Genomic DNA, 57,671 nt, shown 5'->3' with positions numbered 1-57,671 from the left:
CAACTTCACCGTAATTGATGATAAACTCACGTCCGTCGTTGGTTTTATGATGTACGGCAATATAATCGGTTCCGGCATAGAAAGGTGCTGTTTTTAGAACTACACCATCTGCCATGGCAACAATTTCGGTTTCCGGCTGCGTGTAAAGATCTCGACCTGCATGCTTTCTGGTTCCTTTGCTTCTGTTTGAATTGAAAGTCGTCATATTATTACCCTGACTTGCTGCCCAATAATAATTTTGTCCCCAGGTTTTGCCAAGATCATTTTCCGGTTTTACTTTGAGTGGGAAAATCACCGGTTTTGTTTTCGTTAATTGGAAATAGGCGCCATCCGTTTTCAGGAAGTCTTTTTCATGCTGTTTTTCTCCCTGTGCTTTTACCTGAAGATACAACAGCTCAGATTGTTTTTTGTACAATTTAAACTTTACCGTATCATTTTGCTTATAGGTTTTCACCTCTAAAATACTTTCAATATCGGCAATGAAAGCTGTTTTATCTTCAGCAATTTTCGGATTGTTGGCATTGCCTTTTTTGGCATTGGTTAAAATAATATCGGCAATTCTTCGCTTATCATTATCATTTGCGATGGCAGTATCTCCACCGAATTTATAAGTATATTCACCATCTTCTTTTCCTTTTGCTAATTTTTCTCTCCATTGCTTAAAATCATCATTAGACTTAGGTCTCAGATGGACAGGAACTTTAGCTATTCCATTTTCTATAGTGGCTTTAAATTCTGTTTTCTCTGTGCCCTGAACTTCTGTTCCTGCCTGTGCAGGTTGCTCCATCTGAGCTTCCGTAATTTCAAGAACCGGTAAAACTGCTCCTGCAGAACCTTTTAGGAAACCATCTTTTTCTTTAATGATAATGGTTGCCTGTTTTCCGTTCAAACCTGCTGCACGGGCAACAAGATAAACTTTAGAATCTAAAGGTGCTTTCTCTATCTTTTTGAATTCTGCCCCCAATTTAAAAACAGGAATTGTAACGGTTTTGTTATTTTCCGTATCAGTACCATATTCATTTGCTGTGAGTGCCTGAATAATGGTTTCTTTTGTCGTATATTTTTTTGCAGCTTTTAATTCGCCTGCGATTCTTTTAAGAACAGTATCGGCTACTTTTGCTTTTTCATCGGCAGTAGAAGTTTTGTTGTTGGCTTTTCTTCCGCCAAATGTGTACACATGATTTCCATCTGCTTCACCTGTAAGTTTTGTGTATTCTTTTTTAGCAAAATAAGCATCCGTTAAATTCTCAACAGAAGAATCCTGAACAATACTCACTGTTTTCCCGCCGCCTGCTTGTGGAGTCGGTGTTTTCTGGGCTGTAATTTTTCCCGGAGCTTCTTTGTAATCCCAAAGTTCAAGCTTGTTCCACCAATCTGTAACTCTGTCGACGATTCCTTTTTCTTCCTTTTGAGATTGAGGTTTTGCAGCCGCAGGAGAGTTTTGAGCTCTCGGAGGAGGTGTTGTCTGAGCAGGAGGTGTTGTCTGCGATGAAGAATTATTATTTGTTTGCTGTGGTCTTGGTTGCGGTCTGGTTACCGGAGTCGGAGCATGAAGCGGATTATTTACATTAACATTATCCGTTGCATGTTTCGTATGCGAAAAATATTCTACGGTAACATAAAATTCAAGCTTTTCGGGATCTGTTTCGCCCTGCATTGCTTTTTGCATCAATGCCCTTGTTAAAGTAAATTCTGCTACAGCAACGCCACTTGCATTTACAGACGCTTCTTTCGTTTCAATTAAAAGATTTTTGACATCATGACCTTCCCCAGTCTGATCATCTTCCCAAAGAGAAAATTTCAATTTTTTACCCGCCAAATTAACGCAGTGTGCACGAGCTCTCATTTTTTCAGTAAAACTAAATTCAGTTCCGGGAGAATCATCTACATATTGCAGTTCTACTTTTTCAATTTTCGGAACTGCTGCAGGTTGCGGAGTGATTTCAATGGTAGAAGCTCCACTTCCTTCCGGTTCGAAAAGATAAGCTTCAAGGCGATAGGTATGCTTTTGTGCAACTTCACCAAAAGTAAAAGTTCCTGTACCTGTTTTTTTTATGTTGGTTGTTGTAAATCTGCCGTCGGATCTTTTTTTGAACAATTCCCAAGTAACACCTGCTGCATTACGTTGATTTTGTGGTGTCGCAGGATACCAGTCTGCAATAGTGTAATTCGTCGCCTCCCCTACTTTAGGAGAAGTATTACCTGATATTTTTGAAACTCCTCTTTTTGACATCTCAGAAATTTTTAAAATTAATAAGCATCTATTTCGCTTTCCATCGCTGTTTCTTTGAAGTCATCGACATTTACCAGAGGATTCATGTGTCTGATGATTTTCTCATCTGCATTTTTCACATTCTGTTTGCTCATCTCACCACGCTGCCCGTGATCTTTAATGGTTATTTTGCCACCAGTTGTACATTGAAGTTCAGAAACTTCAGTCACACATTTTTTATCCATTACCAAAACTTTTTCATAAGTTTTCTGCCATTTTCCTGCAGGTGCATATGCGCAGGGAAGATAACCGCCTGAGCTTGGTTTTAGTTTACATTTTCCAAAACTTGGACCGGGTGGATCAAACTGTAGGTCGTCTTCTGTGACAGCCAGATAATCTGCACTTCCTGCAGAATCATTCCAGAAATGTTTGTTGTGTGTACTTACGATATGTTTAGGAAACTGATCTCCCTGATCACATTGACATGTTCCCTTTTGAACGACAAAGTGTTTGCCATCATGAGATGATGCTTGAGTAGACATATTTGTGATATTTGGTATCTCAAAGATAACAAAAAGTAATTTAACATAAAAAAAACGGAAAATTAATTTTCCGTTTTTTTGTTATGCAGTAAACAATTAATGCTTAGTGTATTCCGGCTCTTCTACCGGAAGCATTGTCGGCATAAAATATTCACTAAGCCAGTAAAATTCCTGACCGTTTTGCTTAATTTTCACCGCAGGATTATTTCGATGCGTAAGCATTCTGTCTGCTAAATCTTTATAATATTTAAAATAGCTTCTAGCTTCCTCGTTGGTAATAATATTTGATTTCGTCCAACCTCTCAGCATATATTTTGACATTTTTTCTTCTTCAGAATTATCAAAACCTGTGCTTACCGCTACAGCATAAGACATTGGCTGTTTATAGAGTTCACCTTTATCTAAAAATTGCAAGGTCGGGTTATATTTTTTCAGAAGTTTAATATATTCTTTCACAGCTCTTCCTTGTTTAAAATCGGTTCTTGCAGCTCCGGTATTTTCATAAACTTCTCTGTAGAAAGCTTTTAATTGATCATATTCAGTTTCTGAAATCAAAATTCCTTTTTCCATTCCCTGCTTATAATCCATTAATTCTTTAGGAATATAACCTTTTGCCAAAAACGGATTTCCGTAATTGATCAGCTGGGCTGCAATTCCCGAAGGAACAGGATTCGTTAATCCCGGATATAGATATTTGTATTTGAAATCAACCTCCGTTTTATCTGCACCTACCGAAGAATGAAAACGCTCATTCAAAGATTTATCAATCATTTCGTTATCGTAAGTAACCTGAGCAATAAGACTATCGACAGATTTCACCAACAAACCAGGAGCGGTAATATCTCCTTTTTTAGGAAAAATAACAAAGCCTTGAGCCATGCTCTGTTTAGGAAAATCTAATGAAAAGAAACCTGCGTCACTCTCTATCAGATTAAAATTATTCTTCGTTAAGACATCACTCTGCTTGATGATTTTTTGCTTTTTTAATTCAGCAACATTCTTCGCCGTATTGGTAACAATATTTTCCGACATCAAAACAAAATCGTTATACGTATCAGAAGAACGAGCATTCGTCTGGAACATAATCAGCTTTGCCTGAGCTTGTGTAAGTGAACCAATTACACTAGACATACTCCCGTTTCTGTTGGCAGAAGTACCAATTGTGATCACAATATTGGTTTCATCCGGAACATTAGAAAGTAAATTCCCTGCAGCTATCAAACCTTCATTTAGAGGCTGATTTCCGATATTACTAGGGCAATTCATTTCATTTACTTTATCCTCTATAAATTTAATTACTTTATTGTAATCCTGACTCAAAACTGATGGAGCTACATTCTCCCCACAAGAATTGTTTTTGTAAAGAACTACACCATATTTAATTGAATTAAAATAGGTAGGTTTTTCAAATTTGAGCTGAAGATCCTGTAAAAGCGACCCAACAATCGGAATATATGGTGTATTTGATGCGCTTACATCCAAAACAAATACGATATTTGCCTTTTTATTCTTATCAATTATTTCTCTGTAACGGTCAAAATAAATGGCCTCTCCCAAAACATTTTTAACAAAGTTTTTACTGTAATCTAAAACATTGGTAAAATATTTTGTTCTCGTATCTGGTTTCGCTTCTTCATTTAAAGCTAAAGTTACCGGAAAAATATTTTCAAGAGGTGGTCTTTTATCAACATCTGTAAGTAAAACTGCGGTTCGTTTATCCGCATCCGCACCTCCGGGAGCACCTTCATGAATTCCCAGCGTGGTTTCTTTTACGCCCGTCGTATTTTTCATTTTCACTGCGGAACGTTCGCCCCAAGTAGAAATTACATCAGAACTTACCCATCCGTACAGACCTGTACTGATGCTATCGATGTCGATGGTCGGTTTTTTCCCTACCAAAAAGCGTTTGTTGTTTTCAGCCTGTTTGTAAACATAAACCATTTGTCCGTTTGGAATTTTTACATCAGCCATTTCGATCAGACTTGGTGAGTTAAAAACCATAATCGAGTCATTTTTATAATACCTTTCAGCACTTTTGATGACGTTTGGGCTGTTTGGTACGACTGCGACTCTTACCGGATAACCATTTTTTTCATTTTTTAACGAATTACTCCAAAGCAAAAGATCAGATTCCGGAATCCACCCATAAGTTTTTATTTGTTTTGATGAAACTTTTTTCATCAATGCATCAGGAATATATTCTGCCACTTTTACCATTCCGTCCCGGCTTTTCAGAACCATTAAAGGCTCTAAAAACTTAACTTCCTTATACGATTTTTCATCATTTTTATCTAGATAAGCAGTGTTTCTGGAACGGTCTGAAATAGCGATCCATGGTACTGATTTTTTAGGATACCCATTAATTACTGAAGCGTTGTCAATCTGCCCGTATTTTTGTGGCTCAGGGGTTTTTCTCGACGGTAATTTTACCTGACAACTGGTAAGTAAAACCGATAATCCCACATAATATGCCGCTAGAGGAAATTTATTTTTCATCTTATTTTCTTTATGATTGGTGCAATGCCCTAAAAACTGGAGCATAAATTATTTACTTTGGTTGATATCTACTTTGGTTACACAGGTCATACCGTCGTCAAAATTGAGTTTTACAGATTGTATTACCATATTTTTATCAAACTGAAGACCTGCACAGTACAGATAAAAATTATTAACCTTGCTGTCTGAAACTTTTACGATTGCATTTTCGTTGTTGCACAGATAAGTTTTCAGGAGATAGTTGTAATGCATATTAAAGCTGTTTCCGTTTGCGATCTGCTGCAGGTGATATTTAAAATCATTATCCTTTTTAGCATACAGTTCATCCAATGTAGGCTCTTCATCTTCCATAGAATTGTAAGCCTGAAGAATTTTGATATGGTGCTGAATAGGCTCAATATCTTTATCGGTATACAACGTAACCACATAATCTCCCGGTTTTTGGAAAGCATAAATCGCCAATTTATCTTTAGCATCAATTTTACCCGTTTCCCCAAATCTCCAGGTAAATTGAGAAGCATCAGAAAGGGCACGGAACTGCACATTTTCGTACTGCATTGCCTGCGTTTGCGCATCAATTTTCGTAACTGAAGATGCACTGTCTTTAGGTTTTGGAATTCCTCTTGCCGAAACGAGAATCGGGAAAGATTTTGTGTATTTATTGTCAATAATCAATGTTACGTTGTAGTAACCCGGCTTATCATAAAAATGAATTCCGTTGCTTTTATCGGAAGTAGTGCCATCACCAAAATCCCATCTTTTGAATTTGGCAAACTCGGTTTTATCCTGAAACGTTAAGGTATCTCTTACTAAAAGTGAAGACGGGAAAACCACTCCTTTGATATCATCTGCCGAATGGATGACCTTCTTCTGAAGCCACAATGCGACGAGTGCGGCGATAAGTAATGTGGCTATAACACCAATGATGATGTTTTTCCTGTTCTTTTGAAAATAGTTCATAGTAGTTTTTTGTGATGTGTATTATAATTTATGGTGTTATCTTGCGTTTAAAGCGTTATTCCTATCGCGGAGACTCTGGCTTTTTTCTTTGTATCCTAACTGGCAGTCTTCAAACTGCTTTTCAAATGTTTTTGTTGTTTCATTCATTTTCATAATTCTGTCTTTATCGATCATATTCATTTTGAAAAATTTTCCGATCTGCGGAAATGCCTGTTTACGTGGATCGTTAACAACAACATTCTGAAACGTATTGGCTAAATCCTGTATAGCAAATTCCGCCTCATTTCTTTCTACTGGCTGCTGAATTTCTACAGACAATCTGTTTACTCTTGCTGAAGCAGTGTCTATTAAAACCAGCCCGACTTTCTGCTGCTGGTTGAATTTTACTTTCTGCTCAAGGATCTGTAGCGAATTGGTATCTGCTTCTGAAAAAGGAGATGCGAAACTTTTAAGAAAAATAATTCCTAAAAACAAAAGCGCAACAACAAGCATTAAAATCAGATATAAAAACTGATATTGTTTTTCTTTTTTTGATAGTGTGATCTGGCCCTGCATAATTTCTTTACTTTAAAATAATGGCTATCTTCTTCTACCTGTAAACTTTCTGGTAGGATCTATTTTCATTTTATTGTTGATCTGATTAGATTTTCCCTGACATTCCTGAACGTTGCGTATCGCAATCTGTTGTTTGAAAGAAACACTGATTATCTGACTTTTCAGATTGAGCATTGGCTTTATTTTCTGCATTAAAACAGCATAATGCTTGAAATTATTAGCGCTATCGGCTCCCATAATGTCCTGTGCTTCCCGAACATTATCGAGAATATAGGTGCGTAAAAAATTATCGTTATAAGCTTTATCAGAATCTAAAAGCTCCATTCTTGCGTAAATACTGTCTACATGGGTACGCAAAAGATTATCTCTGTTCAGCAAGTCACGATAGCGACCAACTTCATCATCAACTCCCTTAAGCTGAGTATCATAGCTTTTGAAAAAGAAAAAGACGCTGGTAAATGAAACAGCAGATAAAATGACAAACGAAAATATGAATTTCCATATTCCCGATCTGACGTCAGATTTATTTAATTTTTTTTCTCTGTTAGAAGACATATCTGTAATTTGGTTTGGAATGTGAAAATAACAAAAAAAACAGTTATGCACAAAATTAAATTCAATGCATACAATACTATTTACAATTTTTTAATGTAAAGTTTAATTTTCAGATCCGAAAGATTTTCATATTTTAGTCATCAGAATTTTACTTCTACCTACCAAATCACGAAAAAGAATGAGCAAGTTACTGACCAATACAGTACGTTTTTCTATTGCAGACAGCGATTTTTATTTTAAAAAAATAATGATCAAAACGCTTCTGGAAAACCCTTTCAATATGCTTCTCAACGATTGCAACAATGGTCATGAGCTTATCAACAGAACGTACCGAAGACAGGAAGATGTTTTCATTATAGAACTTTTCATGCCTGTTCTCAGCGGTATTGAAGCCATCAAATTCATCAGAAAAAACAACAACGAAACTCCCATTATCACTTATTCGGGAACTTTTCAGGAAGATATTGCAGAGATTTTAGGTAAAATCCCAAACATCTATTACTGTCAGAAAAACAGCAATACGATAAAAGACATTGTAAAAGGACAGATCTCATCCAAAGATTTTGACTACGATGCCTATTATGAATCCTGGCAACAACAGCCACTCGCTGTACAGGAATATATGAACAGACAGAAAATGAGTCAGGAAGAACTGTCACCAACAGAGATCCAGCTGATGAAATTCTGCTATGAAGGATTCAGTAATAAAGAGATCGGCGAACAGCTTAATCTAAGCACCAGAACCATCGATACGTACATCAACAGACTTACAGAAAAGCTCGGTTTAAAGACCAAACTCCACCTCATCAGATTCTGTGTAGAAAACGGATATTACAATTCGAGTATGTAAAAAATCTCTTCTTTTCGGACGTATACTATACTAAACATAAAATTGTCAGCTATTTATGTTGAAATATTTTTCGCCTGAATTTGCTACTATTCATTTTTTTTAACTAAATTTGCACACCTAAAATTTAAAATTTACAAAGGAAATGACAAAGGCAGAATTGGTAAACACCATCTCAAATAAATTGGGGACCGAAAAGAATGAAACACAGAAAGTTGTAGAAGCTTTTATGCAGGAGATCAGAACTTCTATGTACAATGGAGACAATGTTTACTTAAGAGGTTTTGGATCTTTCATCGTGAAAACAAGAGCAGCAAAAACGGGGAGAAACATCTCTAAGAACACTGCAATCGAAATTCCTGCACACAATATTCCTGCTTTCAAGCCATCAAAATCTTTTGTGGAGAAAGTGAAAACTAAAGTTGCAGTAAAATAAAGAATAATTAATATTAACTAGTTACTAAAAAATTTAACATTATGCCAAGCGGAAAGAAAAGAAAAAGACACAAGGTTGCAACACACAAAAGAAAGAAAAGAAGAAGAGCGAACAGACATAAGAAAAAATAATCTCTTACGGGATTTTTCAATATAATAATATAGTTGGTGTTTTTAAGTTATTAATATTCACCGACTATATTTTGTTATGTAAAATAAGCAGAAATTGAGATAAGATACAGCTGTTCGATTCTCAAATTTCATTATCAATCTTTTTATCTTTAATTTTAAAATGAAGAAAGAACTAATAGTTTCGCATGAAGATGATCTTACAAAGATTGCTTTGCTGGAGGATGGCAGACTATGTGAACTTCATGAGGAAGAAGACAAGAATGATTTTGTAGTCGGAGATCTGTTTATAGGAAAAGTAAAAAAACTTGCCCCCAATCTTAATGCCGCATTTGTAAACATCGGCTATGATAAAGATGCTTTTCTGCACTATCAGGATTTGGGACCGCAATACCTTACCTACCGAAAATTTCTAAAAGATTCGGTTTCTAAAAAACAGACTTCTTCAGGTCTGAAAAATTTTGAAATTCAGCCTGAAATCGACAAAAACGGGACAGTAGATAAGATCATCGCCAAAGATGATATCGTTTTATTACAAATTACCAAGGAGCCCATCTCCACAAAAGGACCCAGGATTTCTACACAAATTTCTTTAACAGGACGTTTTTTGGTCTTGATACCTTTCGACAACAAGGTTTCCATTTCAAAAAAAATAAGCAGTTCTGAAGAAAAAGTAAGACTTCGCACCCTGATCGACAGCATAAAACCGGAAGGCTTTGGCGTGATCATCAGAACGGTTGCAGAAGGAAAGAAAGTAGCTGATCTTCATAACGATATGAATCAGCTCATCCAAAAATGGGAGAATACTTTCAAGAATATTCAGAAGAATAAAGTACCTTCCAAAGTTCTAAGTGAGGATGACAAAGCATCGTCTATTTTAAGAGATAACTTCAATCAGGATTTTGTGAATGTTTTTTGCGATGACGAGCAAATGGTAGAAGAAATGAAAAATTATCTGGAAGTAATAGCTCCGGAACGAAAAAATATCGTTCAGTTTTACAACTCCCACATTCCTCTCCTCGAATATTATAACGTTGAAAAACAGCTTAAACAAAGCTTCGGAAAACACGTAAATATTCCAAGTTCAAAAGGTGCTTATCTGGTGATAGAACACACAGAAGCACTTCACGTAATCGACGTGAATTCCGGAAATAACATTACTGCCGGAAACACAGCCAATAAAGAACACGCACTGAACGTGAACAAAATGGCAGCCACAGAAATAGCAAGACAGCTTCGTCTTCGAGACATGGGCGGAATCATCGTCGTAGATTTTATCGACATGACCAACCCTGAACACAGAAAAGACCTGTACGAACATTTCAGAACCGAAATGAGCCGTGACAAAGCCCGTCATAAGATTTTACCGCCAAGTAAATTTGGTCTGATACAAATCACAAGACAAAGAAACCGTCCGGAAAAACAGATCGACACCAAAGAAGAAAACCCTAACAAAGACGGAGAAATTGTAGCTCCGATTGTTATTGTAGAAAGAATGGGTGAAACCATCAGAAACATTATGCAAAAGGAAAAAGGAAAACTATTCCTTCATGTGCATCCTTTCGTGGAAGCTTACCTTACCAAAGGAATTAAAAGCATTCAGATGAAATGGTTTTTGAAGTACAAAAAATGGGTAACCATCATTCCGAGGGATTCTTTTAAGTATTTAGAATACAAAATCTACAATTCTAATAAAGAAGAATTGAGCGGATATTCTAATTAAAAAACATTTTTACAGCCTCCAAATTTGGAGGCTTTTTCTTTGTATTTTTTCCTGATTTAGCATTTTCAAAATATTATATAAGAAAAATTCTGACTTCTAATTAATCAATTTTCGTACTTTAAAAAACAGATACCACAAGTTCAATTATTTAAAAAAATCATCCTTTTCTTTCACATTTGTACATTTCCCTACTTGAATAAATTTTAAACTAAAAAACATCAGAATAAAAGAACAAAACCCTCTGTTAATAAGCATTTTAAGCATTCAGAAAAGTTACAAAATAAATTTTAATCATAACGAAGTGAAATAAATCATCTTAAATTATCGTTTTCCTAAAAAAAACAGATTATTTTACTCAAAAAACGCAAAATATCGGTAAAATCATAGCAAATATTGGCATTTTTTCATTATATTTATATACTGAAAACTAGACCATGATGAAACCTAAGTTAACCATCTATGATGAGCCTTTGCTTTATGCCGAAGGTTTGTCAAAATTACTCGTTCAAGCCAAGATTTTTAGCTCAATCGAAATTTGTAATTCTTATGAAAATCTTTCTGAACACATCGAACAAAATCCGCCAGAATTTTTAATGATCAGTTCTGGTAATTTGGTTCTTACTGAAATGTATTCTTGCATAGAAAACATTATCATCAAGAATAAAAATACGAAGATCATTGTCATAGGAAAATCGTTTGATGTCGCAACAATCAGAAAACTTTTCAATAAAGGAATTAAAAGCTATCTCGACAGAAACAGTTCTTATGATGAATTTCTGAAATCAATCCAGGCTCTGATGTCTAATGAAATCTACATTTGCGAATATGCAAAAGAAATGATGATCAACTACATAAGCCATGAACAGGAAAAGCAAAATTCTCACATTAAAGATCCCTTGACTAAACGTGAGATGGAAATCCTGAAACACATCTGCAACGGATTGAGCAGTAAAGACATCAGCGAACTGCTTTTCATCAGCATCAATACTGTGGAAACGCACAGAAAAAGAATCCTGCTGAAGCTGAATGTAAAAAATTCTGTAGGCGTAGTGAAATATGCGATAGAGAATAAGATTTTCAGCTAAAGATCTCCGCTTTGAAACAAGAAAAATCTAAACTCAAAAAGTTTAGATTTTTTTTGCTTTTACTTTTTAACAGAAAAGAAAAACGTACAAAATTAATATGAATATATCGATGTGTTAATTTGGTTTTAGCAGATTATTTTGAAAATGGGTAGATTATTATTTAAAACTTTTTAATCAAAATAATCTGCAGGAGTTTTTTTATTCATTACTCATAATCCGGCATTTCGGCATTTGTGAAGAGTGTGGATCTAGTAAAATCAGTCATCGTACTGTTGAGATCAATTACCACAATATTTTTCTGAGAAATATTATCGTTGGAAGTATTCATCAGAATAACCTGAGAATCGTTTGGTGAAAATCTCGGATCAAGATCATTGGTTCCGACAGGTTTCTCACTTTCGGCAGATACATCCAGAATTGTGTCATTGGTTAAATTATAAATAAAAATTCTTGAATCAAGCTGTCGGTAATTAGAATCCTGATATCCGGAAACATCTCTCGTGTACATTAGTTTTTGTCCGTCTACGGAAAAATTCAATCCACCTGCTGCTCCGGAACCGCTGCTTATAATATTTTTCAAAACATTTCCAAGCATATCAATGATGTAAACTTTCACATTGTAGCCGTTAAAATTATTGGTCTTCAAAGCAATTTTATTGTTATCATAGCTCCAGTCGCATTCTGTAATCAGGCTTCCATCCGGCGTGGTGTACAAAAGCTGTTGTCCGCTACCGTCTTTATTGATCTTGTATAATTTATCAAAGTTAGAATAGATGAAAGTGCTTCCATTGGTACTCCATGCAAAATCCATTTCATAATTATTAAAACCGGAAACCGGAATCTGTGTTACTTTAAAAGGATTTGAACCATCAGGATTTGCTGTATAAATATGAGTTCCGCCACCTTCAGTTCTTAAAAATGCAATGAGTCCCGCATTATTATTTTTTCTCGGACGCCAACTGTTATACATTGATGCAGTATATTGGAAATTATTTCCCTGGCTGTCACTTGACATAATCACAAAATTACCGCTTATTTTTCTCGCATAATGATAACGGTTTGCGGGAACTGTGTTTGTTGTAAATTTAAATACAGCACTCAAAACTTCAGGATGAATTCCGTCTGAAACTCCCACCTGCCAAAAATAACTGACTCCGAACTGCAGATTATCGAGTGTGTAATGCTTTTCAGTAAGATCATTGACCTCAACAACATTGGTATTGATATTATTTTTCACAATCAATCGGTATTTCAGAACATCCGTACTATCTGGATCTGTAGAATTCCATTTCAATTCAACTGTCAGCGGCTGGTTTACCGCATTATCAATCGGGCTTAATAATTCCGGAGTTGTGGGTGGAGAATTTAATGAATCATCATCATCCATTTCAAAAACAATTGTCACCATTTGCCCCTGATTTTGAATATTGACCGCCTGAAAAGTGATTAAATAGCCCATAAGCTCAGATTTCACCGAATAATTACCAACCGGAAGATCTTTTATCTCAAACATTCCGTCTTTATCACTAAACACCGTTTGTGTACTCGGTGCGGTATAAATTTTTGCATTCTGTATCGGTTCGTTGGTTCCCCGTTTTACGACTTTACCTTTCAGCGTACCGGTTTGTGCCTGTTCTACCAATTCTTCACTGCAAGATCCTAAGGAAAAAAGCAGAATGAAAAGGGCAAATATTTTTAGAAGAGTTTCCATAGTTTAGTTTTTTAGTTTTTTCCGATATAAAAATTGATTCCAAGACCAAACCTTATTGCCTGATCATTTCTTTTTCCGCTTGCAAAATCTTCCCAATCGTCACTGAATCCCATATCATACTGTGAGGAAAGTCTTAAACCGATATTTTTTTGAACCAGATATTCCAGTCCGCCACCAAATTGTGCTTTGTATCTTGTTTTATCCTGTGAAAACATAGTAGCAACTCCGCCATAAACAAAAGGAGTAAGCTTATATTGCGGAATTAAAAGAAATTCAAGATTAACTTCGGTTACAAAAAATGAACGGGATATTATTTTATCGTTTTGAATTTTAAAATAATTGGCATTTGCCTCGAGATTAAAATTTTTGCTTAAAAAGTATTTTATTCCCAATTTCCCGCCGATATTGGTAGCAGGATTTACATAATCGTCTTTCACCTGTTGTGTCTCAACATTTCCGAAAATTGAAAGGTTTTGTCTGTCGTCATTCGGATATTTATTACCAACCAGTCTGTTGTTGTTATTTGCCTGTTCGGTATTGTATTCATCAATAATTCTTTGATAATTAACCGTTGAATCAACCGATTTTCCCCAGATTTTATCACGAATCCCTTCGATGACTAAAGATTTAACCGCTTTTTCGATAGCATCCGTTACAGCTAATTGAATAGGTTCGTTCTGAGTCATTCCAACCTCGGCTTCCAGAAGTCTTTCCGTATCAACATATCTGAAGAAACTTCCGTTTACACTGGTAGAAAGAATGGTTTTGGAAACGTAAACTGTTTTTAATATTTCACCGTTCAAAGTAGAAACAGCTCTCAGGTAAATGGTAATTCGATCCTGTCTGTATTGTGACGAAGCTCCAATTCCGAAATAACGTGCGCCAATTCCACCAGTCATAATATTGCTGTCGTAAGAAATCACACCGCCTTCAAGAAGGATTCCGGCATATAAAAGCGGAGGTAATCCTTGGCTGCTGTTTTTGTCGGCATCTTTCAGGTATTCTTGTCGGGTAGAACGAATAATCTGTCTTTCATTAAGAAGATTGGCAATATTTTCTCTTTCGATCGGAACAAACCAACGGCTGTCTTCAAGAGCTTTAATAAGAATTGTGGTGGTTCCCTGCGGAACTGCGGTGCTCCAGTTGTTTCCGTTTTCTGCAGGTTTGTATTGCCCGGTCTGATCGCGAAATTTATAAACGCCAATCACTATTTTTTCTTTAGGAAGCGGCAAACTTCTTAGTTCTGTAGTATAAGGTGTAATCTCTCCGATCGTGGATTTTTCTTTTGAAGAAGGAAGCCCGACCATCGAACCACATCCGTATAAAATGCACAGGAGCATTACACAGAATAAGATTCTGATATTAATATAAATTCTCATGATAGTTTTTAGTTTTAGTTTTTTTATTATTTCGGAACTACAATTTCCGACTGATCACCGGAAACGGTATCCAAAATATTGATAAGCAGCCCTTGAGCTGTAGAAGTTATCTGAAGGTAAAGTGAGCCAAACATATAATTTCCGGGCTTTACTCCTCCTTCACCAAACTGCTCGTTGAATAATTTATTTGAAAGCTGGCTTAAAACCTGCCTGTTCAGACTCTGAGTAAAACTGTCTAAGGAATTAAGACCACCCAGCAAACTGCTATTATTCGCTTTTTCATCAAACTGATTCTGAGCATTGGCTGAACTCAGAAGCCACTGATAATTAAAGGTATCGCCCCCAAATGCAGGATTGATAGGTTTATATACCAGTTGCTGAGATTTTGCGAGAAAAATTCCTGCAAAAAATATCATTGCAACGGTTAAAATTTTCATGGTATTTGGTTTTTAGTAAATGAATTCGTTTTTGATGAGATTTTTTCTGGCATTAAATTCTTTAATGTACCTTAAGGTATTTACAAGCTGTTCTTTCAGATAATCATCGCTGGGATTGGTGATAAAGCTGTACACGATTTTATCATCGATCTCGATGTTTATTTGTCCACTTGTACCTCTTGTCGGAAGCTCCGAAATTTTTATACTGGAGGAGCTTTTGTCCGGAATCTGACTGTACTGAATGTAAAACATATCATAGAAATCTCTTCCGACCTTTGTTTTGGTTTCATCGATCGTAAGCCCCTTCAGTTCGAATGCTTCTTCTTTCTCTACCTGACTGATTTTCTTTTTAAAAAAATCCTGATTGATTTCCAGACTGTCTTTGGATATGAGCTTTTGAGTCTGCTCGTCTCTGATGTACAAGAATGCTTTAAGGGCATCTTTGTTTTCTAAGCCTACATTTATTTCAGACAGCAATTTTGTTTCGCCGGGGTTGATGGAGAATTTTCCGCTCTGTCTGTTGTTTGAGAGGTTTCCGTTTCCGCCTCTTTTTATGCTTACCAAAAGATAATTGAGTTCTTCGTAAGTGGGAGTATTATTTGTTACCGTTCCTTTTATTTTAAGCTGTTTCTCAACTGTTTCACTTTCAATTTTCGCAACAATTTTTTTATCTTCTTGACCATACATTAATCCGGACAAGAGAATAATAAATATGAAAATCATTAACAGGTTGAAACTTTTCATAACTCATTTTTCTAATAATTTCTTACAAAAACCGTTTTATTATCTCCTTTTACATTGATCTCCATTCCGTTTGATATACTGTTACTTCCTGTAACATCCACAATATTATTGTAACCCTGAACGGTGACAGCCGCTTTTGTTTCTTTTTCGGTAAAAGCATTATTAAAATATATGCTGTTTTGGTCTCCAAGCTGCTGGACAATGATATTGGTTTTTGAACTTACATTAAGTTCCGTATTATTCATGTTTCCGATCTGCGCAACAACTGATGAATTGTTTTGGGTAGTATTTTGAATAGAAATCACATCCATAATTGTATTGCTGTTGATTTTATTCCAGTCGATCTGTTGCGATTTCGCAAAGAAAAATGCGAGCAGAGCAACACTTGATATTAATTTCATTACAGTTTTCATTTTTTTTGATTTAAAGGTACTCCATTACGGTGCGTTACAAAACACACCTTCCCGTTACGAAGACAAAATCACTACAATCTGGTATATCATGCAGTATTTTTACGGACGATCATCAAATAAAAAAGGAGAAGCCGCTGCTTCTCCCCTTTTTACTAAAATGTATTCTAATTATTAGTTAGATTGATTTACAGTTAAAGTATTGTTGTTACCAGTTTGCATTCCAACATGGCTATGAGAACCACCACTTTGAGTAATTGTAGCTAAGTTATCATCTCCCATTTGAACATTGATTGCTGAATTTGAAGTTCCGATCTGAGTTTGATATAAACTGTTACCGTCACCAATTTGCAGCCCCACTGTAGAGTTATCAGTTCCTCCCTGAAGAGACAATGCGATGTTTCCGTCACCTACTTGTCCGTGAGCTGCAGAGTTTCCGTCACCCCATTGTCCTTGTCCGATGTAGTTGTTATCTCCCGCTTGTCCAGCAACAGCAGTGTTTTCGTCACCTTCCTGATATTGCTGAATAAGGTTTGAATCACCTAACTGACCAGCCATTGCAACGTTGTCGTTACCTACCTGATTTTGCCAGATAGAATTGAAAGCACCTACCTGAACAGCAGTAACTTCATTTCTGTTTCCGTCCTGCATTTGCTCAACAGAGTTTAAAAGACCTAATTGCCAAGTTTGTGCAGAGTTTCTGTTACCCAATTGCTCAGTTACGTTAGAGTTCCAGATTCCGCTTTGATCTACGTCTACGTTGTTTCTGTTACCATCACTTACCACTTCGTTAGAGTTTCCGCTTCCAACTTGATCGATTGTAGCGTTGTTACGATTCCCGTCCTGCAAAAGTGAATTTTCATTCATCAATCCTGTTTGATTCACAGTTGCTACGTTTAAGTTTCCATTTTGGGTAGAAGTATCGCTGTTAGATTGAGCGAAAGTAAGACCCATTGTTGCTAGTGTTAGAACACATGAAATTAAATTTTTCATTTTAATAAAAATTTGTTGGTTAATAGTGAGACAAAGATAGAAGCGCAGATCGTAGGAAAAACCACCGCAAAAGTGTAAATTTCAAAAATCACGGGACACCGTTTTTATTGTAACCGTTTCCAGTTTTTGGTTCTAACGGTTATACGTTACAAAATGTATCCGTAGAATTACTATAAGAATTTTAATCTTAAAATTATCTATAATTAACATTTTCTGACTTCCTTTCTAAAAGATATATTAGTAAATTTGAGCTATGGAAAGTTTTGGAAAAGATCTTTTACGCAAAATAAAAAACGCGGAACTGGCAGGTGCAAATGCGCATGGAATTTTCTCGCCGCCATCTCGCCCTATATTCACTTATGATGAGGTTTTAGAAAAAAATCCGAAATTTGCCGCCGTCAATATTGTTTTATATTTAAAGGATAACGAATGGCACTTTCCTTTGATTGTAAGATCTGAAAATGAAAGAGACCGACATAGCGGGCAAATCTCTCTTCCGGGCGGAAAACGCGAAGAAATGGATCAAGATTTTACCGAAACTGCCATCCGTGAAACTTCTGAAGAAATAGGGCTTGAAAAACATTATGTAAGAATCATCCGTGAATTGTCTCCCATATACATTCCGCCGAGTAATTTTTATGTTTATCCCTATATTTCATACACTAAAAAGAATCCGGAATTTATTCTGCAGCAAAGTGAAGCCGTAGAAGTTATAGAATTTCCGATCACTTCATTTCTAAATTTACCGGACAGCCCGGAAATCATGGCACTTCCCGGAGCAGGAGGTCATGAGGTTCCTGTCATTAATTTCAACGGATATATTATCTGGGGCGCTACAGCCATGATCCTGAGCGAATTCAGCCAGTTGATTAAAAAAATGTAACTTTGCAACTATTATGTTTAATTAAAAAATGGCGAAGAAGAACATTTTTACCGATTCGTTCGGAACACCTTATTTCTTAAAAAGATTAATCATTTTTATTCTGGGAATTGTTTCCTACAGAAGATTCAACGGTTTCAACAAGCTTAAAATCACAGGAACAGAACATTTGGTAGATCTGCCTGATTCTAATGTGCTTTTCGTATCAAATCATCAGACTTATTTTGCCGACGTTGCTGCAATGTATCATGCATTCTGTGCCGTAAACAATGGTTATTTAAATACGATTAAAAATCCGATTTATCTTCTCAATCCTAAGATTGATTTTTACTACGTTGCCGCTGAAGAAACCATGAATAAAGGTATCCTTCCTAAAATTTTTAAAATTGCAGGTGCAGTTACCGTAAAAAGAACATGGAGAGCAGAAGGAAAAAATGTCAACAGGTTGGTTGATCTGAGTGAGATCGACAACATTATGAAGGCTCTGGATAACGGTTGGGTAGCCACATTTCCGCAAGGTACAACGGCTGCTTTCGCTCAGGGAAGAAAAGGAACGGCCAAGCTGATCAAAAATCAAAGACCGATTGTTATTCCTATTAAAATAAACGGTTTCAGAAGAGCGTTTGACAAAAAAGGACTTCGTGTAAAAGTAACAGGAGTAAAACCTACAATGGAATTTAAAAAAGCTTTAGACATCGATTACGACGAAGAAAATGCACAACAGATTCTTCACAAAATCATGACCGCAATTGAGCAGACAGAAGATTTCAATGTATTGCATACCTACGATGAAGAAATCAAAGCAAAAAAGACTGAACAGAACAATCAACAAAACTAAAAAATAACAATGAAGAAGATTTTAGGGGTATTTTTAATTATTTTAATAGCAATTTCATGCAACAGTCAGAAGATATATTCTGATTTCGACATCAGCTACTCAAAAAGTGGTGGCTACACTCCATCTTACGAGAACCTTTTGATCAAAGGAAATGATGTTCATTATTCTTTTGAAGGACAGGGCAAAAAAATCAAAAAGAGCTTTAAAATATCCAATGAAGATCTGAAAAAATTAGACGAAACGCTTTCAAAAAATAATTTCAAAAGAATTCAGGAAGATCATAAAAAAGTTTACGATAATATAACAACATCAATCAGCGTTAAAAAAGGCGTAAACGAAGGCAGTAAAAATGACGGAAGCATGATTATGCCAAATTTTAAAACCAATTGGGAAAACATTACAGCCGGTTTTCAGGAAATCATTAATAACAACGTAAAAAACTAAGAAAATAAGTTGAGAACTCATTTCATTGCTATTGGCGGAAGCGCAATGCACAACCTTGCGATTGCACTTAAAGATAAAGGATATCAGGTGACAGGTTCGGATGATGCTATTTTTGAACCTTCAAAATCAAGACTTGAAAAAAAAGGAATTCTTCCCGAAGAAATGGGATGGTTTCCTGAAAAAATTACGTCTGATATTGATGCTGTAATCTTGGGAATGCATGCTCACCAAGACAATCCTGAATTGGCAAAAGCAAAAGAATTAGGTTTAAAAATATATTCTTATCCTGAGTTTCTTTACGAACAGTCAAAAAGTAAAACCAGAGTTGTCATCGCCGGTTCACACGGAAAAACAACCATCACCTCAATGATTCTTCATGTTCTGAATTTTCACCAGAAAGATGTTGATTATATGGTCGGAGCACAATTGGAAGGTTTTGACTGTATGGTGAAACTGACGGAAGACAACGATTTCATGGTTTTGGAAGGTGACGAATATCTTTCTTCTCCTATCGATTTGCGATCAAAGTTCCTCTTATATCAACCGAATATTGCTTTGATGAGCGGAATTGCATGGGATCACATCAATGTTTTCAAAACTTTTGATGATTATATCGAGCAGTTCAGAAAATTTGTAGCAAGCATTACGCCGGGTGGAGTTTTAGTATATAATGAAGAAGATGCAGAAGTGGTAAAAGTGGTAGAAAATGCTGAAAATTACTTCAGAAAAATGCCGTACAGAACTCCGGAATACGAAATCAGCAACGGAAAAGTGCTTCTTAAAACCGAAATGGGAGATATTCCGCTTTCTGTTTTTGGTGCACACAATTTATTAAATCTTGAAGGAGCGAGACATATTTGCCATACTTTGGGAATTATGGATGAAGATTTCTATGATGCGATCATGAGCTTTAAAGGTGCTTCAAAACGTCTTGAAAAAGTAGAACGAGAAGATAAAGGTATTCTTTACAAAGATTTTGCACATGCTCCGAGTAAAGTAAAAGCCGCTGTAAAAGCTTTCTGTGAACAGTTTAAAAACGAAAAGAAGTACGGTTTTCTGGAACTTCATACCTATTCCAGTTTAAATCCTGTTTTCCTTGAACAATACGACCACGCAATGGACGGTTTGGATGAAGCCATTGTTTTCTATTCTGAAGATGCCTTAAAAATCAAAAGAATGGAACCTATTTCTCCTGAATTAATCAAAGAGAAATTCAAAAATGAAAACCTGAAGGTCTTTACCAACGCTGAAGAACTTCATACCTATTGGGATTTGCTTGATAAAACCCAGGGAGTTTACATGATGATGAGTTCCGGAAATTTCGGAGGACTGGATCTAGCAAAATAAGTTGTTAAGAGTAACAACAATATCATACTATTAAAAAAATAGCTTTCAAAATTTTGAAAGCTATTTTTTTATTTGTTGCCTTAAGTTTTAGTGTTTAAATATCCGCTACAGTATTCAGCATTTTTTCTTCCCAAGCCGGATCTTTAGGATCGAAAAACAATCTTTTTCCGGTGTCTAATGATCTTATCATATTCATTTCGCTTTCTGTCAGTTCAAAATCAAATACATTAAAATTCTGTTCGATTCTTGAAGGCGTTACCGATTTCGGAATCACACAGAAACCTTCCTGCAAATGCCATCTCAGAATAATCTGCGCTGTTGATTTATTATGATTAAATGCTATCTTTTTAAGCAAAGGACTTTCTAAAAGTTCAGCATTTCCGTTTCCAAGCGGACTCCAGGGTTGCGTAATAATATTGTTTTCCTGATTATAAGCTCTAAGTTCTTTTTGCTGGAAAATGGGATGCAGCTCTACCTGATTAATCACCGGAGAAACCGTAGAGTGAGACTTTAATTCTTCTAATTTTTCAATGGTAAAATTACAGACACCGATCGCTTTGATTTTCCCTTCCTCATATAGTTCTTCCATCACTTTCCATGCTCCCAAAAAATCTCCGAAAGGCCAATGAATAAGATACATATCGAGATAGTCAAGCTGTAATCTGTTCAATGTTCTCTGAAAAGCAGATTTTGCCTTTTCATAACCGTGATCCTGTACCCAGAGTTTTGAAGTTACAAATAAATCCTCACGATCGATTCCGCTATTCTTGATTGCTTTTCCTACTGCCGTTTCGTTTTGGTAAATTGCAGCTGTATCAATCATTCTGTAACCGACTTCAATAGCTTTAATAACTGCTTTTTCGCATTCTTCAAGATTTTCCATTTGCCAAACTCCGAAACCTAAAGCCGGAATGTATGTTCCGTTATTCAATGTAATCACAGGTTGCCCTACGTAAGTCTTTTGCTTCATACTATTTTGTTTTGATTTTAATGTTATTCAAATTTCGGATAAAGTTTTAAATTGTAAGGATTGATTTTTTTATTTTTATTTAAAATTAAAACATGTCTCAATCCATAAGAATTGCCACTTCCGAAGATTATCCTAAAATTATGAAAATTTGGGAATCGGCAGTAAAAAGTACCCATGATTTTTTATCTGAAGCAGATTTTGAGTATTTTAAAAAGATAATTCCAATAGACTATCTTCCGAATTTTGAGGTTTATCTGATTTCAGAAAACAATGACATCAAAGGATTCGGATCTGTTTCTGATGATATGCTCCAAATGCTTTTTATTCACAATGATTCCCGTGGAAAAGGGTTGGGTAAAGTTTTATGCATGTTTCTAAAGGAGAAAACAGGTTTTTCGAAAGTTGATGTGAATGAACAGAATCTTCAAGCAATCAAATTTTATGAGAAGCTTGGATTTCAAAAAATCGGACGGTCAGAGAAAGACGGCTCAGGAAAAGATTATCCGATCATTCATATGAGTTTATAGATTATTCATAAGCAAATCGCAAGCTGTTCGGTCTATTTTTTGTAAATTGGTTTAGCCAAAACACAGCCAATTAAAAAATAAATGCCCACAACAACTTCTCCTCGCCAAACCGTAAAAAAAGTTCTGCCGCTGATTCTTGCGACAGCCATTTTTATGCAGATGCTTGATTCTACGATTCTAAACACATCTTTACCATCAATTGCAAAAGATTTGGATGAATCACCACTGAATATGCAGAATGCTATCATCAGTTATGTTCTGACTTTGGCTGTTTTTATGCCCGCAAGTGGATTTTTAGCAGATCGATTCGGGACGAGAAAAGTTTTTGTTTTCTCTTTAGTGCTGTTTAGTTTGGGATCCTTGTTTTGTGCGATTTCTCAAAATCTGACGCATTTGGTGATTTCAAGGGTCATTCAGGGAGTTGGCGGAAGTCTCATGACGCCTGTAGGAAAATTAGCTTTAATAAAAACTTTTGACCGGAATGAATTATTAAAAGCAATGAATTTTGCAATTATTCCGGCATTGATTGGCCCCGTTCTCGGTCCTTTAGTTGGCGGATATATGGTTGATTATCTTTCGTGGCATTGGATTTTTCTCATTAATATTCCGATTGGGATTTTAGGAATTGTTTTGGGTCTAAAATTTATGCCTAATTACAATTCAAGAGATACCGATTTTGATCTGAAAGGTTTTTTAATTTTTGCAGCCGCATCACTTTTACTATCCGTATCGCTCGAACTTTTTGGCGATATGCAGAATATTACTCCGGTTTTGATTATTTTTATTTTAGGATTTTTATTCCTGTATTACTACTACCATCACGCCAAAAGAGGCGGAAATCCTATTTTTCCTTTAAGTCTGTTCCAGGTAAGAACTTTTAGAGTGGGTATTGTCGGAAATCTTGCTACAAGATTAGGAATCAGCTCGGTTCCGTTGTTGCTTCCTTTAATGATTCAGATTGCTTATGGGCAGTCTGCAGTTATTTCAGGATGGATTATTGCGCCGATGGCTTTAACGGCAATGTTCGGAAAATCTTATGTTATTAAAATTTTAAATAAATACGGTTACAAAAGAACATTGATGCTCAACACGATCGTTATCGGAACTTTGATCTGTTGTCTGGCAATTCCGGATATTCACACCTCTATTTTCTGGTTTATTCCTGTGATTGCGATTTTGGGATTTTTCAATTCGATTCAGTTTACTTCGATGAATACGATTTCTATCGCCGATTTAAGAAACTTCCAGACCAGCAGCGGAAATTCTTTGCTGTCCGTAAATCAACAGCTTGCGATTGGCTTCGGGATTGCTTTTGGACTGATTGTTTTAAAAATTTACGAAAACAATACAGCATTAATTCAAAACGAAGTTCACAATGCTTTCAGATACACTTTTCTTACAGTAGGAGCTCTCACTATTTTATCATCATTGGTTTTCAGGAGATTGCATGTTTCCGACGGCAGAAATATGAAATCCGGAGAATAAGATGTGTGAGAGTATTAGGGTTTGAGAGTGTTAGGGTTCGAAACATAAATACTCCAACACTAAAACCCTCAAACCCTCAAACGCTCCAACTCAAAACACACTCCAACACAAATTACCACACATCAATGTGAGAGAAAACAGGCGGTCATACATTTGTTAAAAATTAAAACAAACAATATTATGGCAACTAAAAATATAGAAATCGTAGTTTCGCCAAAGCCTGCACATTTTGTGGGTGACGGTTTTAGAGTGCATAATTTTATACCGGGTGCACATCCTTTAACGATGAAAAGAATGGATCCTTTCCTGATACTCGATTACAATGCTAAGTTTCATTTTAAGGGTTCAGAAGTTCCGCGCGGAGTCGGTGTTCATCCGCACAGAGGTTTTGAAACGGTAACAATTGCCTATCAAGGAAAAGTAGAGCATCACGACAGTTCAGGAGGCGGTGGAATCATTGGTGAAGGCGATGTACAATGGATGACTGCTGCAAGAGGTATTTTGCACAAAGAATATCACGAAAAAGAATGGTCGAAAGAGGGCGGAATTTTTCAAATGGTGCAGCTTTGGGTAAATCTTCCTGCGAAAGATAAGATGAGCAAGCCAAAATATCAAACCATTAAAAATACAGAGATACAAAAAGTTGATTTAGGCGAAAACGGCTTTGTAGAAGTTATTGCCGGAGAATATAAGGGAATAAAAGGTTCTGCATCTACTTTCAGCCCGGTTAATCTGATGAATGCTAAATTAAAATCAGGTGGAAAGGCAGAATTTAATTTTCCTGCGAATTTTAATACCGCCGCTTTGGTTGTTGAAGGAAGCATTTTGGTAAACGGCGGAGAAAAAGTTCCGACGAATCATTTTGTCCTGTTTAGAAATGAAGGCGAGAGTTTCACCATTGAAGCAACCGAAGATTCGGTAATATTAATTCTCAGCGGTGAACCTCTGAATGAGCCTATCGTTCCGCATGGTCCTTTTGTAATGAATACTCAAGAAGAAATCATGCAGGCTTTTGAAGATTTCAATACCGGAAAATTCGGGTATTTGGAAGATTAATTTAGGATAATTGATTTTAAACGCAATGTTCGCTAAGGTATACTACTCTATATGAGAATATTTTTCGCTCGCAAAGGCGTTTTACTCCATCGAATGTTCGATTTCACTCAGCTAAGGTTTACTGCTATCATTCGCTGAACGAAGTGCCTTTGCGAACGGTAATATCAAACAAATTTTTAAAAATCTTTGTGCACCTTGCGTTAAAATTATCTTTTCAATTACAAAACAAATATTTAAATATAAACATCATGAAACCAGAATTTGAAAACATTCCATCAGTAAAAAATGAAGACAAAAAGAGATTTGAAATCGAACTGAACGGTCATTTTGCATTTATCAATTATAAAGAAACGAGTAAGCAAATTGCTCTAATTCATACTGAAGCCGAACCTGAACTGGCAGGAACCGGAGCGGCAGCTGCCGTTGTAGAAAAAACTTTAGTGTATATTGAAGAAAGCGGAAAAAAACTTCTTCCCTACTGTCCGTATGTTTTTGCATTCATTAAAAAAAATCCGGACTGGAAACGTATTGTAGACCAAAGATTTGAAGGTTACGACAAACTTTAAAAAAGATTTCCCACCTTTTATAAGAGATTTAAACTGAAAGATTTTTATCCCTTTTAAAAAAGAATAACTAAATTTAAAATCCTAAAACTAAAGAATTATGATGTCAAATATAGGCCTTATTGTGGAAGAAAGAGCTGCAGATATAGGCAATTTCCTGGTAGGAAGACTTTTACCGTTCAGAGAAAAACGTTCCGTTGGCCCATTCATTTTTATTGATCATATGGGACCAACCTGTTTGAAAGAACACCAGAATTTCGATGTTCCGCCACACCCACATATCGGACTTTCAACGCTTACGTACTTATTTGAAGGTTCTATTTTTCACAGAGACAGTCTGGGTTCTGCTACGGAGATCAAACCCGGAGCAGTAAACTGGATGACTTCCGGAAAAGGCGTTGTACATTCTGAAAGAACTCCCGAATATCTGAAAAATTCACCGCAGTTTTTACATGGTTTCCAGATTTGGGTAGCACTTCCTAAGGATTTGGAGCAGACCGAACCATCGTTTTTCCATATCGAAGCTGAAGAAATTCCGTCTTGGACTGAAGGAGATATTGATTATAAACTGATTGCCGGAGAAGCTTTCGGAAAGAAATCAGCTGTTCCTGTTCACAGTCCGCTTTATTTTGTTGAAATTAAAAGCAAAACCAAACAAAAGCTCAACATCGGTCACCATCTTTTCGGTGAGGTCGGAATGTATGTTTTGGAAGGCACTGTAAACATCGAAGGCAACGAATACGGAACCAAACAGCTTATGATTGCGAAAAATGCTTCTCTTTGTGAGTTCGAAATTAATGAAAACAGCACTGTTTATCTTTTCGGAGGTGAAGCTTTCCCTGAAGAAAGACACATTTTCTGGAATTTTGTAAATTCAGACAAAGAAAAGATCGAAGAAGCAAAGGTAAATTGGAAGGATCAAAATCATGATGCATTCCCGCTAATTCCGGGAGATGATCAGGAATATGTACCGCTTCCAAAAGCAATTTTAAACAGAAAATAAAAATAAATTCTAAGTTCCTATGAAAAAAATCGCATTAATACTGATGCTGGCTTTTGCCTTCCTCTACAAAGCACAAGTTGTCTCTGAACCTAAAAATAATCCTGAAGAATGGTCAAAATTGTATGAACCTTTCAGAATTGCAGGGAATTTATACTACGTAGGAACTTACGATCTTGCCTCTTATCTGATTGTTACCGATAGAGGAAATATTTTAATCAATACCGGATTGGCAGATTCACTTCCAACAATAAAAAACAATATTAAAAAGCTTGGTTTTAATTATAAGGATATTAAAATTCTTACCCTGACTCAGGCTCACTTCGATCACATGGGCGCAATGGCAGACATTAAAAAAGAAACCGGAGCCAAGCTTTATGTGGATGCAAAAGATGCAGAAGAACTAAAAAGCGGCGGGAAAACCGATTATGAACTTGGGAAATATGGCGTGACTTTCAAACCTGTAAAGCCAGATTATCTTTTAAAAAATAATGATAAAATAAAACTAGGAAATACGACGCTTACTTTGCTTCATCATCCCGGTCACACAAAGGGTTCTTGCAGTTTTTTGTTTGAAACAAAAGATCAGAACAAGACTTATAAGGTGCTGATTGCAAATTTGCCTTCAATCATTATTGACGGAGCGTTTTCTGAAGTAAAAAAATATCCATCCATACAAAATGATTATGCAGAAACACTGAAAGCAATGAAGAACATCAATTTCGATCTTTGGGTGGCTTCACATGCAAGTCAGTTTGATCTTCATAAAAAGAGAAAAGAGGGAGATTCTTATAATCCCCAATTATTTATGGATAAAGAAAATTATTTTAAAAGATTGCAGGTTCTGGAACAGGACTATCTTGATAAAGTAAAACAGGATTCATCAAAAAAATAAACATGAAAATATTAGCATTTGCAGGAAGCACCTCTTCCACATCGATCAACAGGGAACTTGTAAAATTTGTTTTGAAAAGTTTTCAGGATGATGAAATTAATTTAATTGATCTGAATGATTTTGATATGCCTGTTTTTTCAGTAGACAGAGAAAAGAAGGGTTTTCCTGATGAAGCGCACCGGTTTCTAAAAGTGATTGAAGAATGTGATGTCATTATCTGTTCTTTAGCAGAGCACAACCGTTCTTATTCGGCTGCTTTTAAAAATGTCTTCGATTGGGCTTCGAGAATCAATGTAAAAGTTTTTCAGAATAAACCGATGCTTCTTATGTCGACTTCTCCGGGAGGTTATGGTGGCGGGAATGTGATGAATACGGCAAAAACGTTCCTTCCGAACTTTGGAGCAGACATCAAAGAAACGTTTTCACTGTCTAAATTTTATGAAAACTTTGATTTGGAAAGTGGAGTCATCAATCCGGAAATGCTGAAAGATTTAAATCAAAAAATTGAAAGTTTTAAAAATCAAACTAAATCTTAAAAATCATGGAAATACATAAATATTCTAACGGTGACCTCAATGTAATCTGGCAACCTCAGAAGTGCATTCATGCAGGAGTTTGTGTAAAAATGCTGCCGAACGTTTACAATCCGAAATCAAGACCATGGATTAAAGCTGAAAATGCAAGTTCTGATGAACTGAAAAATCAGATCAGACAATGCCCTTCAGGAGCACTAACATTTGAATTAAATACTGAAAAATAATGGCCGTAACCGTAAAAGCAAGTTTAGGAACTACAAAATATTACACAGAAGTTGTTGCCGGTGAAAATACATTAATAACCGATGAACCCGTTGACAAAGGTGGTCAGAATAAAGGATTCAATCCTTTTGAAATTCTCGCAACATCTTTGGCCAGCTGTACCGCAGCAACATTAAGAATGTACATCGACAGGAAAGAATGGAACGTCGAAAAAATAGACGTAGAAGTCGAACTCGAAAATTTCCCGCTTACGAAATTGGCAATTTTTAAAAGAAACATTAGTTTTGAAGGAGCCGATTTAAGCGAAGAACAGCTGAAAAGACTTCACACGATTGCAGATGCTTGTCCGGTACACAAAATATTACTTAACGAAATACAAATTCAAACCAAATTTTCATAAAATGATAGACGTAAAACAAAACAACGACGAAAAACACGGAAGCTTTGAAGCCATAATTGACGGAAACAGAGCAGGATTAATGACTTATACCTGGGCTGGTGAAGACCGCTTCATCATCGATCATACCGAAGTTGAAGAAGCCTACAACGGAAAAGGTGTCGGGAAAGAAATGCTGATCAAAGCTGTAGAGTTTGCAAGACAAAACAATAAAAAAATCATCCCTCTTTGCCCGTTTGCAAAAGCGACATTCCAGAAAAATGAGGATTTGCAGGATGTTCTTTAAAAGTTAGAAGTCAGAAGATGGGAGATGGAAGTTTATCATCATACTGAAATAGCTAAGAATAGAATTTATTATGAGTTTTAAATTTGAAAAATTAACCATTTGGCAGAAATCAATGGAATTAGGAGAAACTATTTTCCAAATTACAATCAATTTTCCTGCAGATGAAAAATTCAATCTTACAAGTCAAATAAGGAGAGCAGTTGATTCAATTGCTCTCAATATTTCAGAGGGAGCAATTTTGCAATCTCAACCTGAATTTAAAAAATTTATTGGGTATTCTATTCGTTCTTGTGCAGAGGTAGTAACCTGTCTATACAAAGCAAAATTTAGAAAATACATTTCAGAAAAAGAATTTAATGAGCTTTATTCTATCTGTTTCAACTTAACAAATATGATGATTGGTTTTAGAAATCAACTTTGAAAAGCTTTTTGACTTCCCTCTTCCATCTCCCTTCTTCCCTCTTCTAAAAAAAACTATATTTGCTGAAATTAATTTGTAAGCATGAATCCGGGAACGACACTTCTATTATTTGTTTTTGTTTATTTCGTGGGACTTTTGGTGATTTCTTATTTCACAAGCCGAAATTCTGACAACCAGTCTTTCTTTATCGGTAACAAAAAAAGCAAATGGTGGCTCGTTGCCTTCGGAATGATCGGAACCAGCTTAAGTGGCGTTACTTTTATTTCTGTTCCTGGAACGGTCGGAAAAATGACCGGAAGCGAATATATTTTCGGCGGTTTTGAATATTACATGATGGTGATAGGGTTTTTCATCGGTTATTTCATTGTTGCTGCAATCCTTCTTCCACTCTATTACAAAATGAATCTTACCTCAATTTACACGTATTTAGGAAAAAGATTCAACGTTGAGGCTCACAAAATCGGTTCTGTCTTTTTCATTGTTTCCAGAGCAATTGGTGCAACAGCGAGATTATATTTGGTCGTAAATGTTTTACAGATTTTTTTATTGGAAAGTTTAGGAGTTCCTTTTTGGGTAACAGCTTTGGTGCTTTTATTAATGGTACTTTTATACACTTTTGAAGGCGGTGTAAAAACGATTGTCATTACAGATACTTTGCAGACTTCGTTTATGATTATCAGTTTGATTGCTTGTATCATTTATATTTTATCCAACTTAAATTTATCTTTCGGAGAAGCGTACACTATTTTAGAACAGAAAAATTACACCCATTTCATCAACTTTGATCCGAATTCAAAAACATTTTTCCTGAAAACTATTTTAGGCGGAATTTTCATTACCATTGCCATGACCGGATTGGATCAGGAAATGATGCAGAAAAATATATCGGTTGATAATCTTCAGAATTCAAAAAAAAATATGCTCACTTTTGCAGGAACTTTACTTTTTGTAAATCTTGCTTTCCTGTTTTTAGGTGGATTGCTTTATCTTTTTGCGATACAAAACGGTGCAGGTTATTCTCAAATTACAAATATTGTTGACGGTAAAGAAGTTGTTTCTAATATTTTTGGATTTAAAGATGCTACAGGAAAAATTGTAAACATCATGGGCGATGATTTATTCCCTGCTCTTTCACTTCAAGGGCATTTTCCGATGATTATTTCCGTGATTTTCATCATCGGCTTGATCTCGGCTTTATTCCCTTCTGCAGATGGGGCTTTAACAGCAGTGACAAGTTCATATTGTGTAGACCTTTTAAATCTTAATGAGGATAAAAACAAGACCGAAAAGGAGAAAAAACGTCTCCGAATGAAAGTTCATTTGACATTTACAGTCGTTTTCTTCGTCTTAATTATGGTGTTTAAAGCGATGAATGACAAATCAATCGTTTACCTCATCATGGAAATCGCCGGTTATACATACGGACCGCTTTTAGGACTTTTTGCTTTCGGAATTTTCACCAAATTTCAGATTTCAAAAAAATATTCTATTCTTACCGTGACACTTTTAGCCCCGGTTTTAACCTATCTAATCAATTATTTGGTAACCGAAAATACCAATTACAGAATCGGCGTTGAGTTGATTATTTTAAATGGATTGCTGACGTTTATTGGGTTGTGGCTCGTGAAGAATAAGAATTATCTGAAAGTAGTTTAAATTTATTTGGGCAGCTATTAACCACCTTTCGCTCCCGCTTTTTTTTGTTTTACAAAAAAGAGTTCCGCTCAAGTTGGGCTGCGATTAAAATACATAAAACTTTGTCAAAGATTTACAACTTTGACAAAGTAATAAATACAAATCTGGGGTAAAGTCCCGGATTTTTGCATTTCCGTAAGCCGACAAAAAATTGTAGATTTGTGTGCAAATAAATCAAAAAGGATGAGTAAAAGTATTGAAGAGCTGAAATCTCTTACAACACAGATCAGAAGAGACATTTTAAGAATGGTTCACGCTGTAAATTCAGGACACCCGGGTGGAAGTTTAGGCTGTACAGAGTACTTCACAGCACTTTACGGTAAAATAATGAACTACAAACTTCCGTTCACCATGGAAGGTAAAAACGAGGATCATTTCTATCTTTCAAACGGACATATTTCTCCGGTTTTCTATTCTACTTTGGCTAGATTTGGCTTTTTCCCGGTAGACGAATTAAAAACATTCAGAAAACTGGATTCTAGATTACAGGGTCACCCGACAACTCACGAAGGTTTGCCGGGAATCCGAATTGCTTCCGGTTCTTTAGGACAAGGACTTTCCGTTGCTTTAGGTGTTGCTCAGGGAAAAAAATTAGATGGTGAAGATTCTTTGGTTTATACGCTTCACGGTGATGGAGAATTGCAGGAAGGACAAATCTGGGAAGCTTTGATGTATGCTGCTGCAAAAAAAGTAGACAACATCATCTCAACCATCGATTACAACGGACAGCAAATCGACGGAAGCACAGAAAATGTACTTTCATTAGGAAATCTTCATGCAAAACTGGAGGCATTTGGATGGACAGTTTTAGAAGAAAAAAACGGAAATGACCTTGAAGCTGTCATTGCGATCCTTGAGAGAGCAAAAACAGAAACAGGAAAAGGAAAACCTGTTGTCATTATTCTTCATACCATAATGGGTAATGGTGTTGATTATATGATGGGAACTCACGCATGGCACGGAAAAGCTCCGAATGATGAACAATTGGATACAGCCTTTAAACAATTATACTTAGAAGCTCCAGCGGATTATTAATATGAATGATGATTGATGAATGATAAACGATTTATCTTAGATCAATTATCGAACATCAATAATCAATTATCTAAAATTTACAGAAATGAAATATACATATACAGAAAAAAAAGATACACGTTCAGGTTTCGGAGCTGGTTTAGCTGAACTGGCAGATAAAAACCCAAATGTTGTTGCCCTTTGTGCAGATCTTATCGGCTCTTTGAAAATGGAAAAATTCATCGAGAAAGCTCCTGAAAGATTTTACCAGGTTGGTATTGCAGAAGCAAACATGATGGGTCTTGCTGCAGGTTTAAGTATTACAGGAAAGATTCCTTTTACGGGAACTTTTGCTAATTTTTCTACTTCGAGAGTGTATGACCAGATTCGTCAGTCAATCGCTTATTCGGATAAAAACGTAAAAATCTGTGCTTCTCACGCAGGTCTTACTTTAGGGGAAGATGGTGCAACACACCAGGTTTTGGAAGACATCGGTATGATGAAAATGCTTCCTGGAATGACGGTAATCAATCCGTGTGACTACAACCAGACAAAAGCTGCAACGCTTGCCATTGCGGATCACCACGGACCGGTTTATTTAAGATTCGGAAGACCGACTGTACCCGTTTTCATTCCGGAAGATATGCCTTTCGAAATCGGAAAAGGAATTATGCTTCAGGAAGGAACTGATGTAACGATTGTTGCAACAGGTCACTTGGTTTGGGAATCTTTGGTTGCAGCAGACGAGCTTGAGAAAGAAGGAATTTCTTGTGAAGTAATCAATATTCACACGATCAAACCTCTGGACGAAGAAATTATCTTAAAATCAGTTGAAAAAACAGGTAAGATTGTAACTGCTGAAGAGCACAATTATCTTGGCGGAATGGGAGAATCTATCGCCGGAATGTTGGCAAGAAGAAGACCTACAAGACAGGAATTTGTTGCAGTAAACGATACTTTTGGAGAATCTGCTACTCCTGCCGAATTGATGAAGAAATATAAAATCGATGCTGCTGCGGTGAAAGAAGCGATAAAAAGAATTTTAGCATAATATTTTTTTCAATATACATTGAAAAGCATCCAGATTTGGATGCTTTTTTATTTTCTGCTTCTTATTAAGATATAAAGAACTTTTATGCATAATTTTCTTTCGCCTTAAAGCAATATTAAAATTAAAAATACTTTAGCCTTGCGATTTTTCAACAAAAATTTTTCTCTTATTTAAGATCTAAACTTTCTGTCTTCTTCTTTTATCGCCAAATCATTAATGCTCGCATATCTTTTTGCCATTAAACCATTCTCATCAAATTCCCAGTTTTCATTTCCGTAAGCTCTTACCCAATTGCCTTCTTTTGTTTGGTATTCATACTCAAAACGAACAGCGATGCGGTTTCCGGTATGTGCCCAATATTCTTTTTTCAGCTTATAATTCAGTTCCCTTTCCCATTTACCGCTGAGAAATTTTACAATCTCTTCTCTGCCATTCACAAACTGATCTCTGTTTCTCCATTCGCTGTCTACCGTATAAGCTTTGGAAACTCTTTCCGGATCTTGGCTGTTCCAGGCATCTTCTGCCAACTGGATTTTCTCAATAGCCGTTTCTAAGGTGAACGGCGGAAGTGGATGTTTCTGTTCCATTTTTTTATTTAATTAAATTGATAATAATTTTTTTTGATTTTTCTATTAATTCATTCGATCTGAAAAGCTGACTTTCAATAATACTGCTTTCAAAAAGTAAATAAATGTGATCTGAAAGACCTGAATCTTTTATCAGTTCAGAAAAGTAATTTCTAAGATCTTTTTTATGATTTTGTATGACGCTTAGGATTTTTACATTATCCATTGGTATTTCAGATAAAATATTCAGAAAACTACAGCCTCTGAAATTTTCTTTTTGATTCATTTCAATTAAAAAATCGAAGCAAGAAATGAGTTTTAATTTCATGTCTTTTTCTTTCGATACAAAGCGGTTGAGTTCATTAAACCAATAATCATGTCTGACATTCAGAAACTCGACACACAGATCTTCTTTCGATTTAAAATACTGATAAAAGCTTGCCTTTGCTACATTCGCTTCAGCTACAATCTGATTAATCCCGGTAGAATTATATCCTTGTCTGGCAAACAGTTCGAAAGTGGTTGCAATAATTCTTTCTTTTGGTGTTGACATGTTTAATTATTTTTAACAAGTCAAAGATAGATTAAAATCATGAAAACAAACAGACTATTCTGTCTATAATTATAATAAAGATTTATCAATAATATCTTTGGTAAACATTATAAACTTTTAAGTTTAATTTTAAACTAGAACATATTTATCAGCAATATATAATAAGAAAAGCGGACTAAAGTCCGCTCCTATTGATTTTAAAATTTATTAGATTATCTCTGCTTTTTTAAAATAAACTATCTGAAAAACTTCCATTTCGGAATAATTGCCAACATCCCAAATCCGGTAAATAAGAACAGATTGGTAACATCAGAGTACAGGAATGTTGAAAGATAATAGTTGTGCATAAAGAAGTGCATCAGAAGCATTACAGGAAATAATACAATACCGATTTTTCGGTAGAAATACATCAGTACAATTCCTAAAATCATCAAGGCATCAACAGAAAAAATAATATAAAAATATCCGTTGGGAATATTGAGTTCTTTATGCTGCAAATATTCGTCAAAATCGAGCCCGATTCCCATAAAAGTAAACAATAGCAAAGAAGCCAATGCTAATATAAAACCCCATCCTTTCTTCGGATCTTCATCAAAATAACTGTATTCTTTGTATTCTTTTTCCATAGTACAAAAATAAAGAACTTATGAATGATTTCATAAGTTCTTCGGTATTTATATCGTCTAAAATTTGATTAAATCGAGATTGCGTTGATCAATCTGTTTTTGTCGCTAAGATATTCTTCCATAGAGATCATACTTTCAGTTCTCATTACGTCCTGAATGTCGTCAATTTGGTAGATAATTCTTTTAGCGTCGTTAGTATTTTTAGCTCTTACCTTACAGAAAATGTTGTATTTTCCTGAGATAACGCTCGCTTCAATAACGTTTGGAATACTTGATAACTCTTTCAAGACCTCTTGTGTACGGTTTGATTTTGTTAAAAGAATTCCGATAAAAGCTGTGAAATGGTAATCTAGTTTACCATAATCAAGATTAAGAGATGATCCTAAAATAATACCTGCGTCTTCCATTTTCTTCACTCTTACGTGAATTGTACCCGCAGAAACATCCATCTGCTTAGCAATTTCTGTAAAAGGCATTCTTGTATTTTCTACTAAGAAATCAAGAATTTTCTTGTCTATTTCGTCCAGTTGATAGTTCATATATAGTGAAATTATATTTTTCTTAAAAAATGTATAAATTTTTTACAAAATTAAAAAAAATAATTAAACTAAAAAAATAATATCAAATATTAACAATAATTAACATGGATGATAAAAATCATTAAAAATTCCGAACTATTTACCGCTTGATTTTACAGAATCTGTTTTTATTTCGTCATCATCATCCATTTCTTTTTTTCTGTTTTTCTTCTTTTTGAACAAAGAATTGAAGCTTTTACTCCAAACGATACCACCTCCATAAGCTTGATTTGCAGAACCATTCGTTCCTACCGTTCCTACGCCCATTCCGATATTGGTTGGCTTAGAATATCCTCTTAGGAGAAGTGTACCATCGTTTTTCTTAGAAATATCATATTCAATAGTACCTTCACCGGAAAGATAATTGTTGTTTGTGTTATCCGTCTTGGAAAGAGGAATTCCTAAACCTGTTTTTACTGTAACTCTCGGTGATAAATCAAAGCTAACTCCTGCATTCGCTCTGTCACCATTATTTGAAAACTGATCATTACCTTTTACATAATTAAGGTCAATCTGGAATTCGCTACTCAACGTATTTAGTACTGAACCAACCTGTTTCAAAATCATGTTATAACCCGAAGATTCCGCAACACCTGCCGCATCAAAAACTAAACCTCCGGTATTTGTAACGTTAAACATATTCAAAAGAAGTATAGAACTGAACTGCAGAACGTTTTCCCCTTCGGTTTGGTTAATTTTTGCTGCCAGAGTTTCTTTTACTTGACTAGAAACATCCAGAGCGGTAACATTAAGAGCAATTTTCGGATCTGTTAAAGTATTGGTAATATTAGCCTGCAACATAACACTTATAGGCTGCAGTTGTCCCATATTTAAATATTGACCGGCATTAGAAACCATTCTTACATAATTGGCTGAAATATCCAAATTGGGTTCCATTGCATTACCATCCCATCTGATGCTGCTGTTTTTCTGAATCTGGAACGTTCTGTTCAGAATTGCTTTAGATACGAAAGTTCCGCTATCCACCATATATGTTCCGTTCATGGCAATATTCCCTTGGCGATTCATCTGGAAACGCAGATTATTCGCCATTCCCTTCACAGAAATATTTCCAACATCATCTCCCACCAAAACATTCACCGTCGTTCCTTTATCAACATCAAGATTGAAATCAATATTCATATTGGCTCCGGTACGTTTTTTATCTTCGAGAGTTACCAGACCGTCTTTTCCTTCTTTTAAGAACCTCAGCATTTTGAATTCTTCCACATTTGAGGTTGAGCCTGAATTAAAAGTAAATGTACTTCCGTTCAGTGCTTTCATATTCGGTGTAGAAAGATTTAAAGCAGAAACCGGTCCGTCAACATAAAGATCACCCTGCCCATAAACCCTTCCCCAGAATAAATCATAATCTTTCTGAGTGGTATTCAGCATTAATAAATTATCGGCTCTCATAACGAGGTTGACTCCCATTGAAGATAATGTTTCAAACTGTATCGCCCCGGAAATTGTTCCCTGTGAATTTGATCTTCCGTCGTGAACCGCAATATTGTTCAAAATCGCAAGACCTTTCGAAAGCGGAATTACCGTATCATCAAAAGAATAATCAACTCCGGTAAACAGAAGCTTCAAACCAAACTCTTTTAAAGCAATATCTCCACTGTAATCAAGATTTTTAAGCGTTCCGTTGATTCTGAGATCACCCGTTGCCTTTCCTCTTAAATTTCCAAAAACACTCTGTACAAACTGTTGTGTAAATGCAAGATCAAAATCTCTAAGCTCAGTTACAAAATCGATGGTCGGTGAAGGAGTATTGTTATTGACGGTTCCCGTTAAATGAAGATTATTATTACCAATTACTCCTGCCGAAGAAACTTTTACGTCAACATCGTAAACATTCAGAGAAAAACCATTCACTGCAGAAATTGAAAGATCACCCATATCATTCCCATTCATCATAATATCATCAACAGTAAGATCTACCAATGGCTGCAACGTACTTTTATCCATTTTAATCTTCACATTACCATTTGCGAGACCTTTAATATCCATCGGGTTTCCGCCGGATTGCATTTCGAGAATCTTTTCAATCTGAAAATTCTGAACTTCAGCATCTACATAAAAATCTTTGGCCGATTTAAATATCGATTCGTTGATCAGCAATGAACTGTCATCTGAATAAATCTTCAGATTATGAATTTCAAAATCACTTGTGCCTTTGCGATAACTTATATAATGATCAAGTGCAGGATTAGTATCGACCGCCCATTTTACATTATTAAAATTAACTTCAGTCGGTTCAAATCTAAAAACATAGTCTCCAGCAGGATTGGTTGACTGATTGAAGTTAATCGCATAATTTTTCATATTATCATTAAGCTCATCTTCGGGATTTCCGTGCTGGAAGTTTGTCGCAATTCTTAAAATGGTATTATTCTCATTTTTACCGGTAAGCGTAATGTTTTTAAGAATATTTTTGTTGTATTCGAGACGACTGATTTTTGCATAAAGCTGCTGGTCTGTGTTTGCGGTATTAATTCTTACCATGACACTGTCAACCATGGCACTGTCGCGGGTGACCATAATTCGGTCATCAAGCTTATAGTCAGGATTCGCTTCAGCCAAAGCTCGATCAGCATCAGTGATTTCCTCTTTCTTGGTCATTACATATTTTAAGGCGGAAGCGTCGAGATTCAGAATTAAATTATTAGAATTCCCATCATATTCCCCTTCCACTTTAGCGCCTTGAGGAAGCTTTAAATCTGGTAAAAAATAAGCAACAAGACCTTGTTCAACATCAAAATTCATTGCAAAAGCCTGTCCGCGATATAATTTTCGAGGTTCAGGACCAACAAGAATCTTTCCTAGACCATTTTCAACCATTCCTGCTAAATCAGCAAGATTGTATTTCCCAGAAATCTTTCCATTAACAGCACCCGGTGCATCTACCAAAATAGAACGTTCTCCGTTTTCAACAAACGTTTTAAGTTTCGCATTCGGAATATGATATTTCTGATCAGCTGCAGCAAAATTTACATTAGAAGCTTCAACATCCAAATTCAGATCATTGATGTTTGACATCGCCATTTTCCCGGTCACATTACCACTTACAACCTGACTTCCTGCTTTACCCGTAAAATAATTCATGTTTAAATAATCGACATCAGCATTGACATCGGCAGAAATTCTTGATGTACTGAAATCGATTAAACCTTTTACCGTAGCTTTTGCCTGTTCGTCATTTACTGTGATCAAACCGTTATATTTTCTGTGATCCAAAAGACCGTCGAGAACTACATTATTGATCTCTTTATTCATAATTTCAATACTTGAAATCTGAGATTTTGTGCTCAGACGCATGGTATTGACATCAAAGCTTTGTCCGTCTAAATTAAATTTACCGGAAATCAAACCAACTGCTTTACTTTTAGTAATTACCGAAGTATTCAGATCGTTGACTTCTGCATAACCTTTATATTTAGGCAAAGTAGAACTATAATCGGTTAGAGAAAAATTAGAAATTTTTGCCTGCCCTATTCCCGTCATTAAATTTCCTGATGAAACATAAACCTGTTTTGGAGTGACTCTTGCCGTGCCGTTATATTTAAGCTTACCAAAATCATCTGCAAAGTTTTTCATCTTTGAAGAAATGAATTTTGGCATCATTGCTTTCAGATCTTTATACGTAAAATCTGCTGAAAGATCATTGGTTTCGATATTGAAATTACCTTTCAACAAATCTTTAGCTTTCAGTTTTTTTGTCGCAATATTTACACTTGGATTTCTTATCAGGAAATTTTCTAAAGTGAAATTATTTAGAGGCCCGGTCATTTTTCCGCTTGCATTAAAGGGAATAAAATTATCCCAATTCGTCACGAAATAAGAAATGTCATAGCCGCTTATCTGGCTTCCCAGTTTCATATTCATGTCCCATTTCACCTTATTGGTAAAATCAGCCCACGAACCTTTATTTAAATTAAATTTTATATCTCCCTGAAGAAGAGAATGGTCTGTATTTAAAGTAAGATCTCCTAATGACAGAAAATCTTCCGTCATTGAAAAATCGGTTGAAAAAGTTTCTACAAAATGAGATTTCCCCCATCTTTTGGTAACGAAAGTGAAGTTATCAATCCTTGCATTGATGTCAGCTCCGTTGACTTTAACTTTTGGAGCTATTAGATTGACATTGTCTGCAGTAAGCCATTTACCGGGTTCACCAGGTGAGTTTTGATTGACGATAGAGACTTTAGAATTTAAAATTTCAAGTCTTGCATTCAATTGAAAGGGCGGTTTTTGGGGATCTCGCTTTTTACCGCTATCGAAAAGCTGTGTAAATCTGATAAAATTGGAAATACTGTCGCCTTTATAGGTAATAACCTTTATATCTGCATCATTAAGCGTTAACCCGTTAAAGCTTAAAGAATTATTTTTGCCAATATTGGTAGCTAAAGAAAACCAGTCGGAATTGGCTTTAAATTCCCTTACTTTTATAAAATCTAAATCTTTGTAATCTTTTATTCTTAAACCTTTAATGGTAACATCTCCAAAAAAGTCTACTTCTACACTTTCGGTAGACATTTTAGCTTTAAAATCTTTGTTGACGATTTGCAGAGCCTGATCTGCAGCCCATCTTTTGGTAACCGGCAGATTGATCGCAATAAAAACAAGTACAACGATTGAAAGAAGTGTCCAGAAGAGAATCAATAATAATTTTGCCCACCAAGAATAGCTGACAACATCTTTTGCAGCCTGTTTACCAAATTCCTGAGCAGTATCTATCGGATGTTGTATAGCGTCGGAAGCCAGTTCAGAAGCTTCTTTCACAGTCTCCTGAACATTTTCTACGGTCTTTTGCACCTGATTTCCCAGGTTTTCAGCTACCGATTTTTTGTTCTCATTTTCGTTATTATTCTCTAACTTTGCCATTATTATGAGCGACTCTATAATTTTAGGTATCGAGTCATCTTGCGATGACACTTCAGCAGCTATTATCAAAGGAAATTCTATTCTTTCAAACATTGCAGCCAATCAGGAGATCCACAAAGAATATGGTGGTGTAGTTCCCGAACTGGCTTCCCGTGCTCATCAGCAGAATATTATTCCCGTTGTTGAAAAATCTATACTCAAAGCAAATATACAACAAAATGCAATCTCCGCCATAGGCTTTACAAGAGGTCCCGGACTTTTGGGTTCGCTTCTTGTAGGAACGTCTTTTGCCAAGTCGCTCGCCATGAGTTTAGATGTTCCATTAATAGAAGTGAATCACCTTCAGGCGCATATTTTAGCGCACTTCATCGACGATGCAAATCCTATGCCGCCCAAATTCCCGTTTTTGTGTCTTACCGTAAGTGGTGGTCATACCATGATTGTTTTGGTGAAAGATTATTTTGATATGGAAATTATCGGAAAAACAATCGATGATGCGGCCGGTGAAGCATTCGATAAAATCGGGAAAATTTTCGATTTAGATTATCCTGCAGGTCCGATTATTGACCGATTGGCGAAAGAAGGAAATCCTGATGCTTTTAAATTCAATAAGCCTAAATTAGACAATTACGATTATTCTTTCAGCGGAATTAAAACTTCGGTTCTCTATTTTATTCAGAAAGAAATAAAGAAAAACCCTGATTTCATAAAAGAAAATATGAATGATTTATGTGCTTCGGTACAGAAATGTATCATTGAAATTTTAATGAATAAGCTGGAAAAAGCTGCTAAAGATTTAGATATTAAAGAAGTTGCGATTGCGGGTGGAGTTTCCGCCAATTCTGCGTTGAGAAGAGTAATGCAGGACAATAACGAAAAATTAGGCTGGAATATTTACATCCCTAAATTTGAATACACGACTGATAACGCAGCGATGATTGCAATGGTGGCACAATTGAAATTTGAAAGAGGCGAATTTACAGATTTGAGAGCTACAGCAACCTCAAAATACGATTTGTAGTTTTTTCTACCGCAAAAGATGCAAAAGAATTTTTGAAATTAGGAATAACACAAGTTTACAAAAAGTATAAATGTAATTTTCAATTATCATTTTGTCAGCTTTGAAATACTAAAATAAACATAAAATCTTTTGCTTCTTTTGCGGTAAAAATTTTAAAATATATTATTCGATGAAAATATTATTAGAAGAAAAAATACTCGGCACACAATCTAAAAAGAATTCAAAATATTATTGGGTTTTGGAAACGGTTGCCGGAAAAAATGAAGTAAAAGAACAGACCGAAGAAGATGATTATCTAATGGTAAGTTCAGAAACAGGATTTATCCAAAATATAAAAGAAGAAATTATTGAGAAAATTAATGCTGAAAATGTTTTCAATTTTGACTTTGAACCAAAAGAAGGAGATTATTTATCCATCAAAAATAATTTAAGGAAAAAGGAATATTTAAATCTAATTTTCATGAATAATGCTTGGATTGAAGAAATCTATATGTGCTCATATCGTGATTGTGAAGGAGATATTTATACAACAATAAAAACCGGAGTAGCATTTATAAGCGAAAATGAGATATTTTTCTAAAAGATTTTACATCATTTTACTTTATTAAAATAAGCCAGATTCTAAATATTCCATTTTATGAAACTTTTTTTTGGAGAAATCAATAACGGAAAAGCAATTATTAATGATGAAGAGCAACAGCACATCGTAAAAGTTCTTCGCATGAAAGATGGAGAAGAAATTTTTGTGACTGACGGGAAAGGAAATCTCGCTTCCGGAACATTAATTATTGAAGGAAAAAAAGCAGGAATTGATATTACCGAAATTAAAACTGAAACACCTGATTTTAATCCGAAACTTCATATTGCGATTGCTCCCACAAAAAACATTGACAGAATTGAGTTTTTTGTTGAAAAAGCTGTAGAAATGGGAATTTCTGAGATTACGATTCTTCAGACAGAAAAAACGGAAAGAAAAAACATCAATATTGATAAAATCAGAAAACAGGCAATTGCGGCTTCGAAACAAAGTTTACGATTTCATTTTCCTGTTATTAATGATTTAATTAAAATTCAGGATTTTTTGAAAAATATTGATTCTGAGACCTCTTTTGTAACGCACTGTAACGAAAGTTTAGAAAGAATTAATTTAAATGAAATTCCGAAATTAGAAAATTACACTTTTCTGATTGGTCCTGAAGGAGATTTTTCGGATAAGGAAATTTTATTTTTAGCAGAAAAAGGGATTAAAGCTGTTTCGCTTGGAAATCAACGTTTGAGAACAGAAACTGCGGGAGTTTTTGTGGCAGCGTGGAATTATAATACAATGATTTAAGTAATCTTTTCTTTAAATCTCTTTATTGGCCATGTTATTCCAATCTGAAGGGTATTGATTGGAAAATTTTCAACTTTCAGCAGTCTAAAATTATATCCGACAGTGAGCTTTCCACCACCGCCACCAAAACCAAAGTAAGGCATAATTCGTGGGATTACTTTTTCAAAATTGGTCTGAAACTGAACTTCAGCTCCCAAAGCTATTCCTGCGCTGGAACTCACCCCTATTTTGGGTGCCATAAAAAAACCATAGCGGTTATTAATAATAAAATCACTTCCTGCATACAAAACTCTTGCAGCACCGTGACTTCCTCCGAACTCAATGATTCTGGCAAAAACAACTTCAATAATGTGCATTTGTGAAGCTCTGAAAGTTTCGTTATTATCTTTTGCATCACCTGCATAATGATAACCTACTAATATTGCAGGAGTAGTTGTGGTTTGAAATCTTCTATGAGATAACGTATCAAATTTCAATTGTGAAAACAAACCTCCTGATAAAAGCAAAAGCAAAAAAGGAAATAATCTCGACATGATGATTTAAAATTTCAATAATAACTTTTAAAAGCTCAAATTATTGTCTCTTAGGAATTTTTCAAAAATCTGCTCCCCGCTTCGCATTGAGTTTACCGCCCAACGGATTTTCATTCTCAGAAGTTTTTCTTCATTTAGTTTGTAATCAATATTAGATTTTAGAAGTTTTTGTTTCAATTCATACATACAAATTGAGGCCGCCACAGATACATTAAAACTTCTCGTAAAACCATACATCGGAATCGCCAGAGTTTCATCTGCAAAATCTAAAATTTCTTCAGAAACACCCTGCATTTCAGTTCCAAAAACCAAAGCGATTGGTTGGGTAATTTCATATTCGGGTAAAAACTTTGCATTCTTTTCTAATGAAACGGCAACCATTTTATAACCTCTGTCTTTAATTTGCTGAAAAGAATCCATATTTCTTGGAAGTTTTTCGACTTCAACCCATGTATCGGCACCTTTCGTTACTCTTAAATTAGGTTCAAAACTGTATTCTTCCTGCAAAGCCACCACCTTATGAAAACCGCAGGCTTCAACAGAACGTACAATTGCTGCAGCATTTCTGAACTGATAAATATCTTCGATCACGGGAAGGATAAAATCTGAACTTTCAGGGGCGAAATTTTCTATCTTTCTTAATCTTTCTTCCGTTAAAAACTGCTGCAAATACTCGTAAGTTTTCTCTAAATCTTTCATCTTCTTTCAAATCTTTGCAAATTAACGTAATTTTGAAATTCTAAGAAAAGTTTACATGAAAAGAAAAGTCCTGTTGATTTATACCGGTGGAACAATTGGTATGGAAAAAGATTACGAAACCGGAAGTCTCCGCGCGTTTGATTTTGGAAACATTTTTGAAAAAATGCCCGAAATGAAGCTTATGGAATGTGAAGTTTTCGTCCATCCTTTCGCAAAACCACTCGATTCATCAGACATGGGACCTGAAGAATGGCGAATGATTGCCAATCTGATCTTTGATAACTACAAAAAATATGATGGTTTTTTAATCCTCCACGGAACGGATACGATGTCTTACACCGCTTCGGCATTGAGTTTCATGTTAAAAGGTCTTACGAAACCGGTTATTTTAACAGGTTCCCAGCTTCCGATCGGAGATTTGAGAACTGACGCAAAAGAAAATCTTCTGACGAGTTTGTATTACGCAAGTCTTTACGAACACAATGATGCGGTTATTCAGGAGGTTGCAATTTATTTTGAATATAAATTATTGCGTGGAAATCGTACTTTAAAGTATTCCGCAGAGTATTTTGATGCGTATGCAAGTCCGAACTACCCTATTCTTGGGCAATCCGGGGTTCATTTGAAAATTGAGAAAGATAATTTATTCAGACCGGATCCGAGAATTGAATTTCATGTAGATCATCATATTTCTGAAGACGTTCTTTTCTGGAGAATTTTCCCGGGTATGAAGCTTAATCATTTTCAGGAAATTCCAAAAATGAAAGTGCTAATCTTGCAGGTTTTCGGTTCGGGAACAATTTTCAGCAGCGAAAAAACGTTGGAAACTTTACAGCAAATCAGAAATAACGGAACTGAAATCGTAGTGGTAAGCCAGTGTATTTCAGGTGGAATTTCTTTTGGTAAATATGAAAACTCTAATATTTTTGCAAGAATCGGAGCCATTAGCGGAAGAGACATGACAGCGGAAGCTGCCATTACCAAAGCGATGCACTTGATTGACAATCCTAATTACAAGGGAAGTTTTGCCGATAATTTCTCATGGAATCTTTGTGGAGAAATAAGTGAGTAATTTTAAATTAAGAATTTGCTAATTCAATAAAATAGCCTATTTTTGCAGTCTTCAAAACATAGAGAGGTGTCCGAGTGGTTGAAGGAGCTACCCTGGAAAGGTAGTATGCGGGTAACTGTATCGAGGGTTCGAATCCCTTCCTCTCTGCAAAAGCGTTGATTTTCAACGCTTTTTTTGTATTTTATTTCGAATATTATTCGTTTAAAAATCTTTAAAGTGTTTACAAATAAATAAACTCTCATTTCTGAGAGCTTATTTATTTAAAAAATTCATTAAATAATTTATTCTTTAATGAATTTTTTCTAACCAAAGTAAAACCATTTTGAATATCAATTACTTAAATTCCATTAAGAAATATAGATAACAGATTCCAAAATTTAATAGTTGATTACTTCTTAATAAACTTAGATTTAAGCAAATCTTTTCCTTTATCTTCAATAGCAATCACATAAGTACCTTTTGTCAATGCTGAAACATTAATTATTCCACCATTCATATATCCCTTACTTACTAACTGCCCCGCAACGTTATAAATTTTATATAATGCTTTATCTGAAACTTTTGTTACTTTTAAGAAATCTGTCGCTGGGTTTGGATAAATATTTATATCATTCTTTGTACTTACCTCAGATGTTGACAAAGAAGCAGCAACAATAGTAACCCTCCCGTTACCCGAAGTATCAGGATTAGAAACAAAACCGGATTGACCATACTGTATAGTTGCACCACCCGTTACACCGCCAACATAGGAAGAACCACCGCCACCGGCTCCTCCCCAGTGACCGCTACCACCACCATAATATCCACCGCCACCAGCAGTACCACCCAAAGTCCCTGTATAGTTCCCACCAGTTCCTAATGCTCCAGCTAAAGAATAAGAAGGTATCCCTCCAGTTGCAGATGTACCTCCTGCGGTTTGGCTTCCACCACCACCTGCATAAGTTGCTCCGCGACTACTTCCTCCATTACTTCCTGCAGCACCGCCTCCGTCACCTCCATTTCCAGTATAAGTACTATAACCAGTACCGCCGCCACCACCGCCAGCAACAATTATTCTGTCTGCATAGGTAGTATTTTGAGTAGTCCTGATATCAGTTCCACCACCGCCAGTTCCACCGTTATAACCCGTACTGTACGTGCCTAAACAGCCTCCACCGCCATTCCATCCACCTGGTGTTGAACTCGTTGCCGTACTTCCTTTACCTCCAACATAAATATAATAAGTTGTGGAACTAGTAACCAGTAAAGTTCCTGTACTATATCCACCTTTACCGCCTGTTCCCCTAAGTGCATCACCTCCATCAGCTCCCCACATTTCTATCTGATATGAACCTGCGGCAAGGGTTACCGATTGTACCGTTCCTGTATAAGAGAAAGTCTGTGCCTGTATTTGAGTAACAGACAAAATAGCACCAAATAATATTAAAAAAGAGGCTTTAGTTTTTAATCCCCATATTTTAAGTTTCGATTCTTGTGTAATTTTTTTCATGATTTTAATTTTAATGTGTAAACATATTCTTTAAACCAATTGCTCCCATTTTCACCGTTAAATTGGCGATTTGGTTCGCGCTTGAGGCTTTCATATAAACAGCCACTATATTTCCTGACGGATATACAGCAGTAAAATCAGACGGAGAATATATCCATTGTCTGAAATTGGAAGTTGTCTCACTTGTAAATAACATCGTATTATTTGTATAATGAGCACTACCATCATACTCATGGTAACCTAAAACTTTGCATTGATAGTTAAATGGCTAGAAAAAATAAGTAGGTTTTTTCACATTTATATAATTCTTATTAATCAAACATTAAATTCATTATTCGTTTAAATAAATGTGTTTTTACTAGATTATTTCCTGTTATTGATTTTAGGTTGAATTAAAGAAAAAAGGATTTGTAATGTTGTAAAGATGTTGTTTCATAGGCTATCATATTTAAATGTTAAAATATTGAATTAATAAACATATACATCATATATAATTAAAAATTAAATATATGAAAATAAATAATACGAAATATTTAATAAAACAGATAAATTTCATATATTCTCTTTTACTGTGAAAATCATGATAACTATAAGCTTATTCTGAACATTTATACCAGCAACATTCCACAACCTTCCTCTCTGTAAAACAAAATCCAGATCAATTGATCTGGATTCTTGCTTGAAATGCACTTTGATAAAATACATTTCGACAATATAATGATGTATGAATGTTTGGTATTTTAATGATGGTCTTCTTTCATAGCCCATTGCAGCAATTATTTGAGCTCATTTTTCTTGTTTTCTGCGGCGCGGCTTCGCCGCGCCGCAGAAAACAAGAAAAATAGCGAGTGTGGAAAGCGGGATTAAGCTCCTAAAAAACTAATTACAAACCGTAAGAAAAGTCTGGTTTCTCATATGAACCTTCATCATCGCTTCTGAGCGCAGTTCGCTGTAAATACTTTGCTGAAAAGCTTCTACACCTTTTAGTTTATAGTCGATAAAATCTGCAATTCTTACAACAGAAAAATAAAAGTTTCTGTACAGCGAAATATCGACCGTATTACCAAAAGAAGGAAGAAAGGCCTTTAAAAATGGTATTTTTTTCTGATGCAAATCGTAATCCGGACAAAAACCAGTTTTTTCTTTTGCCGTGATAATTTCATAATGGTTGATATAATCCAGAATCGTCTCATTTTCTCTCACTGAAAGCTTATTCTTCTGAAAATAGTGATGAATTCTGTCTAAAATATGCTGTGCATATTCCATCATCGTAATGGTTTTCATCTCGGAAACATTATTAATTCCTGTTTTGAAGTTTTTTGCGTTGGCGTGATTCATATTGAATGAAATTCCAAAATTTTCATGATACGGAAAGAAGTTGTTTTTTATTTCAATAACCGCATCCGCTTGCAATCTATCTTCAGAAAAATTATAACACAAATATGGTTTGTACATTTCTTTCAGATGAAGCAGGAAGTCTGTTTCACTGGTATTCTGATCATTTTCAAACCATTTTTCAAGATTATTATAATATTGCTTTTCGAATTCTCTGAAACTTAAATAAAACGGGATTTCCATAGCTCTTTATATTTTATATGGCAAAGCTATTGGCGTAAAGCGTCAAAACTTGACGTGTTTTACTTTACGATAAATATTTATAGAAAAATAGTTTTTCAGCTGAGAAAGTTGTTTGATTACAAACAAAGTGTTGGAGACATCCGTCATTCGCCGAAGGTTCCCTGCAAGTTGCGGGAGACTTGCTGCACTCTCCGGAAGTTCCCAACAAGTTGCGGGGGACTTCCTGCGTTCGCAGTTGGTCACAAACAGTGTTGTTTTAAACTTTCGCAGTACACAGGAGATTACAAACAAGATTGTTTTGCAAATAATGATCTATTTGAATTAAAAAAGTCCGGCTCTGAAAACAGAACCGGACTTCAGGATTGAAATAATGATATATGAATATAAAAAAACTTATTTCCAGCCGCCGCCTAAGCTTTTATAAATGTCGACAACGGTGCTTAACTGTTTTTCTTTAGCTTCAATGAGCTCCATTTTTGCATCCAGAGCATCTCTTTGGTTGAGTAAAACTTCCAAATAATCTGCTCTTGAATTTTTGAAAAGCTGATTAGCAATATCAATAGACTGATCTAAAGCCTGGGTTTCCTGTGACTTCAGCTGATAATACTGATCGATATTTTTCACTTTCGACATCAGGTTTGAAATATCCAGATAGGCATTCAGAATCGTTTTGTCATATTCATACAAAGCCTGAATCTGTTTTGCATCGGCGGTCTGAAAATTTGCTTTAATCGCACTTTTATTAATCAGCGGACCTGCCAGTTCGCCCACCAAATTGTAAGCAATGGATTCCGGCATTTTAACTAAATAAGAAGGTTTAAAAGCTTCCAATCCTAAAGTTGCAGAGATTTCCAATGTAGGATAAAATTCTTTTCTTGCCGCTTCAACGTCTAATTTAGCAGCTTTTAATTCCAATTCAGCTTGTTTGATATCGGGACGGTTTGCCAATAACTGTGACGGAATTCCTGTATAAACCGTTTGTGGAATAGTTGACATAAAGCTTTCTTTTGTTCTCACAATCGGTTGCGGGTAACGACCACAAAGAGCATTGATCTGATTTTCTTTTTCTGTAATCTGTTGACGGATTGTATATTCAGTTGCTTTAGATTTTGCCAGTTCAGCCTCAAACTTTTTCACTGCCAATTCCGTTGCTGCAGCCGCCTGTTTTTGGATTTTTGAAATTTCCAAAGCCCTTGTCTGCAACTTAATGTATTGTTGAATAATATCCAACTGATTATCTAATGCTAATAATTCGTAATAATTATCTGCTACTTCCTCAATCAGATTTGAAAGGACAAAATTCTTTCCTTCAACGGTCGAAAGATAATGCGCAACAGCAGCATCTTTTTCGTTTCTAAGCTTTTTCCAGATGTCGATTTCCCAGTTTGCCATTAAACCAGCTTCGAAATTACCAAGCGGATCGGGCATTTCTTTTCCGGGCTCGATTTCTGTGGTCGCATCTCCTGCTCCTTCACTTGTGTAACGACCCGCTTTTTTCACTCCGGCTCCCAATCCTGCACTTACTGTTGGCGAAAGCTTTCCTTTTTTAGCAGCGATTCCGCTTTTGGCAATTTCAATTTCCTGGAGCGTAATCATTAATTCCTGATTATTTTTCAGGGAAGTTTCAATTAATGCCACTAAATTCGGATCTGTAAAAAACTGTCTCCACGGTGTTGTTCCGCTATTACTGTTTGCATCCTGCTGCTCATTCTGATTAAAATTTTCAGGAATATTATTTTTTACTTCGTCCTGAATCACAGTTGCCATCGGAGCTTTACAACTCGCCAAAAAAAGCGAGATGGAAATGGCTGCAATATATTTATTATAAATCTTCATGTTTATCATCGTGTTGATAAGGTTCTGTTTGTTCTGTTAATGGATTTTCCTCTTCATATTTTGCCAGTCTGGTTTTGTCTGCAATCGTTCCGAAAATGTAATACAATCCAGGAATAATCATTAGTCCGAAAACGGTTCCTAAGAGCATTCCACCCGCTGCAGCAGTACCAATCGTTCTGTTTCCTACCGCTCCCGGTCCGGTTGCTAGTACTAATGGAATTAACCCCGCAACAAAGGCAAATGAAGTCATCAAAATTGGTCTGAAACGCACTGCAGCTCCTTCAATAGCTGCTTTTGCCACCGAAATTCCTTCTTCGGCTTTTTTCTGAACCGCAAATTCAATAATCAATACGGCATTTTTACCTAAAAGTCCGATGAGCATGACCATGGCAACCTGTGCGTAAATGTTGTTTTCTAAACCTAAAAGTTTTAAACATAAAAAAGCTCCGAAAATCCCTGTTGGTAATGAAAGAATTACAGGTAAAGGAAGAATAAAGCTTTCATACTGCGCCGAAAGAATTAAATAAACAAATCCTAAACAGATTAAGAAAATGTAAACAGCTTCGTTTCCACGACCAACTTCATCTTTAGAAATTCCTGCCCAGTCGATTCCGAAACCTCTCGGTAACGTTTTATCCGCAACTTCCTGGATCGCTTTAATTGCCTGTCCGGAACTGTAACCCGGAGCCGGAGTTCCGCTTACTTCCGAAGAATTGTACATATTGTGACGTGTGATTTCTGAAAGTCCGTACACTTTTTCCATGTGCATGAAGTCTGAATACGGAACCATTTGGTCTTTATCGTTTTTCACATACAATTTCATTAAATCACTCGGTAAAGCTCTATATTGCGGACCTGCCTGAACAATGACTTTATAAGGTCTGTCGAAACGGATGAAACTGGTTTCGTAATTTGAACCGATTAAAGTTGATAAATTATCCATTGCTTTTTCGATACTCACGCCTTTTTGTTCGGCTAAATCATTATCAATTTTAAGCATATATTGAGGAAAACTTGCGGAATAGAATGTAAATGCAGAACCTAGTTCAGGACGCTTTTTCAATTCTTTCACAAAGTCGGTACTCACCTGCTCCATTTTTTGGTAATCACCACTTCCTGCTTTATCGAGAAGTCTTAATTCAAATCCACCTGCGGCACCATAACCCGGAATTGAAGGCGGCTGGAAGAATTCAATATTGGCTCCCGGAATATTTTTGGCTTTTTCTTCAAGCTTTTCAATGATTTCGGCGGCAGATTCTGAACGTTCTTCCCAACTTTTAAGATTAATCAAACATGTTCCTGAGTTTGAACCTGTTCCTTCCGTCAGAATTTCGTAACCCGCAAGAGATGAAACAGACTGTACTCCGTCAATATCTTCAGATTCTTTCAATAATTCTCTTGCAATCTGATTTGTTCGTTCTAATGTAGAACCCGGCGGCGTCTGAATAATCGCATAAATCATTCCCTGGTCTTCACTCGGAATAAATCCTGAAGGCAATGAGTTGCTTAAAAAGTAAGTACACGCACAGAAAATCAGCAATAAAGGAAGCGTAATGAATTTTTTAGTTACTGTTTTGTTCAATAACTTTTCATATTTTCCAGCTCCTTTATTGAATACATTGTTGAATTTATCTAAAAGAATCGTGATCGGACTTTTTTTCTTAGCTTTTCCGTGGTTATTTTTAAGAATTAAAGCACATAAAGCCGGAGTTAAAGTTAATGCTACAACTCCCGAAAGAATGATTGACGAAGCCATTGTAATCGAAAACTGACGGTAGAAAACTCCAACCGGACCCGACATAAATGCCACCGGAATAAATACCGCTGCCATAACCAAAGTGATGGCGATAATTGCTCCACTGATTTCATGCATTGCTTCTTCAGTTGCCTTTAATGCAGAAAGTCCTTTCTCTTCCATCTTAGCGTGAACGGCTTCAATTACCACAATCGCATCATCGACGACGACACCAATTGCCATTACCAATGCGAAAAGCGAAATCATATTTAAAGTAATTCCAAATGCGGACATAACAGCGAAAGTTCCTACCAAGGAAACCGGAACTGCAATCGCCGGAATCAACGTTGAACGCCAATCTCCCAAGAATAAGAATACAACAATCGCTACCAAAATAAAGGCTTCAAATAAAGTGTGAACTACTTTCTCAATTGAGGCATCCAAGAATCTTGAAACGTCATAACTGATGTCATAATGCATTCCTTTCGGAAAATTGGTTTTTTCCAATTGAGCCATCAACGTTTTTACATTTTTGATAACGTCACTTGCATTGGAACCATAAGATTGTTTAACGGTAATTGCCGCAGATGGTTTTCCGTTTAGTGTAGAATAAATATCGTACATCGAAGAACCAAATTCGATATCAGCGACATCTTTTAATCTCACAAATTCTCCGGCAGATTTAGCTTTTAAAATGATATTTCCGTAATCTTTTTCATTATTAAAACGTCCGGAATATTTTAGAATGTACTCAAAAGACTGAGAACGTTTTCCTGAACTCTCGCCAGTTTTCCCGGGAGAAGCTTCTAAACTTTGCTGGTTCAAAGCTTCCATTACTTCATCTGCTGAAATATTATAAGCTGTCAATCGATCTGGTTTCAGCCAAATACGCATTGCATATTCTCTCGTTCCCAAAATATCGGCAAAACCTACTCCGCTTACCCTTCTCAGTTCAGACATTACGTTGATATCGGCATAGTTGAAAAGGAATTTCTGGTCAGCTTTCGGATCGTCACTGTACAGGTTAATGTACATCAACATATTCGGTTCTTCACGGGTAATTTTTACCCCTTCACGCACAACCAAAGGCGGAAGTTTATTGACGGCAGAAGAAACACGGTTTTGAACATTTACTGCTGCAACGTTCGGGTCTGTTCCCAGATCGAAAACCACCTGAATGGAAGTTTCACCATCATTTCCGGCGTCTGAAGTCATGTATTTCATTCCAGGAACACCGTTTAATGAACGTTCTAAAGGAATCACAACGGCTTTAACCAGCAATTCGTTGTTCGCACCAGGATAGGTTGCTGTAATATTTACTTTTGGCGGAGAAATCGCAGGAAACTGTGTAATCGGAAGCTTCATTAATGATAAAACTCCCATAAATACAATAATCAGCGAGATTACAATCGACAGAACAGGTCTGCGTATGAATTTTTTAAACATAAAAATGTTGGGTGTTAGATGTTAGATGACGGATGTTTGATATGCTGAACACTTGTAAAATCATTTATCAATCATCTATTATCATTTATATTTACTCTGCTTTTAATTTTAAAGACTGAAGGACTTTCTTCGGATCTTGTAATTTCACTTTTACTTTTTGGTCATCTTTTACTTTCTGAACACCATCCAACAAGATTTTATCGGTTTCTGATAATCCTGAAGCGACTACGTACAAATCAGGAAGCTCATACGCAACTTTGATATTCTTAGATTTGGCAACACCGTTTTTATCAATCACAAAAACATATTTCTGATCCTGAATTTCGTAGGTTGCTTTTTGTGGAATAATCAAAGCGTTTTTCAATGGCATTGTCATTCTGATCTTCCCTGTTTCTCCGTTTCTCAATAGTTTTTGAGGATTTGGAAACTTAGCTCTGAAAGCGATATTTCCGGTTTCGTTATCAAACTGACCTTCAATGGTTTGAATTTCTCCGGTTTGATTAAACATTTCACCATTCGCCATCATTAAATTGACATTTTGGTTTCCGCGATCTGCAATGTGAGTCTGATAATTTAAATATTCAGGTTCCGAAACATTGAAATATGTATAAATGTTTGTATTGTCTGAAAGAGTTGTTAAAAGCTCTCCTTCATCTACCAGACTTCCCAATTTCAAAGGAATTCTGTCGATAACTCCTGAAAATGGAGCTTTTATATCTGTAAATGATAGGTGAATTTGTGCCAATTTCATTTCTGCATTTGCGGCATCCAATTTAGCTTTAGCCATTAATCTTTCATTTTTAGAAACAATATTATTGTCGGATAATGTACTTGCATTTCTCAGTTCGATGGAAGCCTGCTCTACTTCAGCTTTGGCTTTTAACAATTCAGCCTGATACAACTGAGGCATTATTCTGAACAAAGTTTGCCCCTTTTTCACATACTGACCTTCGTCTACATATATTTTTTCAAGAAAGCCTTTTTCCTGAGCACGGACTTCAATATTTTTAACGGATTGAATCTGGGCGACGAAATCTTTATTAATAATCGTATCCATTTTTACGGGCGTTGTTACCGGATACACAGAATCTTCCTGCTTTTCTTCGTGTTTGTTGTTACAGCTTGATAACAACAGTAATGTGCCGAGAGCGACCAAAGATGCTACTCTTTTCATAAGTATATTTGTTTGAATTAAAATTGACCTACGAAATCACCATATATTGGCAGATACCAAGGATCGTGATCTCATATTAGTGAGGGATAATAAAATTTGAATGGTAGATGTGTTTTAGACACACAGAATTATTCTGTCTTTAGGTAAGACAAAATATTATTTGAGTCAGAAAATTTTATATTCTGATTGACCGAATAAAAATGAATCTTTTTACAGAAAGAATATCTGTAATAAAGTGATGGATATTTGGTTTAAATCTTTTCTGATATTTTAAACCAAACAAATAAATCAGCCCGAAAACACTGGCAAATACAATAATTGTTTTTGCAACGTCTGAAATCTGAAAACTAGCTTCATCCAACTCCAATGAAGCAGCATCTACATTATCGATCTGCTGCTGCACAGAAATTTTTTCTAAGGTCTGATTGAGACGATTTATTCTTTTCGGAAGATTTTGAGAAGTATGACCTACATAGTCATTACGCAATGTATTTGTATTAAGCCTGCTTTCTACTACGAATAGCAGAAATAAAGCGGTAAGAAAATAAATTATTGCGTTTTTCATTTGAAGCCACAAATGTAAGCCGAGTTTTATTAAACTTAAAATCAATTAACAAAATTTAACTGTAATTTAAATTAGCTAAAAGCGATTAAATGCATTTATATTAAAAAAAAATTAAGCAAAAATCTATATACTCGGTATAAAATTTGCTTGCAATAGACAAACTACAAATAAATTGGGTGGAAAATAAATTAATTCAGTTATTTTATCAAAATTTAACATATATTGTTAAAAAAAATTGTAATTTTACAATCAATATTAAACACCATTTTCATGAATTTTCAAAACAACAATTATTATGAAAAAAGTAGTAGTCATTTTATTTTCAGGTCTTTGTACCTTATCAGTAACAGCATGTAAACATTCTGCAAAAGATCCTGATCTTAATGCAGCAGCTACCCCAACTTCCACGATCACTAATGATGAAATTGTAAAGGAAACAATTACCGATCGTCACGGTGATGAAATGGAAATTATTACCAATAAGACTAAAAATAGTGTGATTGTACGTTTAAACGGGCAATCTTACGAGCTTCATAAAAATTTTGAAAATCCCGGTTTTTCTACTACAGATAACAAATATTCATACACTGAAACTAAGCATGAAGTCACCTTTCTGAAAAAAGATGCAGATATGGTTTTATTTCATGGGAAAAGAGATCAAGCCGCCACAAAATTGGCTTCACAATAAAAAATAAAGACGCTTTTAAACAGCGTCTTTTTTATTGAACCTTTCGAGTGATATTTCTTCAGGCAAAGGAATATTGTTTTCGATGTAATCAAATAGTGATTTTGAGAAAAAGCAACCATTTAGAATCCCCCTTGCTCCTAAACCGTTAAAAACAAAGAAATTTTTATATTCCGGATGATGCCCTATGATTGGTCTTCTGTCTTTTACTGTAGGTCTGAAGCCAAAATGAACTTCTTTAATTTCGAAATTGTGAGGATAAAATTCCGACAGACCTCTTTGCAGCTGTTCAACTGCAGAATCGTCTATATCGTGATGCAACTGTTCACGATCGTAAGTTCCGCCATAAAAATGAAGTTCGCTTTCCAAAGGAAACAAGAAATGTTTCTTTTTAATGGTAATATCCTGCGGAAGTAATTCAGAAAGTTTTACACGGATGTGATGTCCTTTGTTAGGAATTACCGCAATATCCGAAAAATAAGGATTTTCTTTCACGCCCATCCCCTCACAAAACAGAATTTTTTTAAAATGAAAGTCTTTATATATGGAATCTGAAATATTTATTTCTGAATAATTCAATTTTTCTTTGATCAAATGACCGTTGCTTTCCAAAAAACTCATTACTCCATTGAAAAAACCCTTAACATTAAGGCGAGCTGACTGGTTTACCTTTCCTGTGAGAAAGTCGTTTTTTACTACATTTAAATGATCAAATTTTTTGTCTAAAAAGTTTTTCAATTCAGTATTTTCGGCTTTTTTCACCCAAAGCTTCTGTTCATTTTCGTCATGGAAAATTCTGTGAATAGGTGAATCTATTAAATAATTTTCACCTGTATAAGTTTCTATATCCTTTAAAGACTTTTTCAAAAAATCAATTTGCTCCTGAGCTTTCCAGAATGTGGTAAATTTCTTCAGCACAACAGGATTGACAATTCCCGCTGAAATTTGTGAAGCACTTTTCTTTTGTTCGGAAAATACAACAAATGATTTGTTATTTAAAATTAGCTGATGTGCAAAAAACAATGCTGCATAACCATCACCAACTATAATGTAATCGACATTTTTCATAATAAAAAAACCTGAGTAAAAGTACTCAGGTTTTTTATAAATATCAAGTGAAATTTAGTAATTCCACATATCGTTCTCCATTTGAAGAATCTGATCTTTGATTCTTTGACTTTCAGCCAATTGCTCTTCAGCATTCTGAGGAACATAATCCTTAATTGTACCATCACCAAGACCGTTTGAAGACTTGTAGATGATTGAAGAGAATCTTCTTGCATTGATGATATCATCAAAAGATAAATCCGCTGAAGAATTTGCTCTGTTGAATACATAATTGTTTGCTAAGATTTCTCTTGCTTTTGGATAATATACCCAGAACAGATCAATAAGTTCGTCTTTACCTGCAATTGGTTTCCCTTCTGCATCGTAAACACCCTGAACAGCCGGATCTGGTCCCATTGCAGCAATACCAAGAGGTCTGTATTTCATCTGACCATCTCTCTTATCAATAAACCACATACCCATAATTTTCAAAACTTTTACTTTTTCAGTAGTCGTTTGGAAAATATCTGTATATTCTTTTCTCTCCTGCTCTGTAAGTTGTCTTCCTGTAGCCATAATATCAACAGCTGCATCGTTTAAAACAACCTTTTCAAGTCTAGCTTTAATGGCATCCGGAGTTAATTTGATTGAAAAATTTTCATCATCATAAACTTCCTCAATTTGTCCACTCAAAGCAGCATCTAATAATATCTGGTATAAAGATCTTGTCGTTTTAGATAGAAGCCCGTTCGGATTATCATAGTAGAAAGGCTGATTAATCTTATCATTAAGATCAATTACTTCCCATACCATCATACTTTTCAAGACATCTTTCTCATCCACAAAACCATATTCTAGAGGAGTAATCTTATTGCTAATAACAGTATCTCCCACTTTCTTCATATTTTCAGCTCTCATCTGTCTGAATTCTTCCGGAGAAGAAGCATTTAGAATGCTTTGAGAAAATGCAAATCCAGAAGCTAAAACTAAAAGACTGCTAATATATTTTTTCATAATAATTCTATTTAATCTTATGGAACATTAATAACGATTGGAGTAATTCTTTTAATAGGACCCTCTAATCCTTGAGCTGTCGCTTTAATTTCAATAATTGAAACAACATCACCTGGTCTTACATTTTTCAATAAACCTTCAGCTGCATCAAGTGTATTACCTTTAACAAGCATTGCCGCTTTACCAGGAACTTTCACCATGAATTCTGTAACAGTAAACGATACTGGGAAATCAAAGTCAGGAATAGCTGCTTGTACAGTCTGATTCTTGATTGAAGTTGCCGGCATAGTAAGAGAATTTTGTCCTCTCATCTGACCTTGTGGCGGTGGTACGTTTTTAATTCTGTATTCAAATACCTGTGAAACTCTCTTACCTGTAGGATCAGTACCAGAAA

Annotated in this window: 57 protein-coding genes and 1 tRNA gene (2 of these 58 running past the window's edge); 28 read left to right on the top strand and 30 right to left on the bottom strand. The window is 35.6% G+C overall.

Translation table 11 applies throughout. The annotated features are described in order from the left end of the window. The 6 genes from BA768_RS02325 to tssO (BA768_RS02300) all read right to left on the bottom strand — a co-directional run. Nucleotides 1-2,233, bottom strand: the 5' portion of a protein-coding gene (locus tag BA768_RS02325; RefSeq protein WP_065719532.1) for a M23 family metallopeptidase. The gene continues 794 nt to the left of window position 1, outside the view; only the first 2,233 of its 3,027 coding nucleotides appear in the window; the start codon lies at nt 2,231-2,233; its stop codon lies beyond the left edge, outside the window. Nucleotides 2,234-2,250: 17 nt separating this feature from the next. Continuing rightward, a complete protein-coding gene (locus BA768_RS02320) occupies nt 2,251-2,754 on the bottom strand; it encodes a DUF4280 domain-containing protein (protein ID WP_034674138.1) in 504 nt (167 codons plus the stop codon). Between the two features lie 96 nt (nt 2,755-2,850). Beyond that, complete coding sequence (tssR, locus tag BA768_RS02315; RefSeq protein ID WP_065719531.1) at nt 2,851-5,250, bottom strand: type VI secretion system protein TssR domain-containing protein; 2,400 nt, start codon at nt 5,248-5,250, stop codon at nt 2,851-2,853. A 48-nt stretch (nt 5,251-5,298) separates the two neighbouring features. Beyond that, the gene (locus BA768_RS02310; RefSeq protein ID WP_034674134.1) at nt 5,299-6,210 is read right to left on the bottom strand and encodes a PKD domain-containing protein; all 912 of its coding nucleotides are present in this window, start codon (nt 6,208-6,210) and stop codon (nt 5,299-5,301) included. 36 nt (nt 6,211-6,246) lie between these two features. Further along, complete coding sequence (tssO, locus tag BA768_RS02305) at nt 6,247-6,765, bottom strand: type VI secretion system TssO (RefSeq protein ID WP_034674132.1); 519 nt, start codon at nt 6,763-6,765, stop codon at nt 6,247-6,249. Nucleotides 6,766-6,789: 24 nt separating this feature from the next. Next, nucleotides 6,790-7,320 (bottom strand): type VI secretion system TssO, encoded by a 531-nt coding sequence (tssO, locus tag BA768_RS02300; RefSeq protein ID WP_034674130.1) that lies wholly within the window; start codon nt 7,318-7,320, stop codon nt 6,790-6,792. 178 nt (nt 7,321-7,498) lie between these two features. Between tssO (BA768_RS02300) and BA768_RS02295 the strand changes: the two genes are divergently transcribed. The 4 genes from BA768_RS02295 (at nt 7,499) to BA768_RS02280 (ending at nt 11,539) form a co-directional block, all read left to right on the top strand. After that, complete coding sequence (locus BA768_RS02295) at nt 7,499-8,170, top strand: response regulator transcription factor (RefSeq protein WP_034674128.1); 672 nt, start codon at nt 7,499-7,501, stop codon at nt 8,168-8,170. Nucleotides 8,171-8,312: 142 nt separating this feature from the next. After that, nucleotides 8,313-8,603, top strand: coding sequence for an HU family DNA-binding protein (locus BA768_RS02290; protein WP_034674127.1), 291 nt, complete (start codon nt 8,313-8,315; stop codon nt 8,601-8,603). A 291-nt stretch (nt 8,604-8,894) separates the two neighbouring features. Beyond that, nucleotides 8,895-10,454 (top strand): Rne/Rng family ribonuclease, encoded by a 1,560-nt coding sequence (locus tag BA768_RS02285; RefSeq protein ID WP_065719530.1) that lies wholly within the window; start codon nt 8,895-8,897, stop codon nt 10,452-10,454. Between the two features lie 437 nt (nt 10,455-10,891). Continuing rightward, a complete protein-coding gene (locus BA768_RS02280; RefSeq protein WP_034677096.1) occupies nt 10,892-11,539 on the top strand; it encodes a response regulator transcription factor in 648 nt (215 codons plus the stop codon). A gap of 205 nt (nt 11,540-11,744) precedes the next feature. On the opposite strand, the gene BA768_RS02275 is transcribed toward BA768_RS02280, so the two are convergent. The 6 genes from BA768_RS02275 to BA768_RS02250 all read right to left on the bottom strand — a co-directional run bounded on the left by BA768_RS02275 (nt 11,745) and on the right by BA768_RS02250 (nt 17,213). Then, a complete protein-coding gene (locus tag BA768_RS02275; protein WP_065719529.1) occupies nt 11,745-13,250 on the bottom strand; it encodes a carboxypeptidase-like regulatory domain-containing protein in 1,506 nt (501 codons plus the stop codon). Between the two features lie 11 nt (nt 13,251-13,261). Beyond that, entirely contained in the window at nt 13,262-14,629 is a 1,368-nt protein-coding gene (locus BA768_RS02270) for a CsgG/HfaB family protein (protein WP_065719528.1), read from the bottom strand. A gap of 26 nt (nt 14,630-14,655) precedes the next feature. Beyond that, nucleotides 14,656-15,066: a curli production assembly/transport component CsgF gene (locus tag BA768_RS02265; protein WP_034674122.1), complete on the bottom strand. Its 411-nt coding sequence runs from the start codon at nt 15,064-15,066 to the stop codon at nt 14,656-14,658. 12 nt (nt 15,067-15,078) lie between these two features. Then, nucleotides 15,079-15,789, bottom strand: a complete 711-nt coding sequence (locus tag BA768_RS02260) for a curli production assembly/transport protein CsgE (protein ID WP_228388263.1) — start codon at nt 15,787-15,789, stop codon at nt 15,079-15,081. Nucleotides 15,790-15,821: 32 nt separating this feature from the next. After that, nucleotides 15,822-16,211 carry a hypothetical protein gene (locus BA768_RS02255; RefSeq protein ID WP_083206571.1) on the bottom strand — a complete coding sequence of 130 codons (390 nt, stop codon included), beginning with the start codon at nt 16,209-16,211 and terminating at the stop codon, nt 15,822-15,824. Nucleotides 16,212-16,394: 183 nt separating this feature from the next. After that, the gene (locus BA768_RS02250) at nt 16,395-17,213 is read right to left on the bottom strand and encodes a hypothetical protein (protein ID WP_034674116.1); all 819 of its coding nucleotides are present in this window, start codon (nt 17,211-17,213) and stop codon (nt 16,395-16,397) included. A 253-nt stretch (nt 17,214-17,466) separates the two neighbouring features. Here BA768_RS02250 and BA768_RS02245 point away from each other — a divergent pair, with 253 nt between their 5' ends. Genes BA768_RS02245 through BA768_RS02230 form a run of 4 tightly spaced genes read left to right on the top strand, consistent with a single transcriptional unit; the run spans nt 17,467 to nt 20,722 of the window. Further along, complete coding sequence (locus tag BA768_RS02245) at nt 17,467-18,096, top strand: NUDIX hydrolase (protein ID WP_034674114.1); 630 nt, start codon at nt 17,467-17,469, stop codon at nt 18,094-18,096. Between the two features lie 28 nt (nt 18,097-18,124). Then, nucleotides 18,125-18,931 (top strand): lysophospholipid acyltransferase family protein, encoded by an 807-nt coding sequence (locus BA768_RS02240; protein ID WP_034674112.1) that lies wholly within the window; start codon nt 18,125-18,127, stop codon nt 18,929-18,931. 9 nt (nt 18,932-18,940) lie between these two features. Further along, the gene (locus BA768_RS02235) at nt 18,941-19,375 is read left to right on the top strand and encodes a hypothetical protein (protein WP_065719525.1); all 435 of its coding nucleotides are present in this window, start codon (nt 18,941-18,943) and stop codon (nt 19,373-19,375) included. Between the two features lie 9 nt (nt 19,376-19,384). Further along, nucleotides 19,385-20,722 carry a UDP-N-acetylmuramate--L-alanine ligase gene (locus BA768_RS02230; RefSeq protein ID WP_065719524.1) on the top strand — a complete coding sequence of 446 codons (1,338 nt, stop codon included), beginning with the start codon at nt 19,385-19,387 and terminating at the stop codon, nt 20,720-20,722. A 94-nt stretch (nt 20,723-20,816) separates the two neighbouring features. Here BA768_RS02230 and BA768_RS02225 read toward each other — a convergent pair whose 3' ends face one another. Further along, the gene (locus BA768_RS02225) at nt 20,817-21,692 is read right to left on the bottom strand and encodes an aldo/keto reductase (protein ID WP_065719523.1); all 876 of its coding nucleotides are present in this window, start codon (nt 21,690-21,692) and stop codon (nt 20,817-20,819) included. Between the two features lie 92 nt (nt 21,693-21,784). On the opposite strand from BA768_RS02225, the gene BA768_RS02220 reads away from it, so the two are divergent. The 14 genes from BA768_RS02220 (at nt 21,785) to BA768_RS02155 (ending at nt 32,840) form a co-directional block, all read left to right on the top strand. Beyond that, nucleotides 21,785-22,219: a GNAT family N-acetyltransferase gene (locus tag BA768_RS02220; RefSeq protein WP_065719522.1), complete on the top strand. Its 435-nt coding sequence runs from the start codon at nt 21,785-21,787 to the stop codon at nt 22,217-22,219. Nucleotides 22,220-22,300: 81 nt separating this feature from the next. Continuing rightward, complete coding sequence (locus BA768_RS02215; protein WP_034674102.1) at nt 22,301-23,704, top strand: MFS transporter; 1,404 nt, start codon at nt 22,301-22,303, stop codon at nt 23,702-23,704. Nucleotides 23,705-23,884: 180 nt separating this feature from the next. Further along, complete coding sequence (locus tag BA768_RS02210; protein WP_065719521.1) at nt 23,885-24,760, top strand: pirin family protein; 876 nt, start codon at nt 23,885-23,887, stop codon at nt 24,758-24,760. Between the two features lie 248 nt (nt 24,761-25,008). Beyond that, on the top strand, nt 25,009-25,326 hold the full coding sequence (locus BA768_RS02205; protein ID WP_065719520.1) for a GNAT family N-acetyltransferase: 318 nt from the start codon (nt 25,009-25,011) through the stop codon (nt 25,324-25,326). Nucleotides 25,327-25,426: 100 nt separating this feature from the next. Then, nucleotides 25,427-26,326 (top strand): pirin family protein, encoded by a 900-nt coding sequence (locus BA768_RS02200; RefSeq protein WP_065719519.1) that lies wholly within the window; start codon nt 25,427-25,429, stop codon nt 26,324-26,326. A gap of 19 nt (nt 26,327-26,345) precedes the next feature. Next, nucleotides 26,346-27,218, top strand: a complete 873-nt coding sequence (bla, locus tag BA768_RS02195; protein ID WP_051882616.1) for a subclass B3 metallo-beta-lactamase — start codon at nt 26,346-26,348, stop codon at nt 27,216-27,218. Nucleotides 27,219-27,220: 2 nt separating this feature from the next. Next, entirely contained in the window at nt 27,221-27,754 is a 534-nt protein-coding gene (locus BA768_RS02190; protein WP_065719518.1) for an NADPH-dependent FMN reductase, read from the top strand. A 5-nt stretch (nt 27,755-27,759) separates the two neighbouring features. Next, a complete protein-coding gene (locus tag BA768_RS02185) occupies nt 27,760-27,978 on the top strand; it encodes a (4Fe-4S)-binding protein (RefSeq protein WP_228376709.1) in 219 nt (72 codons plus the stop codon). Beyond that, complete coding sequence (locus tag BA768_RS02180; protein WP_034674093.1) at nt 27,978-28,376, top strand: OsmC family protein; 399 nt, start codon at nt 27,978-27,980, stop codon at nt 28,374-28,376. The genes BA768_RS02185 and BA768_RS02180 overlap by 1 nt, the downstream gene beginning before the upstream one ends. 1 nt (nt 28,377) lies before the next feature. Continuing rightward, nucleotides 28,378-28,659, top strand: a complete 282-nt coding sequence (locus BA768_RS02175; RefSeq protein ID WP_074958685.1) for a GNAT family N-acetyltransferase — start codon at nt 28,378-28,380, stop codon at nt 28,657-28,659. Nucleotides 28,660-28,729: 70 nt separating this feature from the next. Continuing rightward, the gene (locus BA768_RS02170) at nt 28,730-29,080 is read left to right on the top strand and encodes a four helix bundle protein (protein WP_065719517.1); all 351 of its coding nucleotides are present in this window, start codon (nt 28,730-28,732) and stop codon (nt 29,078-29,080) included. Nucleotides 29,081-29,161: 81 nt separating this feature from the next. Beyond that, nucleotides 29,162-30,736: a sodium:solute symporter gene (locus BA768_RS02165; protein WP_065719516.1), complete on the top strand. Its 1,575-nt coding sequence runs from the start codon at nt 29,162-29,164 to the stop codon at nt 30,734-30,736. Nucleotides 30,737-30,958: 222 nt separating this feature from the next. Next, nucleotides 30,959-31,810: a transketolase gene (locus tag BA768_RS02160; protein ID WP_065719515.1), complete on the top strand. Its 852-nt coding sequence runs from the start codon at nt 30,959-30,961 to the stop codon at nt 31,808-31,810. Nucleotides 31,811-31,895: 85 nt separating this feature from the next. Beyond that, complete coding sequence (locus BA768_RS02155; protein WP_065719514.1) at nt 31,896-32,840, top strand: transketolase family protein; 945 nt, start codon at nt 31,896-31,898, stop codon at nt 32,838-32,840. Nucleotides 32,841-33,010: 170 nt separating this feature from the next. Here BA768_RS02155 and BA768_RS02150 read toward each other — a convergent pair whose 3' ends face one another. From BA768_RS02150 to BA768_RS02130, 5 genes are all read right to left on the bottom strand, one after another. Beyond that, on the bottom strand, nt 33,011-33,427 hold the full coding sequence (locus BA768_RS02150; protein ID WP_065719513.1) for a DUF1348 family protein: 417 nt from the start codon (nt 33,425-33,427) through the stop codon (nt 33,011-33,013). Between the two features lie 4 nt (nt 33,428-33,431). Beyond that, a complete protein-coding gene (locus tag BA768_RS02145; protein WP_065719512.1) occupies nt 33,432-33,959 on the bottom strand; it encodes a TetR/AcrR family transcriptional regulator in 528 nt (175 codons plus the stop codon). A 236-nt stretch (nt 33,960-34,195) separates the two neighbouring features. Then, a complete protein-coding gene (locus BA768_RS02140) occupies nt 34,196-34,585 on the bottom strand; it encodes a hypothetical protein (protein WP_034674083.1) in 390 nt (129 codons plus the stop codon). A gap of 68 nt (nt 34,586-34,653) precedes the next feature. Then, complete coding sequence (locus tag BA768_RS02135) at nt 34,654-35,124, bottom strand: Lrp/AsnC family transcriptional regulator (RefSeq protein ID WP_034674082.1); 471 nt, start codon at nt 35,122-35,124, stop codon at nt 34,654-34,656. Nucleotides 35,125-35,259: 135 nt separating this feature from the next. After that, a complete protein-coding gene (locus tag BA768_RS02130; protein WP_065719511.1) occupies nt 35,260-40,050 on the bottom strand; it encodes a hypothetical protein in 4,791 nt (1,596 codons plus the stop codon). Nucleotides 40,051-40,054: 4 nt separating this feature from the next. Between BA768_RS02130 and tsaD the strand changes: the two genes are divergently transcribed. From tsaD to BA768_RS02115, 3 genes are all read left to right on the top strand, one after another. Next, nucleotides 40,055-41,071 (top strand): tRNA (adenosine(37)-N6)-threonylcarbamoyltransferase complex transferase subunit TsaD, encoded by a 1,017-nt coding sequence (tsaD, locus tag BA768_RS02125; protein WP_065719510.1) that lies wholly within the window; start codon nt 40,055-40,057, stop codon nt 41,069-41,071. A gap of 169 nt (nt 41,072-41,240) precedes the next feature. Further along, nucleotides 41,241-41,651: a hypothetical protein gene (locus BA768_RS02120; protein ID WP_065719509.1), complete on the top strand. Its 411-nt coding sequence runs from the start codon at nt 41,241-41,243 to the stop codon at nt 41,649-41,651. A 57-nt stretch (nt 41,652-41,708) separates the two neighbouring features. After that, entirely contained in the window at nt 41,709-42,404 is a 696-nt protein-coding gene (locus tag BA768_RS02115; RefSeq protein ID WP_065719508.1) for an RsmE family RNA methyltransferase, read from the top strand. On the opposite strand, the gene BA768_RS02110 is transcribed toward BA768_RS02115, so the two are convergent. Both BA768_RS02110 and BA768_RS02105 read right to left on the bottom strand, forming a co-directional pair. Beyond that, entirely contained in the window at nt 42,401-42,937 is a 537-nt protein-coding gene (locus tag BA768_RS02110; protein WP_065719507.1) for a hypothetical protein, read from the bottom strand. The genes BA768_RS02115 and BA768_RS02110 overlap by 4 nt on opposite strands. A gap of 27 nt (nt 42,938-42,964) precedes the next feature. Next, nucleotides 42,965-43,636 carry a TrmH family RNA methyltransferase gene (locus BA768_RS02105; protein ID WP_065719506.1) on the bottom strand — a complete coding sequence of 224 codons (672 nt, stop codon included), beginning with the start codon at nt 43,634-43,636 and terminating at the stop codon, nt 42,965-42,967. Between the two features lie 55 nt (nt 43,637-43,691). Between BA768_RS02105 and BA768_RS02100 the strand changes: the two genes are divergently transcribed. Both BA768_RS02100 and BA768_RS02095 read left to right on the top strand, forming a co-directional pair. After that, a complete protein-coding gene (locus BA768_RS02100; RefSeq protein WP_065719505.1) occupies nt 43,692-44,708 on the top strand; it encodes an asparaginase in 1,017 nt (338 codons plus the stop codon). A gap of 60 nt (nt 44,709-44,768) precedes the next feature. Continuing rightward, nucleotides 44,769-44,855, top strand: a tRNA-Ser gene (locus tag BA768_RS02095). A gap of 241 nt (nt 44,856-45,096) precedes the next feature. Here the strand turns inward: BA768_RS02095 and BA768_RS02090 are convergent. From BA768_RS02090 to BA768_RS02055, 7 genes are all read right to left on the bottom strand, one after another. Next, a complete protein-coding gene (locus tag BA768_RS02090; RefSeq protein ID WP_065719504.1) occupies nt 45,097-46,197 on the bottom strand; it encodes a glycine-rich protein in 1,101 nt (366 codons plus the stop codon). 10 nt (nt 46,198-46,207) lie between these two features. Next, nucleotides 46,208-46,393, bottom strand: a complete 186-nt coding sequence (locus BA768_RS02085; RefSeq protein ID WP_034674066.1) for a hypothetical protein — start codon at nt 46,391-46,393, stop codon at nt 46,208-46,210. A gap of 683 nt (nt 46,394-47,076) precedes the next feature. Further along, nucleotides 47,077-47,775 carry a hypothetical protein gene (locus BA768_RS02075; RefSeq protein ID WP_034674064.1) on the bottom strand — a complete coding sequence of 233 codons (699 nt, stop codon included), beginning with the start codon at nt 47,773-47,775 and terminating at the stop codon, nt 47,077-47,079. A gap of 393 nt (nt 47,776-48,168) precedes the next feature. Beyond that, on the bottom strand, nt 48,169-49,611 hold the full coding sequence (locus BA768_RS02070; RefSeq protein ID WP_034674062.1) for a TolC family protein: 1,443 nt from the start codon (nt 49,609-49,611) through the stop codon (nt 48,169-48,171). Beyond that, nucleotides 49,598-52,792: an efflux RND transporter permease subunit gene (locus BA768_RS02065; protein ID WP_034674060.1), complete on the bottom strand. Its 3,195-nt coding sequence runs from the start codon at nt 52,790-52,792 to the stop codon at nt 49,598-49,600. The genes BA768_RS02070 and BA768_RS02065 overlap by 14 nt, the downstream gene beginning before the upstream one ends. A gap of 91 nt (nt 52,793-52,883) precedes the next feature. Further along, nucleotides 52,884-53,966, bottom strand: coding sequence for an efflux RND transporter periplasmic adaptor subunit (locus BA768_RS02060; protein WP_065719502.1), 1,083 nt, complete (start codon nt 53,964-53,966; stop codon nt 52,884-52,886). A gap of 175 nt (nt 53,967-54,141) precedes the next feature. Further along, the gene (locus BA768_RS02055) at nt 54,142-54,531 is read right to left on the bottom strand and encodes a hypothetical protein (RefSeq protein ID WP_034674057.1); all 390 of its coding nucleotides are present in this window, start codon (nt 54,529-54,531) and stop codon (nt 54,142-54,144) included. A gap of 295 nt (nt 54,532-54,826) precedes the next feature. Here BA768_RS02055 and BA768_RS02050 point away from each other — a divergent pair, with 295 nt between their 5' ends. Beyond that, on the top strand, nt 54,827-55,219 hold the full coding sequence (locus tag BA768_RS02050; RefSeq protein ID WP_034674056.1) for a hypothetical protein: 393 nt from the start codon (nt 54,827-54,829) through the stop codon (nt 55,217-55,219). Between the two features lie 15 nt (nt 55,220-55,234). Here BA768_RS02050 and BA768_RS02045 read toward each other — a convergent pair whose 3' ends face one another. The 3 genes in view from BA768_RS02045 to BA768_RS02035 are tightly spaced (at most 54 nt apart) and all read right to left on the bottom strand, a layout consistent with a single transcriptional unit that may run on beyond the window. Further along, nucleotides 55,235-56,284, bottom strand: a complete 1,050-nt coding sequence (locus tag BA768_RS02045) for an NAD(P)/FAD-dependent oxidoreductase (protein WP_065719501.1) — start codon at nt 56,282-56,284, stop codon at nt 55,235-55,237. Between the two features lie 54 nt (nt 56,285-56,338). Further along, nucleotides 56,339-57,277, bottom strand: a complete 939-nt coding sequence (gene gldN / locus BA768_RS02040; protein ID WP_034674052.1) for a gliding motility protein GldN — start codon at nt 57,275-57,277, stop codon at nt 56,339-56,341. A gap of 17 nt (nt 57,278-57,294) precedes the next feature. Next, nucleotides 57,295-57,671, bottom strand: partial view of a GldM family protein gene (locus tag BA768_RS02035; protein ID WP_065719500.1) — the final stretch only. It continues 1,213 nt past the right edge of the window; only the last 377 of its 1,590 coding nucleotides appear in the window; the start codon falls outside the window, past its right edge; the stop codon is at nt 57,295-57,297.

The organism is Chryseobacterium sp. CBo1 (assembly GCF_001693475.1).
Classification (GTDB): domain Bacteria; phylum Bacteroidota; class Bacteroidia; order Flavobacteriales; family Weeksellaceae; genus Chryseobacterium; species Chryseobacterium formosense.
This window is presented reverse-complemented; position numbering and strand designations above follow the sequence as displayed.

Bases quoted from the DNA above. Each gene is read 5' to 3' on its own strand.
- BA768_RS02075 (WP_034674064.1), bottom strand. From the start codon at position 47,775: ATGGAAATCCCGTTTTATTTAAGTTTCAGAGAATTCGAAAAGCAATAT.
- BA768_RS02240 (WP_034674112.1), top strand. From the start codon at position 18,125: ATGGCGAAGAAGAACATTTTTACCGATTCGTTCGGAACACCTTATTTC.
- BA768_RS02105 (WP_065719506.1), bottom strand. From the start codon at position 43,636: ATGAAAGATTTAGAGAAAACTTACGAGTATTTGCAGCAGTTTTTAACG.
- BA768_RS02150 (WP_065719513.1), bottom strand. From the start codon at position 33,427: ATGGAACAGAAACATCCACTTCCGCCGTTCACCTTAGAAACGGCTATT.
- BA768_RS02175 (WP_074958685.1), top strand. From the start codon at position 28,378: ATGATAGACGTAAAACAAAACAACGACGAAAAACACGGAAGCTTTGAA.
- BA768_RS02115 (WP_065719508.1), top strand. From the start codon at position 41,709: ATGAAACTTTTTTTTGGAGAAATCAATAACGGAAAAGCAATTATTAAT.
- BA768_RS02060 (WP_065719502.1), bottom strand. From the start codon at position 53,966: ATGAAAAGAGTAGCATCTTTGGTCGCTCTCGGCACATTACTGTTGTTA.
- BA768_RS02065 (WP_034674060.1), bottom strand. From the start codon at position 52,792: ATGTTTAAAAAATTCATACGCAGACCTGTTCTGTCGATTGTAATCTCG.
- BA768_RS02110 (WP_065719507.1), bottom strand. From the start codon at position 42,937: ATGTCGAGATTATTTCCTTTTTTGCTTTTGCTTTTATCAGGAGGTTTG.
- gldN (WP_034674052.1), bottom strand. From the start codon at position 57,277: ATGAAAAAATATATTAGCAGTCTTTTAGTTTTAGCTTCTGGATTTGCA.
- BA768_RS02130 (WP_065719511.1), bottom strand. From the start codon at position 40,050: ATGGCAAAGTTAGAGAATAATAACGAAAATGAGAACAAAAAATCGGTA.
- BA768_RS02090 (WP_065719504.1), bottom strand. From the start codon at position 46,197: ATGAAAAAAATTACACAAGAATCGAAACTTAAAATATGGGGATTAAAA.
- BA768_RS02280 (WP_034677096.1), top strand. From the start codon at position 10,892: ATGAAACCTAAGTTAACCATCTATGATGAGCCTTTGCTTTATGCCGAA.
- tssO (WP_034674130.1), bottom strand. From the start codon at position 7,320: ATGTCTTCTAACAGAGAAAAAAAATTAAATAAATCTGACGTCAGATCG.
- BA768_RS02070 (WP_034674062.1), bottom strand. From the start codon at position 49,611: ATGAAGATTTATAATAAATATATTGCAGCCATTTCCATCTCGCTTTTT.
- BA768_RS02170 (WP_065719517.1), top strand. From the start codon at position 28,730: ATGAGTTTTAAATTTGAAAAATTAACCATTTGGCAGAAATCAATGGAA.
- BA768_RS02160 (WP_065719515.1), top strand. From the start codon at position 30,959: ATGAGTAAAAGTATTGAAGAGCTGAAATCTCTTACAACACAGATCAGA.
- BA768_RS02245 (WP_034674114.1), top strand. From the start codon at position 17,467: ATGGAAAGTTTTGGAAAAGATCTTTTACGCAAAATAAAAAACGCGGAA.
- BA768_RS02165 (WP_065719516.1), top strand. From the start codon at position 29,162: ATGAATCCGGGAACGACACTTCTATTATTTGTTTTTGTTTATTTCGTG.
- BA768_RS02235 (WP_065719525.1), top strand. From the start codon at position 18,941: ATGAAGAAGATTTTAGGGGTATTTTTAATTATTTTAATAGCAATTTCA.
- BA768_RS02200 (WP_065719519.1), top strand. From the start codon at position 25,427: ATGTCAAATATAGGCCTTATTGTGGAAGAAAGAGCTGCAGATATAGGC.
- BA768_RS02045 (WP_065719501.1), bottom strand. From the start codon at position 56,284: ATGAAAAATGTCGATTACATTATAGTTGGTGATGGTTATGCAGCATTG.
- bla (WP_051882616.1), top strand. From the start codon at position 26,346: ATGAAAAAAATCGCATTAATACTGATGCTGGCTTTTGCCTTCCTCTAC.
- BA768_RS02225 (WP_065719523.1), bottom strand. From the start codon at position 21,692: ATGAAGCAAAAGACTTACGTAGGGCAACCTGTGATTACATTGAATAAC.
- BA768_RS02085 (WP_034674066.1), bottom strand. From the start codon at position 46,393: ATGTTATTTACAAGTGAGACAACTTCCAATTTCAGACAATGGATATAT.
- BA768_RS02260 (WP_228388263.1), bottom strand. From the start codon at position 15,789: ATGATTTTCATATTTATTATTCTCTTGTCCGGATTAATGTATGGTCAA.
- tssO (WP_034674132.1), bottom strand. From the start codon at position 6,765: ATGCAGGGCCAGATCACACTATCAAAAAAAGAAAAACAATATCAGTTT.
- BA768_RS02220 (WP_065719522.1), top strand. From the start codon at position 21,785: ATGTCTCAATCCATAAGAATTGCCACTTCCGAAGATTATCCTAAAATT.
- BA768_RS02155 (WP_065719514.1), top strand. From the start codon at position 31,896: ATGAAATATACATATACAGAAAAAAAAGATACACGTTCAGGTTTCGGA.
- BA768_RS02295 (WP_034674128.1), top strand. From the start codon at position 7,499: ATGAGCAAGTTACTGACCAATACAGTACGTTTTTCTATTGCAGACAGC.
- BA768_RS02265 (WP_034674122.1), bottom strand. From the start codon at position 15,066: ATGAAAATTTTAACCGTTGCAATGATATTTTTTGCAGGAATTTTTCTC.
- BA768_RS02320 (WP_034674138.1), bottom strand. From the start codon at position 2,754: ATGTCTACTCAAGCATCATCTCATGATGGCAAACACTTTGTCGTTCAA.
- BA768_RS02185 (WP_228376709.1), top strand. From the start codon at position 27,760: ATGGAAATACATAAATATTCTAACGGTGACCTCAATGTAATCTGGCAA.
- BA768_RS02100 (WP_065719505.1), top strand. From the start codon at position 43,692: ATGAAAAGAAAAGTCCTGTTGATTTATACCGGTGGAACAATTGGTATG.
- BA768_RS02140 (WP_034674083.1), bottom strand. From the start codon at position 34,585: ATGGAAAAAGAATACAAAGAATACAGTTATTTTGATGAAGATCCGAAG.
- BA768_RS02210 (WP_065719521.1), top strand. From the start codon at position 23,885: ATGGCAACTAAAAATATAGAAATCGTAGTTTCGCCAAAGCCTGCACAT.
- BA768_RS02250 (WP_034674116.1), bottom strand. From the start codon at position 17,213: ATGAAAAATTTAATTTCATGTGTTCTAACACTAGCAACAATGGGTCTT.
- BA768_RS02215 (WP_034674102.1), top strand. From the start codon at position 22,301: ATGCCCACAACAACTTCTCCTCGCCAAACCGTAAAAAAAGTTCTGCCG.
- BA768_RS02055 (WP_034674057.1), bottom strand. From the start codon at position 54,531: ATGAAAAACGCAATAATTTATTTTCTTACCGCTTTATTTCTGCTATTC.
- tsaD (WP_065719510.1), top strand. From the start codon at position 40,055: ATGAGCGACTCTATAATTTTAGGTATCGAGTCATCTTGCGATGACACT.
- BA768_RS02255 (WP_083206571.1), bottom strand. From the start codon at position 16,211: ATGAAATTAATATCAAGTGTTGCTCTGCTCGCATTTTTCTTTGCGAAA.
- BA768_RS02050 (WP_034674056.1), top strand. From the start codon at position 54,827: ATGAAAAAAGTAGTAGTCATTTTATTTTCAGGTCTTTGTACCTTATCA.
- BA768_RS02135 (WP_034674082.1), bottom strand. From the start codon at position 35,124: ATGAACTATCAACTGGACGAAATAGACAAGAAAATTCTTGATTTCTTA.
- BA768_RS02310 (WP_034674134.1), bottom strand. From the start codon at position 6,210: ATGAACTATTTTCAAAAGAACAGGAAAAACATCATCATTGGTGTTATA.
- BA768_RS02205 (WP_065719520.1), top strand. From the start codon at position 25,009: ATGAAACCAGAATTTGAAAACATTCCATCAGTAAAAAATGAAGACAAA.
- BA768_RS02120 (WP_065719509.1), top strand. From the start codon at position 41,241: ATGAAAATATTATTAGAAGAAAAAATACTCGGCACACAATCTAAAAAG.
- BA768_RS02270 (WP_065719528.1), bottom strand. From the start codon at position 14,629: ATGAGAATTTATATTAATATCAGAATCTTATTCTGTGTAATGCTCCTG.
- BA768_RS02145 (WP_065719512.1), bottom strand. From the start codon at position 33,959: ATGTCAACACCAAAAGAAAGAATTATTGCAACCACTTTCGAACTGTTT.
- BA768_RS02275 (WP_065719529.1), bottom strand. From the start codon at position 13,250: ATGGAAACTCTTCTAAAAATATTTGCCCTTTTCATTCTGCTTTTTTCC.
- BA768_RS02190 (WP_065719518.1), top strand. From the start codon at position 27,221: ATGAAAATATTAGCATTTGCAGGAAGCACCTCTTCCACATCGATCAAC.
- BA768_RS02285 (WP_065719530.1), top strand. From the start codon at position 8,895: ATGAAGAAAGAACTAATAGTTTCGCATGAAGATGATCTTACAAAGATT.
- tssR (WP_065719531.1), bottom strand. From the start codon at position 5,250: ATGAAAAATAAATTTCCTCTAGCGGCATATTATGTGGGATTATCGGTT.
- BA768_RS02180 (WP_034674093.1), top strand. From the start codon at position 27,978: ATGGCCGTAACCGTAAAAGCAAGTTTAGGAACTACAAAATATTACACA.
- BA768_RS02290 (WP_034674127.1), top strand. From the start codon at position 8,313: ATGACAAAGGCAGAATTGGTAAACACCATCTCAAATAAATTGGGGACC.